The 57,671-nt window shown below is 55.3% G+C and carries 52 protein-coding genes, 1 tRNA gene and 1 other RNA gene (2 of these 54 cut by a window edge); 31 read left to right on the top strand and 23 right to left on the bottom strand.

All coding sequences use genetic code 11. The annotated features are described in order from the left end of the window. On the top strand, nt 1–1,634 hold the 3' portion of the coding sequence (locus tag DMG62_04545) for a TonB-dependent receptor (GenBank protein ID PYY24280.1). It extends 1,537 nt beyond the left edge of the window; 1,634 of the gene's 3,171 nt are visible here — the last part of the coding sequence; its start codon lies beyond the left edge, outside the window; it ends in the stop codon at nt 1,632–1,634. A gap of 84 nt (nt 1,635–1,718) precedes the next feature. After that, a complete protein-coding gene (locus DMG62_04540; protein PYY24279.1) occupies nt 1,719–2,549 on the top strand; it encodes a hypothetical protein in 831 nt (276 codons plus the stop codon). A 3-nt stretch (nt 2,550–2,552) separates the two neighbouring features. Here the strand turns inward: DMG62_04540 and DMG62_04535 are convergent, their stop codons facing one another. The 6 genes from DMG62_04535 to DMG62_04510 all read right to left on the bottom strand — a co-directional run bounded on the left by DMG62_04535 (nt 2,553) and on the right by DMG62_04510 (nt 7,388). Next, nucleotides 2,553–3,359 (bottom strand): hypothetical protein, encoded by an 807-nt coding sequence (locus DMG62_04535; GenBank protein PYY24278.1) that lies wholly within the window; start codon nt 3,357–3,359, stop codon nt 2,553–2,555. Continuing rightward, nucleotides 3,356–3,790, bottom strand: coding sequence for a hypothetical protein (locus DMG62_04530; protein ID PYY24277.1), 435 nt, complete (start codon nt 3,788–3,790; stop codon nt 3,356–3,358). Before DMG62_04530 ends, DMG62_04535 begins: the two co-directional genes overlap by 4 nt. A 20-nt stretch (nt 3,791–3,810) precedes the next feature. Beyond that, nucleotides 3,811–4,473, bottom strand: a complete 663-nt coding sequence (locus DMG62_04525) for a phage shock protein A (protein PYY24276.1) — start codon at nt 4,471–4,473, stop codon at nt 3,811–3,813. Nucleotides 4,474–4,781: 308 nt separating this feature from the next. Next, nucleotides 4,782–6,233: a flotillin gene (locus DMG62_04520; GenBank protein PYY24275.1), complete on the bottom strand. Its 1,452-nt coding sequence runs from the start codon at nt 6,231–6,233 to the stop codon at nt 4,782–4,784. 34 nt (nt 6,234–6,267) lie between these two features. Continuing rightward, nucleotides 6,268–6,861, bottom strand: coding sequence for a hypothetical protein (locus DMG62_04515; protein PYY24274.1), 594 nt, complete (start codon nt 6,859–6,861; stop codon nt 6,268–6,270). After that, nucleotides 6,858–7,388 (bottom strand): transcriptional regulator, encoded by a 531-nt coding sequence (locus DMG62_04510; protein PYY24273.1) that lies wholly within the window; start codon nt 7,386–7,388, stop codon nt 6,858–6,860. The genes DMG62_04515 and DMG62_04510 overlap by 4 nt, the downstream gene beginning before the upstream one ends. 303 nt (nt 7,389–7,691) lie before the next feature. On the opposite strand from DMG62_04510, the gene DMG62_04505 reads away from it, so the two are divergent. The 3 genes from DMG62_04505 (at nt 7,692) to DMG62_04495 (ending at nt 9,896) form a co-directional block, all read left to right on the top strand. Continuing rightward, nucleotides 7,692–8,525 carry a peptide ABC transporter permease gene (locus DMG62_04505; protein ID PYY24272.1) on the top strand — a complete coding sequence of 278 codons (834 nt, stop codon included), beginning with the start codon at nt 7,692–7,694 and terminating at the stop codon, nt 8,523–8,525. 381 nt (nt 8,526–8,906) lie between these two features. After that, entirely contained in the window at nt 8,907–9,149 is a 243-nt protein-coding gene (locus DMG62_04500; GenBank protein ID PYY24271.1) for a hypothetical protein, read from the top strand. A 327-nt stretch (nt 9,150–9,476) separates the two neighbouring features. Next, entirely contained in the window at nt 9,477–9,896 is a 420-nt protein-coding gene (locus DMG62_04495) for a hypothetical protein (protein PYY24270.1), read from the top strand. 68 nt (nt 9,897–9,964) lie between these two features. Here DMG62_04495 and DMG62_04490 read toward each other — a convergent pair whose 3' ends face one another. Continuing rightward, nucleotides 9,965–11,242, bottom strand: coding sequence for an efflux transporter periplasmic adaptor subunit (locus DMG62_04490; protein PYY24269.1), 1,278 nt, complete (start codon nt 11,240–11,242; stop codon nt 9,965–9,967). Beyond that, entirely contained in the window at nt 11,224–14,400 is a 3,177-nt protein-coding gene (locus tag DMG62_04485; protein PYY24268.1) for an RND transporter, read from the bottom strand. Before DMG62_04485 ends, DMG62_04490 begins: the two co-directional genes overlap by 19 nt. Nucleotides 14,401–14,501: 101 nt before the next feature. Here DMG62_04485 and DMG62_04480 point away from each other — a divergent pair, with 101 nt between their 5' ends. Next, nucleotides 14,502–15,134 (top strand): TetR family transcriptional regulator, encoded by a 633-nt coding sequence (locus DMG62_04480; GenBank protein ID PYY24267.1) that lies wholly within the window; start codon nt 14,502–14,504, stop codon nt 15,132–15,134. A gap of 248 nt (nt 15,135–15,382) precedes the next feature. Here the strand turns inward: DMG62_04480 and DMG62_04475 are convergent, their stop codons facing one another. Then, nucleotides 15,383–16,117 carry a flagellar motor protein MotB gene (locus tag DMG62_04475; GenBank protein ID PYY24266.1) on the bottom strand — a complete coding sequence of 245 codons (735 nt, stop codon included), beginning with the start codon at nt 16,115–16,117 and terminating at the stop codon, nt 15,383–15,385. 47 nt (nt 16,118–16,164) lie between these two features. On the opposite strand from DMG62_04475, the gene DMG62_04470 reads away from it, so the two are divergent. From DMG62_04470 to DMG62_04455, 4 genes are all read left to right on the top strand, one after another. Next, complete coding sequence (locus tag DMG62_04470; GenBank protein ID PYY24265.1) at nt 16,165–16,353, top strand: hypothetical protein; 189 nt, start codon at nt 16,165–16,167, stop codon at nt 16,351–16,353. 223 nt (nt 16,354–16,576) lie between these two features. After that, nucleotides 16,577–17,215 (top strand): hypothetical protein, encoded by a 639-nt coding sequence (locus tag DMG62_04465; protein PYY24264.1) that lies wholly within the window; start codon nt 16,577–16,579, stop codon nt 17,213–17,215. Between the two features lie 503 nt (nt 17,216–17,718). Continuing rightward, complete coding sequence (locus DMG62_04460) at nt 17,719–18,264, top strand: hypothetical protein (protein ID PYY24263.1); 546 nt, start codon at nt 17,719–17,721, stop codon at nt 18,262–18,264. Nucleotides 18,265–18,474: 210 nt separating this feature from the next. Further along, nucleotides 18,475–21,381 (top strand): hypothetical protein, encoded by a 2,907-nt coding sequence (locus DMG62_04455; protein PYY24262.1) that lies wholly within the window; start codon nt 18,475–18,477, stop codon nt 21,379–21,381. A gap of 84 nt (nt 21,382–21,465) precedes the next feature. Here the strand turns inward: DMG62_04455 and DMG62_04450 are convergent, their stop codons facing one another. After that, nucleotides 21,466–22,764 (bottom strand): hypothetical protein, encoded by a 1,299-nt coding sequence (locus DMG62_04450; protein ID PYY24261.1) that lies wholly within the window; start codon nt 22,762–22,764, stop codon nt 21,466–21,468. Nucleotides 22,765–22,980: 216 nt separating this feature from the next. On the opposite strand from DMG62_04450, the gene DMG62_04445 reads away from it, so the two are divergent. Then, entirely contained in the window at nt 22,981–24,003 is a 1,023-nt protein-coding gene (locus DMG62_04445) for an acetamidase (GenBank protein ID PYY24260.1), read from the top strand. A 164-nt stretch (nt 24,004–24,167) separates the two neighbouring features. Here the strand turns inward: DMG62_04445 and DMG62_04440 are convergent, their stop codons facing one another. Together DMG62_04440 and DMG62_04435 are read right to left on the bottom strand one after the other, a co-directional pair. Beyond that, nucleotides 24,168–25,145, bottom strand: coding sequence for a hypothetical protein (locus tag DMG62_04440; protein ID PYY24259.1), 978 nt, complete (start codon nt 25,143–25,145; stop codon nt 24,168–24,170). Between the two features lie 448 nt (nt 25,146–25,593). Continuing rightward, the gene (locus DMG62_04435) at nt 25,594–26,298 is read right to left on the bottom strand and encodes a hypothetical protein (protein ID PYY24258.1); all 705 of its coding nucleotides are present in this window, start codon (nt 26,296–26,298) and stop codon (nt 25,594–25,596) included. A gap of 575 nt (nt 26,299–26,873) precedes the next feature. On the opposite strand from DMG62_04435, the gene DMG62_04430 reads away from it, so the two are divergent. From DMG62_04430 to DMG62_04420, 3 genes are all read left to right on the top strand, one after another. After that, nucleotides 26,874–27,734, top strand: coding sequence for a hypothetical protein (locus DMG62_04430; protein PYY24257.1), 861 nt, complete (start codon nt 26,874–26,876; stop codon nt 27,732–27,734). Next, on the top strand, nt 27,697–28,434 hold the full coding sequence (locus tag DMG62_04425; GenBank protein ID PYY24256.1) for a hypothetical protein: 738 nt from the start codon (nt 27,697–27,699) through the stop codon (nt 28,432–28,434). Before DMG62_04430 ends, DMG62_04425 begins: the two co-directional genes overlap by 38 nt. A gap of 70 nt (nt 28,435–28,504) precedes the next feature. Then, nucleotides 28,505–29,209 (top strand): adenylate kinase, encoded by a 705-nt coding sequence (locus tag DMG62_04420; protein PYY24255.1) that lies wholly within the window; start codon nt 28,505–28,507, stop codon nt 29,207–29,209. Nucleotides 29,210–29,372: 163 nt separating this feature from the next. Here the strand turns inward: DMG62_04420 and DMG62_04415 are convergent, their stop codons facing one another. Further along, nucleotides 29,373–31,505, bottom strand: coding sequence for an oligopeptidase B (locus DMG62_04415; GenBank protein ID PYY24254.1), 2,133 nt, complete (start codon nt 31,503–31,505; stop codon nt 29,373–29,375). Between the two features lie 598 nt (nt 31,506–32,103). On the opposite strand from DMG62_04415, the gene DMG62_04410 reads away from it, so the two are divergent. From DMG62_04410 to DMG62_04400, 3 genes are all read left to right on the top strand, one after another. Beyond that, nucleotides 32,104–32,382 carry a hypothetical protein gene (locus DMG62_04410; GenBank protein PYY24253.1) on the top strand — a complete coding sequence of 93 codons (279 nt, stop codon included), beginning with the start codon at nt 32,104–32,106 and terminating at the stop codon, nt 32,380–32,382. 166 nt (nt 32,383–32,548) lie between these two features. Beyond that, nucleotides 32,549–32,968 carry a hypothetical protein gene (locus tag DMG62_04405; protein ID PYY24252.1) on the top strand — a complete coding sequence of 140 codons (420 nt, stop codon included), beginning with the start codon at nt 32,549–32,551 and terminating at the stop codon, nt 32,966–32,968. A 109-nt stretch (nt 32,969–33,077) separates the two neighbouring features. Continuing rightward, nucleotides 33,078–33,162, top strand: a tRNA-Leu gene (locus DMG62_04400). Between the two features lie 162 nt (nt 33,163–33,324). Here the strand turns inward: DMG62_04400 and DMG62_04395 are convergent. Continuing rightward, nucleotides 33,325–35,220, bottom strand: a complete 1,896-nt coding sequence (locus DMG62_04395; GenBank protein PYY24251.1) for a sigma-54-dependent Fis family transcriptional regulator — start codon at nt 35,218–35,220, stop codon at nt 33,325–33,327. Nucleotides 35,221–35,523: 303 nt separating this feature from the next. Between DMG62_04395 and DMG62_04390 the strand changes: the two genes are divergently transcribed. From DMG62_04390 to DMG62_04375, 4 genes are all read left to right on the top strand, one after another. Next, the gene (locus DMG62_04390) at nt 35,524–35,736 is read left to right on the top strand and encodes a hypothetical protein (GenBank protein PYY24250.1); all 213 of its coding nucleotides are present in this window, start codon (nt 35,524–35,526) and stop codon (nt 35,734–35,736) included. Nucleotides 35,737–35,817: 81 nt separating this feature from the next. Next, nucleotides 35,818–36,618, top strand: a complete 801-nt coding sequence (locus tag DMG62_04385; GenBank protein PYY24249.1) for a phytanoyl-CoA dioxygenase — start codon at nt 35,818–35,820, stop codon at nt 36,616–36,618. Between the two features lie 34 nt (nt 36,619–36,652). Further along, nucleotides 36,653–36,952: a DUF3467 domain-containing protein gene (locus tag DMG62_04380; GenBank protein PYY24248.1), complete on the top strand. Its 300-nt coding sequence runs from the start codon at nt 36,653–36,655 to the stop codon at nt 36,950–36,952. Nucleotides 36,953–36,994: 42 nt separating this feature from the next. Continuing rightward, on the top strand, nt 36,995–38,716 hold the full coding sequence (locus DMG62_04375) for a glycosyltransferase (protein ID PYY24247.1): 1,722 nt from the start codon (nt 36,995–36,997) through the stop codon (nt 38,714–38,716). 7 nt (nt 38,717–38,723) lie between these two features. On the opposite strand, the gene DMG62_04370 is transcribed toward DMG62_04375, so the two are convergent. Continuing rightward, on the bottom strand, nt 38,724–40,370 hold the full coding sequence (locus DMG62_04370; GenBank protein PYY24246.1) for a hypothetical protein: 1,647 nt from the start codon (nt 40,368–40,370) through the stop codon (nt 38,724–38,726). A gap of 113 nt (nt 40,371–40,483) precedes the next feature. On the opposite strand from DMG62_04370, the gene DMG62_04365 reads away from it, so the two are divergent. Both DMG62_04365 and DMG62_04360 read left to right on the top strand, forming a co-directional pair. Beyond that, nucleotides 40,484–41,647 carry an ATP-dependent Clp protease ATP-binding subunit gene (locus tag DMG62_04365; protein ID PYY24245.1) on the top strand — a complete coding sequence of 388 codons (1,164 nt, stop codon included), beginning with the start codon at nt 40,484–40,486 and terminating at the stop codon, nt 41,645–41,647. Between the two features lie 170 nt (nt 41,648–41,817). Continuing rightward, on the top strand, nt 41,818–43,251 hold the full coding sequence (locus DMG62_04360) for a hypothetical protein (GenBank protein PYY24244.1): 1,434 nt from the start codon (nt 41,818–41,820) through the stop codon (nt 43,249–43,251). Between the two features lie 226 nt (nt 43,252–43,477). Here DMG62_04360 and DMG62_04355 read toward each other — a convergent pair whose 3' ends face one another. Both DMG62_04355 and DMG62_04350 read right to left on the bottom strand, forming a co-directional pair. Further along, nucleotides 43,478–44,062: a gliding-motility protein MglA gene (locus tag DMG62_04355; GenBank protein ID PYY24243.1), complete on the bottom strand. Its 585-nt coding sequence runs from the start codon at nt 44,060–44,062 to the stop codon at nt 43,478–43,480. Nucleotides 44,063–44,179: 117 nt separating this feature from the next. Further along, nucleotides 44,180–45,460 (bottom strand): hypothetical protein, encoded by a 1,281-nt coding sequence (locus tag DMG62_04350; protein ID PYY24242.1) that lies wholly within the window; start codon nt 45,458–45,460, stop codon nt 44,180–44,182. 187 nt (nt 45,461–45,647) lie between these two features. Here DMG62_04350 and DMG62_04345 point away from each other — a divergent pair, with 187 nt between their 5' ends. After that, a complete protein-coding gene (locus DMG62_04345) occupies nt 45,648–46,670 on the top strand; it encodes a VWA domain-containing protein (protein ID PYY24325.1) in 1,023 nt (340 codons plus the stop codon). Nucleotides 46,671–46,772: 102 nt separating this feature from the next. Here DMG62_04345 and DMG62_04340 read toward each other — a convergent pair whose 3' ends face one another. The 6 genes from DMG62_04340 to DMG62_04315 form a co-directional block, all read right to left on the bottom strand. Then, entirely contained in the window at nt 46,773–47,972 is a 1,200-nt protein-coding gene (locus DMG62_04340; protein ID PYY24241.1) for a VWA domain-containing protein, read from the bottom strand. An 89-nt stretch (nt 47,973–48,061) separates the two neighbouring features. Further along, nucleotides 48,062–49,072 carry an RluA family pseudouridine synthase gene (locus tag DMG62_04335; protein ID PYY24240.1) on the bottom strand — a complete coding sequence of 337 codons (1,011 nt, stop codon included), beginning with the start codon at nt 49,070–49,072 and terminating at the stop codon, nt 48,062–48,064. A gap of 274 nt (nt 49,073–49,346) precedes the next feature. Further along, entirely contained in the window at nt 49,347–50,162 is an 816-nt protein-coding gene (gene lgt, locus DMG62_04330) for a prolipoprotein diacylglyceryl transferase (protein ID PYY24239.1), read from the bottom strand. Nucleotides 50,163–50,235: 73 nt separating this feature from the next. Next, nucleotides 50,236–50,430, bottom strand: a non-coding RNA gene (gene ssrS / locus DMG62_04325) — 6S RNA. A 159-nt stretch (nt 50,431–50,589) separates the two neighbouring features. Continuing rightward, nucleotides 50,590–50,910 carry a cell division protein ZapA gene (locus tag DMG62_04320; GenBank protein ID PYY24238.1) on the bottom strand — a complete coding sequence of 107 codons (321 nt, stop codon included), beginning with the start codon at nt 50,908–50,910 and terminating at the stop codon, nt 50,590–50,592. Between the two features lie 2 nt (nt 50,911–50,912). Further along, nucleotides 50,913–51,203 (bottom strand): hypothetical protein, encoded by a 291-nt coding sequence (locus tag DMG62_04315; GenBank protein PYY24237.1) that lies wholly within the window; start codon nt 51,201–51,203, stop codon nt 50,913–50,915. Nucleotides 51,204–51,692: 489 nt separating this feature from the next. Between DMG62_04315 and DMG62_04310 the strand changes: the two genes are divergently transcribed. The 7 genes from DMG62_04310 to DMG62_04280 form a co-directional block, all read left to right on the top strand. Then, nucleotides 51,693–52,187: a transcriptional regulator NrdR gene (locus tag DMG62_04310; protein ID PYY24236.1), complete on the top strand. Its 495-nt coding sequence runs from the start codon at nt 51,693–51,695 to the stop codon at nt 52,185–52,187. Nucleotides 52,188–52,193: 6 nt separating this feature from the next. Then, on the top strand, nt 52,194–53,225 hold the full coding sequence (locus tag DMG62_04305) for an isocitrate dehydrogenase (NAD(+)) (protein ID PYY24235.1): 1,032 nt from the start codon (nt 52,194–52,196) through the stop codon (nt 53,223–53,225). A gap of 468 nt (nt 53,226–53,693) precedes the next feature. Then, nucleotides 53,694–54,479: a hypothetical protein gene (locus tag DMG62_04300; protein ID PYY24234.1), complete on the top strand. Its 786-nt coding sequence runs from the start codon at nt 53,694–53,696 to the stop codon at nt 54,477–54,479. 85 nt (nt 54,480–54,564) lie between these two features. Beyond that, entirely contained in the window at nt 54,565–55,521 is a 957-nt protein-coding gene (locus tag DMG62_04295; protein PYY24233.1) for a hypothetical protein, read from the top strand. Then, nucleotides 55,518–56,480, top strand: coding sequence for a protoheme IX farnesyltransferase (cyoE, locus tag DMG62_04290; protein ID PYY24232.1), 963 nt, complete (start codon nt 55,518–55,520; stop codon nt 56,478–56,480). Before DMG62_04295 ends, cyoE begins: the two co-directional genes overlap by 4 nt. Beyond that, nucleotides 56,477–57,496: an ABC transporter ATP-binding protein gene (locus DMG62_04285; GenBank protein PYY24231.1), complete on the top strand. Its 1,020-nt coding sequence runs from the start codon at nt 56,477–56,479 to the stop codon at nt 57,494–57,496. The genes cyoE and DMG62_04285 overlap by 4 nt, the downstream gene beginning before the upstream one ends. Next, nucleotides 57,496–57,671: the start of a multidrug ABC transporter permease gene (locus DMG62_04280; GenBank protein ID PYY24230.1), read on the top strand. 652 nt of this gene lie beyond the right edge of the window; only the first 176 of its 828 coding nucleotides appear in the window; the start codon lies at nt 57,496–57,498; its stop codon lies off the right edge, out of view. The genes DMG62_04285 and DMG62_04280 overlap by 1 nt, the downstream gene beginning before the upstream one ends.

The following is a 57,671-nucleotide window of genomic DNA, read 5'->3' as shown; positions in this document are numbered from 1 at the left end:
ACAACGCGCAGGTCTTCCGCGGATTCTTCGAGGGCCGCTACATTTTCGACTCGGTTGTCGGATTCCTGCACTACGCGACACCGGGAACGGCAACCAGCCATGGCTTTGGACCAAGCACCGCAGAATGCGCGAATGGCACATTCTTGAATCAGGGCGAAACATGCCCAGACGGTTTTAAGGCCACAGCCAGTCCATTGCTTCTCTATCTCCAGGGAGCTCCGACAGGCTTATCGAACCTCACACCCGGAGCTTCGGACATCAACAACAATAACTACGCGTTTTTCCTGCAAGACAAATGGCAGTTCCGGCCAAACATCACCTTCAATTACGGCTTACGCTGGGAGGCTCAGACTTTTCCCGATCCGGTAATCCCGCCATCGAAGGCCGCATATGGCACGAATTTGAGCGATTCTCGATTCCCATCCGACGGCAAGATACCGAACGCAACCAAGATGTTTCAGCCGAGGATCGGCGTGTCGTGGGACATCAGGAACAACCAGAAGTCCGTTGTGCGCGCCAGCTGGGGCATCTACAACGCGGAGTTGAACATGCTTACTCAGGTAGGAGCGATCACCACGAACGGCGTGCAGCAACAAACGCTGTTTGCGGGAAATGTGGCAACTTGTCCTTTGGCGTCGCCTCCCGCAGACGGCTCTTGCCCCGGAGTTCCGCCAGCCTACACTCAAGTCTTCATTAGCCCGAACGGTCCAAAGCCACAGTGGCCGGATTTCATCCACTTCACTCCGCCAGCTGGCGGAGCATTCCCGTTCCAGCCCGGCGTCACGGTCTTCAATCGCAACTACAACAATCCTCGCACTTACACCGGGAACTTTGCCTTCCAGCAGGAGCTGGCCACGAATTGGACAGGCTATCTTGATCTCACGATTTCGAAAGGCGTTTACCTGACGCGATTCGTAAATCCGAATACTGGAGCTGCACTGCCAATTAAACCAACCGACAATGTCGATACGGTCAGCTACGCTGCCGGACCATTCACGAATCTCGGAGCGGTTACCGATACTCAGAGCACTGCCCACTCGCTCTACCGCGGCATGACCGTCGGAGGCAGAAAGAGCTTCAGCCAGAACTATCAGCTGGAGTTCAACTACACGCTTTCGGAAGATCTTGACGATGACTCCAACGAGCGCGATCCCTTCACCTTCCGCTACTTCAATCGTTTTGACTTCCGTAAAGACTATGCATTCTCAGACCGCGATGAGCGGCACAGATTCAATATGTTCGCCTACATGAAGCTGCCATACGGAATCGAATTCAGTCCGCGCATCCAGGCGCATACGGCCCAGCCGATTACTGACAACCCTCTCGGCACAGGCACTGGCGCACCGTGCAGCTCGAATAATTCAAGGACCCGCGTCGTGAACGGAATTGACTGCGGACGCAATCACCTGCGCAAAGACAACGGCTACTTCAGCTTTGACTGGCGCGGAACCCGTCCGTTCCATTTTGGCGACCGTTATGCATTAATCCCGCAAGTGGAGATGTTCAACAGCTTCAACAATAAGAACAACGTCAATCCGCTGGTTAGTCCGGCACTGTTCAACTTCGACGGGTTCCTGCGCGAAGGCGTTGGGGATCCGCTGCAAGTTCAATTGTCGGTGAAGTTCCTTTTCTGATCGCGAGAGAATCGCAAGGGGCTGCTGCGGCAGCCCTTTTTATTTTTTGGCTTCGTAAAGCAGGTTTGCGATACTCATTCGCAAATGTCTCTCAAGCCGATCCTCACACTCGACCTGTTCCCGATCCTTGAAGGCAAACTGATCGAACTGCTCAGGTGCCTGCGCCATGACGAGTGGTCGCATCCCACTTTGGCAAAGCAATGGACGGTTAAGGATGTGACGGCGCACCTGCTCGATGGCAATTTCAAACGGCTCTCTATTCAGCGTGACGGATTCTTAGGCCTGACGGCTCCGCCGCGAGACGGTTACGAAGCCTTTATAGGTTTCATCAATCGCAACAACGCCGAGTGGGTGCAGGCCGCGCGTCGCCTCAGCCCGCGAGTTTTGATCGATCTCATGGAGATCACGTCGAACGAAGTGCACGCTTTCTTCCGCGGACTTGATCCCAATGCTCCTGCTCTCTGGGGAGTTACTTGGGCTGGCGAGGAGAGTTCCGCGAACTGGTTCGACGTCGCTCGCGAGTACACGGAGCGTTGGCATCATCAGCAACAGATTCGCGTGGCCGTCGGGCGCCCAGGAATCAGCAATCGCGAACTCTACTTCCCGGTGCTCGATACTTTCATGCGGGGCATGCCGCATGCCTTTCGGTCCGTGCGGGCGCGGGAACGAACGATCGTTGAGATTGAAATCAGCGGCGAGGCTGGAGGTTCCTGGTTCGTGGAGAGGGCCAACGCTGGATGGCATCTTACAGAAAACGCGCCATCTGCGGACGCAACGTTAAAGATGGATCAAGAGCTCGCTTGGCGCGTTTTCACCAAGGCTGTTGATGCACAGGCCGCGGCGCTCGAGGTCGAGATAAGGGGAGACCGAGCATTGGCTATACAAGCGTTGTCCCTGGTCGCAGTGCTTGCGTGAATCTCAGCGATACAAGACTAAGAGTACGCGGTAGGTACTCATCCCATTATTATCGGCCTTGGTTGGGCAAGCTCCGATGGAGTAACCACCGGAGGGGAGCTCGAGCACTTTGCTCATGGCATTGGCGGGAAGATCGTTCGGAGTTGCCGTGGTGAAATTGAATGCGGACGCCTGCATGTCACGATGCGGCAACGCGGCAAAGGCCGCGCTCGCGGAGCTTTCACCGGAGCAGGCGACGCGACGCAGCTGTGGAGCATGAGTCGCTTTCAGTGCTCCGAGGCGGCGACGACTGCGACGGGATGCAATCTGCTGGTCAACGGCTTGTTCGAAATCGTCCGATGAGAGATTCTGCAGCCCGGTTGCAAAATCTTCGGTAGCCCAGAGACGGTTACCGGCACGCACGATTCCGACTCCCAATTCGGTATACACAGGATTAAGCACGTTAGAGCGATGGCCCGGCGAGTGCATCCACCCGCTCTGCAGCTCCTCGGGGCTGTCAGCGTAACCCACATTCTCGGCGGCGCCGCTGAACTTTGCGCCATGCTCCGATAGCCGCTGAGTAAAAGGCGGCTCCCCCTTGAGCTGATGGGTCAGCTCTTTGTGGTTGGCCATCTCGTCAGAATGTAAGCGTGCGGCGATCGCCAGCCGGTTATTCCACTTGAGGGGCGGAGCGTTGACCTTCGCGCGCTCCTCGTTGGTCCACTCGAGTATCTGCTGCTCCATTTGCGTTGTGCTGGTGATCTCCTGACTGAGCAGCCGCAACGAAACAAGACAAGAGAGCAGCATTACAAGGCGCGATACTCGCATCATTTCGTGAGTTTGCGCCGCGCTGATCCACCCGATTGGGAATTACTGGACTTGCGTTCATTCTGCGAAGGAGCTGCAGATGCGGCCTGTCCCGCAGGTTGCAGTGCGGATCCTTCACCCGGCTTCCGGCGTCGCTCGAGCAAGGCTTGGTCGCGCTCGATTCGTTTGCGCAACTTCTCTGCCTTCATGCGGAGGCGTTCTGCGGGCGTTTGTTTCTTTGATTGCTCGGCCCAGTGTTTTTCAAGGTCGCGTTGGCTTTGGCTCTTCACGTAATCAGGATGGCACAAATGAGTTGCTAACGCGAGCGCTGCTGCGACGTAGGCTGTCGGCGGTCGGCCACTGAACATCAAGGAGCCATCCAACTCACGATCGCGAAGCGCCAAAGGAAATCCAGGTATCGAATTCCCAGCTGGCAGTCGGCCGAACGCCGACACCCGAGAGCCGACAGCCGTGTCTACGCTGACGCGCTCTTATTCTTGATCTCGGCCAATAGGCGCTCGATTTCGTCCTCGCGTTCCAAGGTCGCGAAACGATCCTCGATGGAATCGCCGCTTAGCTCCTGATGCGCGTGGTTGATAGCTTCGCCGCGCCGAACCTTTTGTTTCATGCGGTCGAAAGTCTCAACATGCTTGCCATCGCCAGCAGCGGACTGCGCGGTGCGAGCCTTCCCGACCACACGAGACCGGCGAGCCTGGGCAACCAGCACATCGCATTTCGACTGCGCCTCTTCGAGCTTTTGCTCGAGCTTGCGGAGAGCGGTCTTCAAGTTCTCAACTTCGATCTTTTGATCGGCAACCTGCTGCTCGAAGTTCTGCGCAGTCTGTTTCGTGCTTAGCGAGCGCTCGATAGCGGCCCGTGCGAGATCGTCCTGCTTCTTCGAAACAGCAAGCTCCGCCTTGCGTGTCCACTCGGCTGCTTTCTCGAGGTTCTCTTTCTGTTTCTTCTCCAGGAGGTGCTGGTCGGCGATCGCAATCGCTACCTGTGTTTTCACCTGAAGAAGCTGGTTCTGCATGTCGAGGATGACCTGCTTGATCATCTTCTCGGGATCTTCTGCCTTATCGACCAGGTCATTGATGTTGGCCCGGATTAATGTCGAAACTCTTTCCAGTAATGCCATGACTCAACTCCTTTCCGTAGATCAGCTATTTCCTTGCATCTGAGTGCTCGGGGCCTTTGACGATTTGTCGTGAGCCATCTGATCGCTCAATCAAGTCATAACCCGATTTCTTTCCCGACCTGCGAGCACAGCGCCCAGTGCCGCTCCGACGGCGGTCCACACGGCGAGGTGTCCGTTAAGAATGCCGAAGACCACCCCGCTCAGCAGCACCGCCACGAATGCACCTTTCCATGGATTCATAACTACTCCTGCAAATCATTCTTCCAGGAGAAACGCTCGCTTTGGCGGGCGTCTCCCTTGTGAACTTATTACTGTGTCTGCGAACCGGCACCCGCCGACTTCTTCTTCGAAGCGTCGCCGTCTGTCTTGTCGGACTTCAACTGCTTCACCCGGCCAAGCAGCTCGTTCATGTTCATGCCGGAGAAGGCTTCGAACAGTGCTGGAACTTGTGCCGCGATCTTCGCCATGTCGCCGGTGATTTTGCTGGCGCCTGCCGCTCCATCGTTGCCGGTGGAGACGATCGTGATCTTATCGACGTTCGCGAGTGGCGCCGCCATCGCACGGACCACTTCGGGAAGACTGGTGATCAGCCTGTCGACAACGGCCGCCTGGTTCCACTCCTGATAAGCTTCGGCCTTCACGTTCATCGCCTTGGCTTCGGCCTCGCCTTTCTTGAAGATGATCTCGGCTTCTGCCTCCCCTTGCGCGCGCGTCGCAGAGGCACGGCCTTCCGCTTCGAGCGTCTGGCGTTGACGCTCGGCTTCGGCCAGCGTCTGAATGCGCTGACGCTCGATCTCAGCCTCTTTGAGCACGGTCGCGATCAGCTCCTTCTCATGACGCAGGATTTCGGCTTCCTGCACCTTGATCTGCTGTTCTTTCTCAATCTGCTGAACCTTCACAGCCTCGGCGATCACCGACTGCTGTTGAATGTTGGCCTGGATCTCATAAGCCTTATCGGCCTGCGCCTGCTGCTTCTTAATCAGCTCCGAGTAGGCAGCTTTTTTGACCTCAAGATCGCGCTGTGCTTCGGCCTGCTTGGCCTGCGAGAGCGTCTCGGCGAGCACGCGCTCCTGATCGGCCTTGGCCTTTGCGATCGCGGACTCGCGTAGCGCTTCTGCGCGCTTGATCGCCGTATCCCGCTCCGCTTCGGCGGCGGCAACGTCGGCATCGCGCTTGATGCGAGCAACATCCGGACGTCCCATATTGGCGATGTATTCGTTCTTGTCCTTCACTTCCTTGATCGTGAACGAGACCACTTCGAGGCCCATTTTGTTCAGATCGTCAGAACAAGTCGATCGCATGCGATCGGCAACCATCTCCGGCTCCTTAACGATCTGTTCCACCGTGAGTTGACCGATAATGCCGCGCAGATGACCCTCCATCACCAGACGAATCAGGCCTTCGCGCTGCCCTGGCGTCTTGGTCAGGAATTGCTCGGCTGCCGTGAAGATCGAAACTTCGTCCGACTTCACCTTGATCTGTGCCACGGCTTCTACCGATACGGCGACTCCCTGATTCGTGTACAGATCCTGTTGCGGAGCTACATCGAACGACATCAGCTCCAGCGACAACATTCTTGAACTCTCAACCAGTGGAAATATGAGAGTCCCGCGTCCCGTTCGTACTCGTCTTCCTCGAAATCCATAAACAATCAATGCTTCATTTGGTCCAGCTTTTACGAACAGCTTGGCGATTCCTGTCAAAAGGAGGAAAAGTCCAAGGAGCCCCAAACCCACCCAAATCTGTAAGTCATGTGACATAACGTTTCTCCCTGCATCCCAATAAGGGATCCAACTACTGTTTGCTCAACTCTCCGGCTTTGGCATCGGCCTCTCCGGAAATCTCGTCCCAGGTACGCACGTACGCGATACCGCACTCATAACGCGTAACGACCACTTCTGTTCCTTTCGCGATCGGCGTTCCGTCTTCACTCCGTGCGCCGCAACTACGCCGCGTGCCTACTTGTTCAAAGACCATTTCTCCCGTACCGCCACTGCGGATCGAACTAGTCACGCGGCCAAGCACCCCCGTCATCTCGTATTCCGCAGCGTCAACCCCGACGTCGTACTTCATCAGGAACTTTGCAAGGAAGAGGAAAATGATCGAGCCCCCGACGCTGCCGCCAAGCGTTGCCGCGGCAAGAATAAATCCGAACCAGAAGCTCGAATGCCGGGTCATCAGATATCCCATGGCGCCAAACCAGGTCAGGAACGCCATGAGTGAGAACGAATTAAAAATGGAGAGACCGCCGCTCGAACCCAAACCCTTGCCCAGATGTAAATGCCATTTCACAGGCAGATGAAGATGCAGAGTTCCCGTCAAGAACGAGAGCGCGCTGAACCCGAATCCCACAATGAAACAGATCAGATAGAAGAGTTCCCAATTCATAAGATCTCCTCTCCGCGCGTGCTGCCATCCAGTTTGCGCTTCCCGTTTTCGCGGCTGTGCCCATTCGGTTTCAGGACCTGAAGCAAGCGTTCCGCCAGTCCCGGCGTGTCCAAAATGGCGCCGAGCAACACGAGGCAACCGCGCGAGTCGTCGTGCTTGGCCGCCTCCAGCAGCGCGTGGCTTACCTGCGCATCGCGGCGGAAGCGCTCGGCCCCGGCGATCAGCCAAAGATCAAGACGTTCCTCAAGCGTGCGCACCTCCGAAATCAATTCAGTGTGATAGCCCTCGGGGTCATCCACCAGGTATCCCGGATGAACCTTGAAGAAGCGTGCGAGCAACAAGCGCGTGGTGTTGGTGAGGTGCGGACGCGCGCCCTTCTCGATCTGCGACAGATATGACTGACTGATGCTCGCGCCCGACTCTTTCTTTAGTGCACGAACGATCTCCTGCTGCGTCATCTCGCGACCAAGCCCGCGAATGCTGCCTTCCACCTCACGCAGGTACCGAATTTTCTCGCCTAGCTTCACGGTTTTTCTCTCTATCACAAATCGCAATAACAATATTACTTATTGCAATAGATGTCAAGCGGGTTGCTTGTGAATTTCTGATCAGAGCGTAAGTAATTGATTCTTGAGACTTACGTCTCATGGCAACTACGCTAGCCTGACCCGAGTAAAACCATGAAGCGCAGAAAGGAGCACAAAGGAAGGAATCCCGGAGCACAGAGCTCACTGGTTTTATTCTTCGTGATCCTTCGTGTACTTCACTGTTTAGTTTTTTTTTTGCTTTCTCCCGGCTCCCTCGCGTCCGTGGTTAAATGAGTTCGTCTCATGCGCTCAGTCCTCCGCAATCGCCTCGCTGCCTTTGGCGTCGTGCTTGTTTGTCTGTTCGTGATCTTTGCGCTATTTGCGCCGTTGATTGCGCCGCGTGATCCGGCGCAGCTTGATCTGTCGACTCGCCTTGAAAGGCCGAGCCATGGGCATTGGTTTGGCACGGATGAGCTTGGACGCGACATCCTTTCGCGCGTGATTTATGGCGCGCGTATCTCAATGCTCGTAGGAGTCAGCGTAGTCGCCGGCTCATTGCTGCTCGGATTATTTTTCGGATGCATCGCCGGATACTACGGCGGCGGCATTGACCGCTTTTTCAATATTGTGGTGATGAACGCGTTTTTGTCGTTCCCTGGAATTCTGCTGGCCATCGCCTTCGTGGCCTTCCTCGGACCGGGAATCTTCAACCTGATTCTTGCGCTCTGGATTGGCGGATGGGTTGGCTATGCGCGACTCGTGCGAGCACAGGTGCTGTCGGTTCGGGAACGGGAATTTGTGGAAGCTGCTCGGGCCTTGGGAGCCAGTGACTGGCGGGTAATTACACGTCATATTCTGCCGAACATTATCCAGCCGGTCATTGTGCAGGCGGCAATTGGCATGGCGGGAGCTGTGCTTGCCGAGGCAACAATGAGCTTTCTCGGGTTAGGAATACCGCCACCGACAGCAAGTTGGGGCTCCATGTTGAACGACGGCCGCTCGCATCTTTTCGATGCGCCCCACCTGGTCCTGTTCCCTGCCGCGGCTGTGATGCTCGCCGTGCTGTCGTTCAATTTTATTGGTGATGCACTGCGCGATTATCTCGATCCACGCTCGCGGATTGAAGCTGGGCTGTGAGCGCTCACAGGACTGGCACGAACATGCTGCAGAGTAGAGACGCAGCATGCTGGGGGCTTGGCCAAATTAGCTTTGCGGAAATGGTTTTGAAGGGGCATGGCTTCAGCGAAGCGGAGCCGTGCCATCAGTCCAGACTTAAAATCGGGCTTCAGCCTCGGCGTCTTTATTGCAATTTAGAAAGAGCACGTCAGCGGCTTAAAGCCGGATTTCAGGCCGGTTTTAACGGCACGACTGCGCTTCGTTGAAACCGTACCCCTTCAAAGCCTCACACGCTGAGCAGTCCATTGTGTCTGTGCCACTTTTTAATCACCGCAACTCTTGGGCCGAGTCGTGTTTCTACTGGTAGGCCTGCCGGCGGGCCGTGACGAGGAGAAAAAGATTATGAAACGCACTCTGATTGGCATAGTTCTCATGGGAATCCTAGGCGCCGGCTCGTTGATGGCGGAAGATCGCGACTGGAGAGCCGACCGCGATCTTCGACGCGACTACGCAGACCGCCGCGCTGATTATCGAGACATGAGTCATGATCGAGCCAGGATTGCTCAGGATCGCCGCGAACTTCGTGAGGAGCTTCGTGAAGGCGACTGGCGCGGAGCACAGCGAGAGCGCGGAATTGCGGAATGAATACCGCGACATCAAGCGCGACCGCTGGGATGCTCGCCGCGATACCCGTGACGTCCGCCATGACCGGTACTGGGGTTGGCGTTAAATTTTAACTGCGGAAGCCGGCACTTCCTGCTGAAGAAGCTTCCGCCAAGTAGAAGGGGCAGTCTAGCGTGAAGACTGCCTTTTCTCTTTTCCCTGACATCTTCACATGTTTTGGCCCGGCTCCCTCCATCCCAAGCTCTGGCGCAAACAGGCATACAAAAACCGCAACTCTCTCGTGAATTGGTGTTGCTAGCGATAACGGCTAACCCCTGAAGCCGAATTCTGATCAAGCGAGAAACTCAAATGAAAGGAATAGCAGTGGGGATTTTGCTGTTAGCACTGGCCGGTACTGGCACCGTGATGGCACAAAACCGTAACTGGCGATCGCATGGCAGCAGCGACTGGCGACGCGCCGATTATGGTCGCCATAACAATGACCGGAACTGGCAGCGCGGTGACTACGTCCGCCACGATCAGTATCGTGGCTGTCGTGAGCGTCGCGACATCCACAGTGACATCCGGCGCGACGAACGCGAACTGGAACACGATCGTTGGGAACTTCGCCAGTTTGAACGCGAAGGCAACTATCGTGCGGCAGAGCGTGAGCGCGAGGAGATGCGCGAACGATACCGCGACATCCAACGCGATCGGCAAGTGGCCCGCAGAGACCGCTACAATCGCGTTTGGGACTGGACGCGCTACACCGGTTTCGGTTGGCGCTAGAAACTCAGTGCGAATTAAAGAGGGCAGCCAGAAGCGGCTGCCCTTTTTTCATCCTTGGAGGTTCTCTTCTAGCTTCCCTGCTTCTGCGCTCCCGCTTTGCTGGTAGCCACCTTAACTTGCTGTTCCTCTTCCAAAGAATCCGCCGGATTCACGATCACCTGATCGTCAGCCTGAAGTCCAGCAACCACTTCGACTGAACTGCCGTAATCGCGGCCGATGGTTACCGCGCGGAGATGAACTCTATTATCGGTATCGACAACCGCCGCGCGCGGACCTTCAGGTCGGAAAAGCAAGGTGTTGATCGGAATCGTCAACCGTGGAGCATCGATCTTTGCCGCGAAGTGCACCTGAGCGTAGGCTCCGGGCAGAATTTTTCCTCCCGGATTGGGAACATCGATCTCAGAGAGCAAAGTCCGCGTCGAGGGATCAATGACTTCGGAGGTTCGCACGACCTTTCCTTCGAACTGCTGACCCGCATATTCGCGCTGCTCGAGAAATGCCTTCATGCCGATGTGAATGGCAGGGCTATAAGTCTGCGGCACGTTGACATACACCCGGAGCGGATCGACCTGCGCCACATCGAACAGCTCCTTGTCAGATCCCGTGTTCCCGGCGTTGATTAAAGCGCCAACATCGATATTGCGCTTCGTAAGCACCCCGCCGAACGGCGCGTACACGTGCTTGAACGACTCCATCTGCTTGAGCCGGCGCACGTTCGCGTCTGCGGCCGCAAGATTTGCCTGCGCTTGCTGATATCCGCTGACCTGCTGATCAACTTCCTGTTGCGAGACGGAGTCGCTCTTGCGCAGATTCTGCCAGCGTTCTGCCGAACTCTTCGCCAAGCCCAGTTGGGCTTGGATCTGCTGGCGAGTCGCGCGTGCCTGCAGCAATTCCTGGTCGACTTCCGGAGTGTCGATGTCGGCGAGCAAGTCACCTTTATTCAAGTGTGAGCCGATGTCTTTGTACCAGTGCAGGACATATCCGTTGGTGCGCGCGTAGATTGGAGATTCCTTGTATGCCTGCACAGTGGCGGGAAGGACCAGTTCCTCGTGCGATTGTTCCTGCGTAGGATGAGTGACCGTGACATTTGGAATCGCGAGGCGCTCTGTCTCCGCTGCGAGAGCTTTCTTTTCGCCCAGCTTGCTCGCGATCGTTATAGCGCCGGCGATGACCAAGACGAGGATGACTGCGCCTGCGATCCATCCCGCCTTCCGTGCCGACTTGTTCTGCGGCGGACGGCTGGCGGACGGGTGTTCCGTTTCCGACGGAAAGTTAATGACTTCGGGATAACTCACGTCTTCCTGTAATTCCTTTCCCAATCTTGTCTCTACTCCTCGTGAACCCATTCTGGTGCTGCCCGTTCTATCACGTGCCCAGACTTGCGTCCGTGAATCATTGTAAAGACCGCTGGCACAAAAAACAGAGTCGCCACGGTGGCAAAGAGCAGGCCGCCGATGACGGCGCGGCCCAAGGGCGCGTTCTGCTCGCCGCCTTCGCCCATCCCCAGCGCCATGGGCACCATGCCGATGATCATTGCCAGAGCGGTCATGATCACGGGACGGATGCGAGTGAACCCAGCTTCCATGGCCGCCTGAAACGCCGGAAGTCCGGCATCCATGCGCTCGCGCGCGAACGAAACCAGAAGAATGCTGTTTGCCGTGGCAACTCCCACGCACATGATCGCGCCCGTAAGCGAGGGCACACTCATGCGCGTGTGCGTCAGCAACAACATCCACATGATGCCGGCCAGCGCGCCCGGCAGTGCAGTAATAATGATGAATGGGTCGAGCCAGGACTGGAAATTCACCACAATTAGCAGGTAAACCAGAACGATTGCCATGATCAGTCCGAAGGCCAGTCCTACGAAGGATGAGGTCATGGTTTCAACCTGTCCTCGAAGCGTGATGTGCGTTCCTCGCGGCAGTTTGCCATTGAATTCCTTCAGTACTGCGCGAACGTCGCTAGCCAATCCACCCAAATCACGTCCTTGAACCGAGGCGTAGACGTCCACTACGGGCGTGATGTCGTAGTGATAGATCGCTGCGGGAGTCGTATTCGGCTTGATCGTCGCAAGATTCGCCAACACTTGTGGTGAGGGCGCCGACGACGAACTAACCGGCGTGTTCATGAGGGCCTGCATGGAGTCGAGGCGATAGTCGGGAGTCTGAACGGCAACGTTGTACGTGACTCCATTTTCCGGATTCAGCCAGTAACTTGGCGCGGTCTGGAAGCTGCCACTCAACGAGACCAGCAGGTTGCGCGCAACGTCCTGTTGGTCGAGTCCAACTTCCTTGGCCCGCGAGCGGTCGATGTTCAGGTCGATTGCAGGGCCGTTCATCAACTGCTGCACATGCACGTCGGCGGCGCCTGGCACGTGGCGCATCCGGTTCGCGATTTGCTCGGCAATCGCGTAATTCCCGTTGAGATTGCGGCCAATCACCTGAACGTCAATGGGTGAAGGCAGGCCAAAGTTCAGAATCTGACTCACTATATCGGCGGGCTGGAAAAAGAACTCCGTGCCGGGAAAATAGAGCGGCAGATCCTCGCGAAGCTTCTTTACGTAATCTGCAGTGGGGTGATGATGCTCCTGATTTAGAGAGACCAGTATCTCGGCATCGGAGGTGCCTATTGTTCCGCTGGTGCTGTAGGTGGTGTTAATTGAGCTGAATGGCAAACCAATATTGTCGAGGATGGTTACCAGTTCGTTTCTGGGAATTTCCTGCCGCAGTACCTTCTCGACTTCATCACAGAGGCGCGCTGTTTCTTCGATCCGAGTACCGGCACGCGCACGCACGTGTAAACGGAAAACTCCGGCGTCGACCGCAGGAAAGAAATCCTGGCCTAGAAAGAAGATCAGTCCAGAAGATAAAACGCAAAAGCTGAGAAAGGCCGCCGCGAATATCTTGCGGTGCTCCAGCGCGTTACCCAGCAGATCCCGGTAAGCCTCACGAAACTTTTCGAAGGCGCTTTCAAAACCACGCTGGAGCCTTCCGAGGATCGTCTTCGGCGTGGCCGCTTTGTGCTCGTGTCCTCGCATGATGTACAGCACCATGGTTGGGACGAGAGTTCGCGAAAGGAAATACGACGCCAGCATGGCGAATACAACCGCCTCAGCCAGAGGAACAAACAGATACTTGGCCACCCCCGTCAGGAAAAACATAGGCACGAACACGATGCAGATGCAGATCGTTGAGACAAAGGCCGGAAGCGCGATCTGCTGTGAGCCATCGAGGATGGCCTGCTTCATGTCTTTGCCCATGGCGAGGTTGCGCTCGATATTCTCGATCGCGACGGTCGCATCATCGACCAGGATTCCGACGGCTAGAGCGAGCCCTCCGAGCGTCATGATGTTGATCGTTTCGCCGAGGGCACTCAGCAGGATGATGGAGACGCAGATCGAGAGAGGAATGGAAACAGTAATGACTACAGTTGGCCGCCAATCGCCCAGAAACAGCAATATCATCAGCGCCGTAAGCACGGCAGCGATGGCGCCCTCGCGCAACACTCCCTGAATCGAACCTCTGACGAATAGCGATTGATCGAAGAGTGTTTTGATCTGGAGGTCCTGAGGCAGGCTTTCGGCGATAGTAGGCAAGCGCGCTTTGATCTGAGCGACAATGTCCAGGGTCGAGGCGCCACTATTCTTCATTATGCTCAGCAGCGTGCCGCGTACTCCGTCCTGGCGAACGATGTTGGTCTGTGGGGTGAAGCCGTCGCGTACATGTCCGATGTCACGCACATAGATCGTCGCGCCGTTCTTGGTTTTGATAGGGAGATCGTTCAGCTCGGCAACTGTCTGCGTGCTGCCATTCATGCGCACATTCATTTCCAGGCCGCCGATCTTTGCGGTGCCGGAGGGAAGAATCAGGTTCTGCGCGTCGACCGCATTCACTACGTCTACCGGAGTCAGCCCGTGCGCCTGAAGAGCCTGCGTGTCCAGGTCGACGGCGATCACTCTCGCTTTTCCACCGTAGGGGTACGGAATTGCGGCGCCTTTGACCGTTGTTAAAGGAGAGCGAACAAAGTTCAGCGTGAGATCGTTGAGTTCCTGCTCGGGAATGCTTTTGCTGCTGATGCCGACCTGCACGATGGGAACGCTTGATGCCGAATAAACAATTATTAAGGGCGGCTGCGTTCCCGGGGGTAATTGGCGCACCATCTGCTGCGAGACAGCGGTTACCTGAGCGATGGCCATCTGCAGGTTCGCCGTGGGCTGAAAATAAATCTTCTCGATGGCCCGTCCCTGCAAGGCAACGGACTCGATGTGCTGAATGTCGTTTACCAGTGTCGTCAGGCCACGCTCGGTGTTGCTGAGAAAACGGTCGGCCATCTCCTGCGGCTGCATGCCGGAGTACTGCCAGACGATGCTGATGACTGGAATATTGATTTCGGGAAAGATGTCGATCGAAGTGCGCAGAAGCACGATGGGAGTAAGGATCAGAATCAACAGCGCCATCACCACGAAGGTATAAGGCCGCCGTAAGGCTAACGACACTATCCACATCGAACGAGAGACCCCCGGTCAATTCTGCAACTAAAGTGGTAAGTTCTTATTTTAATTCCGAAACAGAACGTATCGGATTTATTTTATGTTAACGTGATCTTATGCCGCAAACCTACGCTCCCGTGGAGAGCGCAGAAGCAAGGGCCAGTAGTGGGAAGCGAGCTCCGGGAAGGCCGCGCAGCGAGGACGCCCGCAAGGCCATCTTGCGCAGCACGCTGAAGCTTTTGCAGGAGATGGGATTCCCGGACCTGTCGATCGAAGCGATCGCTGCCGACGCCGATGTGGGCAAAGCTACCGTCTACCGCTGGTGGCCCAACAAGGCATCGCTTGTGGCCGAGGCGTTCTCACGCAGTGCGGACGAGGAATTGCGCTTTCCCAATACAGGATCTGTGCGCAACGACGTCAGCATCCAAATGAAACATCTGGTGCGCATCCTGCGCGGACGTCGTGGACGAATCGTGGCGGCACTCATCGGCGGAGGCCAGTCGGATCCTGAGCTTATCCAGGCATTCCGCGACCGCTTCATGATGCCTCGCCGGCAAGAGGCCTACCAGACACTCCGCCGCGGCATGGCGCGTCGTGAGTTGCCGGAACATGTCGACCTCGATCTGGCACTCGACATCCTTTACGGCTCGCTGTATATGCGCTTTCTGATTCGGCAGACGGGGCTCACTGAAGACTACGTGGAACAGGTTGTCGCTCTCGTCTTCGACGGCGCTGCGAAACGCGAGTAGTCTATGGTTCCGTGGTTCCGGCCGCCTGGGCCCGTAAGTCGTTCGCAAAACCAAGGCGGCCTAAAAAAACCAATAACTAAACCAACTTGACGTCGTCGAAATAGAGTCCGCTGCACTTGTATGCCGCAGACCGGCCGAGGGCGGCCGGAACACGTAGGCAGATTTAGGATTGAGACAAATAAAAAGGGGCCATTCCGATTTCATTCGGAACGGCCCTTCCGGGGCTTCCTCGGGGTGTCGAGGAAGACTTACCGGCTGTTGGGGGCAGCCGGAGTAACGTTTTGCGCAGCAGTGTTTTCCTGCACGTTGGTCATGAGCTGCACGTCGACCCGCCGATTCTGGGCACGGCCGTTGGCGGTGCGGTTAGACGCAGCTTCCTTATCCTTGCCCAATCCCGCCACGTAGACTTTGTACGCGGGCACGTTGTACTGGCTGGCAAGGTATTGAACAACCGCCGCCGCACGCATCTCACTGAGCTTGTAGTTGTACTGAGAGCCACCCACCGAGTCGGTCCCACCAATCAACTGGATTACATATCCCTTTGTGTTCGGAATGTCGTTGGCGAGCTGATCGAGAGCTTGTTTGGCTTTCTTGCTGAGTACGGCACTGTTGAAAGCAAAGTGCACCGAGGTCTCCGCCACTGGCCGATAGTTATCGAGATTGGCTACGGTGTTGGTTAGTGCATCGACTTTGCCTGAAGTCTGAGTGGCGGCCTGGTTCGCCTGATCGGCTGCCTGACCAGCAGCGAGCGCCTTCTGATCGACGGAAGCGATCCGGTCATTTACACCTTGAATTCCCTGCTGAGAGCGAGTATCGACGTCCCGGATGTCGCGCGTGTTCTTCGCAGTCAGGTCGTCGAGTTCGTTGGTCTTGTTGATTACTGGCGCAGCTTCGTTGCGCACATACTTCTTGGTGGCGCATCCGGCGTTGAAGACCATCGCCGCGCCCGCCACGACAATTAACAATGAGCGATTGACAATCATTTCTTGGCTCCTTAACCCCTAACCCCTACACCCCGGAACTTCCAAGCGTGGGACAAGACGGTGGCCAGCAGCCCGCTGGCAAACTTCTTATCTTCACCACTAGCAATGCCGCTGCCAAGTTGAACAAGGGAATCGGATTGGTGGACAGTCGTATTTTCATGGGCTTACAGCCCATGAAGTTGGATGCGTCCTTGCGCACCTCTGGCCGGAGATGCGCGGAAATGCCTCCGCCATAAAATTTTTACAGAGCTCTGCTTTGCTCACGTTGACGTGGAGGAGCCGATGACAATTGCAAAAGTTGGGCAATTCATGAAGAAAAAACAAGAGCATTCGAGACCTAGCCGTCAGAACAGAGTTCTTGAATCCCGCATATCAAGAAGGCTTTCCTCCGGGCCTTAGCCCTCCCCCCGACTAGAGACGGCATCTTTGAGAAAGCACCGCCGGGAGACTCTCCCGTGGGTGACGCAGCTCTGGAATCGGTTTATCGCTTCCATGGGTGCGCAACTCAAAACACAACTAAGTTTCGGGAGGAGACACTCCATGCGAATTGCCCGCGTTTTAGCTTTACTCACTCTATTGGCAGCGGTGTTTACCATCGCCTGCTCGCAACAAAAGGCGAACACCCCGGACGTCACCGATCAGATCAAGGATTCCCTCAAGGCCAACAATCTGGGCGACGTAAAAGTCACCGAAGACAAGGACAAAGGGGTTATAACCCTCTCCGGCGATGTGAAGTCGGACGAAGAGAAGACTCAAGCCGAGGACATCGCCCGCAAGAGCGCCGGTGGGCTGATCGTCGCGAATGAAATTGGTGTTCGGCCGGAAGGCAGCGCAGGCGAGGCCAAGAAAGTCGACAAGAACCTTGATAAGGGCATCGAAGACAACTTCAAGGCAGCCCTGACCGAGAACGGAATGGACAACCAGCACATCCGCTTTGATTCCAACAATGGCGTTATTACCCTCACAGGCGATGTAGATACACCAGCCCAGAGGGCGTCAGCCGAAAAGATGGCGGCGAAGATTCCTAACGTGACCCAGGTTGTGAATGAACTGCAAGTCAAAGGCGCGAAGAAGGCACGTCGCGCAGCTGGCAAGTAGCTGTCAGACTCTTACAGGAAGAATGCCGTCCCAACTCGGGACGGCATCTCTTTCTGATTTGACTTAAGAGTGCGATTTCGCTAGACGGCCGGTGCCGGCCAGCCAAAGAACATCTGGAGCGCCCGCGCCAGACATGTTTTCCGGTGCATTGGGAGCCGCCATCACCTCCGCCGCGACTAGTCCGGCAAGCAGAGAACAAAAAATCAACATACCCTTGACCGTAATCCTCACGAAACCATTCCTGCCATTGAAGTTGCAATCAAATGCCCACGTGCACCGTACTGGTAGGCCGGGCAAAAACACCCAGAAATTACATGAAAATCGTGCAGTAGCCGAAGACGTATTGTGTCTGAACCGCTGCAAAACATTGCAGCCATAGAGACACAATCCTTCCACTGCCAGAAATGTCAGTCGGGAGCGGATTGCCCCAAGTGGCGGCCCTCCTTCCGTAATTTGCTCCGGCTTGCAAAGCGGGCTCATTATCCGCACAAAGCTCCGCGTAGATGAGATGCGCTCATTCAGCAGAAGAAGGCAAGTCTGAGCTCAATTCTTCGAATTCGCCTGTTCGAGGAACGAAAACTATGAAGATCTTGCAGCGTTTTGCTCTTGGGCTCTTTGCAGCATCGCTCTTCTTTAACGGTGCGGCCCGGATGTTCGCCGCTGGCCCGCAGAACGAACGTGCCGGATATCAAGGAATTCCGGTGCGCAATGGCCTGAATCGTGGGCTGATCCAATACGACGACAATTCCCTTTTGCAACGGTATCCGCGTCTACCGCGCCGAACGACTGAAGCCGATCTCAGCCCCGCCTTTGTAGATGGTCTCCAGAGCCCTAGTCAAGGCAATCAGGATCGTGGCGGTTACGGAGGGATTCCTCACCACAGCTCAAGTGCTGGGCAATCGCACCACGACGAGAATCTCGGCGCAGAAGTAGTTCAACACCCTGGCTACCGAGGGATTCCGCAACCTGCGGCAGCGGATCATCAGGCGCGAAAGGGCAACAGCACACTCGCGACAAGGCGGGTATCCGGCTTTGTGGTGGCGAAATAGACATCACGGAGTGCCCGGGGCGCTGCGGGTCAATACCAATTCCCATATGTGCCGGTAGGTGACCGCCTTCCGTAATTTGCCACTCTGGTAGAGCCGGGTCACTATCCCCTGGAAGGCTCTCGTTTAATTCATTCCCATCGGCACTAATAGCAGTTTCCTCCCCCGGAAAATCGGCCCATTTGGCAGCCTGGCTAAAGTCGCGCATGACCGATGCATAGCCATGACTTAGGTAATCGTGTTCATCCCAAGGACCCGCCGCAACAGGGCGGGTTGTTCGAGGGTTGTCACGAGTGCAGGGCAAAAAAGAACCGGCCAGCAAGCAGTGATCAGGCTGGACTAAAGAAGAGGAGATTGGGGGCAATGCAAACTTTGCGGCAATTCGCTTTTGGAACTATCGCAGCATCGTTGTTCATGGCGTCATCGGTGATGGCATTCGGCGACGATCCGCCGTCTCGCGTCGCCCGCTTGAAGTACATAAGCGGCGAAGTGTCGATGCAGCCCGGGGGAGTCAATGACTGGGCAACCGCCACCATCAACCGCCCCATGACAACCGCCGATCGTCTGTGGACTGACAAAGACTCGCGTGCCGAACTGCACCTTGGCAGCGCGGCGCTGCGCATGAACGGCGAAACCAGCCTCACGCTCACTAATCTCTCCGACAACACGGTGCAGCTTGAGCTCGACGAGGGCATTCTGAGTCTGCACGTGGGGCGACTTCGTGACCATGAGATCTATGAAGTGGATACGCCGAACATGGCGTTCACGCTGCTGAACTCGGGCGACTACCGCTTCGATGTCGATTCGCAAGGCGATGTAACGCTAATCACGGTGTGGAAAGGTAAGGGCATCGCTACCGGCGATGGCGACGCGGTGCAGATTGAATCGAACCACCAGGTTCGCTTCTTCAGCGGAATGTCACTGGCGCACCAGACCTATCATGCTCCGCGCTTTGATGGATTCGACGAATGGTGCCGCGTCCGCTCAGATCGGGAAGGCCGTGTCGTTTCGGTCCGCTACGTTTCACCCGATGTAATTGGATATGAAGACCTGGATGAGTACGGTGCGTGGCGGGAAGTCGGCAGCTACGGCGGCGTTTGGTTCCCAACTCGAGTCGAAGCAGGATGGGCGCCTTATCGCTACGGACACTGGGGCTGGATCGAGCCCTGGGGCTGGACCTGGATCGACGATGCGGCATGGGGCTTCGCTCCGTTCCATTATGGGCGTTGGGTATTCATCACCGGACGCTGGGGCTGGGTGCCTGGTCCTGTTAGCGTGCGTCCTTGCTACGCGCCTGCGCTCGTCGCCTGGATTGGTGGAAGTGGCGTGGGTGTGGGTGTGGGCTGGTTCCCATTGGGCTACGGTGAGCCTTATATCCCGTACTACCGCGTGAGCCGAAACTACTTTCAGACGGTAAACGTCAGCAACACGCGCATCACCAACATCACGTACGTCACCAATAACTATTACAACGTCAACAACGTTCGTATTGACAACATCCGCTACATCAATCAGACGACGGCGACGACGATCGTCAACAACGACGTAATTATCAACTCGCGGCGAATCGATCGGAATGTCTACATCGATCACAATCGCGACATGCACGACGCGCACGACCGCTGGGTAACGAACGGCCCTCAAGTTCCGCCGTCACATGACTCCGTACTCGCAGGCCGCCGGGACCTCCATGAGCCGCCTGAGCGGCTCATGAATCGACGCGTGGTTATGAAACTGCCACCGCCCGAGCGCCCGGTTCCCTTTGAGACCAAACGTGTCGATCTCGAAGATCACCACGGACGCCCACTCGACAAAGATGAAGAAGATCGTCTGCGCAGACGGATGCCGCCTCTACGTGATGACCGCGACGACCACGCTCGCTCAGCTTCAGCGGGCGACGATCGTCATCCAGCTCCGAAGCAGCGTGACGAAAATCCTGGCTATCGCAATGGCGATCGCGCAGACGACCATGGAAATGCGAATCGCCGATCAGATCGTGACAATGCAAAACACGACGATAACGCTTCGGCCGACCTAGGCTCACGTCGCTGGGAGCGGCCAAGTCAGAACGACGATAAGCGCGGACAGTCAGCTTCCAATGGAGGCAACTATCCGGCTCCGAAACAGCGTGATGAGAATCCGCGCGTAAACGGGGGCGATCAGGCAAACGGCGGCTCACAGTCTGACAACAGCGTTGGCGAACGCCGATTCCCGCGTCCACCGCGTGGCAACAACGACGATCGTGGCCAGTCCAATTCAGGTACGGCATATAACTCGGCACCCAGGCAGCACGATCAAAATCCTGATGCCGTCGGAGACCGCGCCGACAACAACAAGGGACAACACAATAGCCCCGACTCGCAAGTCAGCCAGGGTGACGATCGGGGTGCCAGGGGGAGAGTTCCCCGTCCGCCCAGCCGGGACGACAATGGCAACAATAAAGGCAATAACGGAAACAGCAGCGCAGGCAACGAGAACGGACAGCCTGTTTCCGCCGGCAGCAATAGTCCGGCTCCCAAGCAGCGTGATGAGAATCCTGGCGCAAACGACAACGAACGAAACGGCTATGGCCGAGGGGCACAGCGCAATTCGAATCCAATTTCGGATCGGAATCAACGCAATGACGCCTCGGATACACGGCAAGTTCCACGTCCGCCGAGCCACAACGGCAACGGCAACTCCAACAACAATCAGGCACCGTCATCGGGGGGAGCCTATTATCCAGCTCCAAAGCAGCGCGAGGAGAATCCACGCGTAAGCGATGGCCAGCAGCCTTCTCAGCAGACGGATGCGATGCGTGCCCGTCGACCCGTTATGGAACGGCCAGCACCTGCTCCTGCACCGTCTCCTTCGCCGTCATCGAGCGATCGCAATGCCGCACCACCAGCACCGCAGCAAGACCACACGATGATGCGACAAACCCAGGTTGATCGCGGCGATTCACATCCATCACAGCCTGCACCGCGGACGGCGCAGCCGCAGAGAGCCCCTGAATCTGGGCATTCGCCGCAACCCGACTCTCGCTCGGCGCCGAATAAAGATTCGGGTTCAAACGGTAATGCTCGTGGCAGTTCCCAGTTTCAGGACCGCGGCCACGGGAAGGATTCCGATCCCAAGTAAGAATTGGGAGAGGTGAACGAAGAAGGGCGCGGCAAACCATCCGCGCCCTTTTCTCTCGACCAATCCAATCGTGCTTTTGAACTTTTAAGCCGAAAGCCGTCCCGCACTCGCAGCGAAAGTGGCGGGAACTTCGCTCCGCGCCTTCATCGGCACTCTCGTTGGCTTCGCACCCGACGGAGATTTCGTAATTTCGTACACAATGAGATCGTCACGGCGCAGATGATTTGTCTCCACGGCCTCGGCCAGCATCTTTATTAATGTTTCGCTGTGCGTGGTAATGATGAGCTGCAATCCCTGGCTTGCCGCATCGCACAGCATCTTCGCCAAATCGCGTTGAGCTTGAGGATGCAATCCCGCCTCGGGCTCCTCAATCAGGATCACACTGTTGGCCGGAGCTGCGAAGATTTGCGCGATGATGGGAAGAATTTGCTGTGCTCCGCAGCCGGCTGACTCGAAGCCCAGGGGAGTCTCGAATTCGGAATCGAGGTATCCAGCATGCAGCAGCTCTTCCATAACCCAGCCGCTGGTCAGCGATCCGAGCCCGAATACTTCCGCCCACTGCTGGATCTTTCTTGATTGCGCAAGATGACGCGGGCTGGCAAACATCGCCGATAAAACGGTGATCGTACGCTCGCCCCGGCGTCCCACATTCAGGGGAGCGGAATCTGCACGAGGCGCTTCGCGCGTTGGGAGCCGATTTGGTCCAACCATGAATACGCGCCGACGGAGATAACCAGCGACATAAGAAGTGAACAGGCCAAAAGTAAGGAAGCGATGGTGCATCGGCTCATTCACCGCCTGCCCGCCAATTGCCTGCGTGCCCATGAAGAGTTTGGGAGAGAGCACCGCAGGTCCACTCACGACGGGCTCAAACATGCGCTCGGATAAATGCGAGGGCGTACACTCCAAAAGCGCCGCATGACCTTTCTTTATCAGGCCACGTCCCAGCGGCATGGTGGAATTGGTGGCGATCGTCTCGCCATCAACAACCAACTGATGCTTCCATTCCCCGCTTCCTCGCCGATGTCCAACGCCATAGCCTAGAGTCGCGGCTGCAGCGTCCGTGTCGTGATTGTGTTTTCGCAGCCATTTAAGGAAATAGTCGCCGGCCTCGATTTCAACCGAAAGCCAAAGATGCAGGTCGTGGTCCGGTTTGTGAAACGCAGAGCTTCCCGTGGTTCCTAGATCAACATGCTGGTCCTTCCACTTGAACTCTGGGCTACCCTCGGGCGGAGCAGCATTCTGGGAAAGCAGGCCAATCGCTTCGAGTACAGAACTCTTACCGCTGCCATTGGCGCCGATCAAGACCGTTAGTGGACGCAGGTCGAAGCTCACCCGCTCCCCAAAGGCTTTGAAGTTTTCTGTTTCAAGTTTCGTCAGCATGCGTTCTCCCCGAGTCGACCTACGTGCTTTATGAGATTAATCTTCACACCGGTTTGGCCCGACATCATAGCCCGAAAATGGCCGCAGAAAACGCTTTTGTCCGCCTTGACAATTGCTCCCCAGGAATCAGCGGATCCTCTCTATACAGCGCTGAAGGCACCTCTTGAACCCGTCTATGATGGTCGCCACGCCGTCCACGACTCTTTGAGGAGGAACATGCACCGGTTCCTTGCGCTATGTCTGCTTGTGTTGTCCACGAACCTCTACTCGCAGTCCAACCATACTTACACTCTGGCGGCAACGCCGAAGACCGTCGCCTGGGGCTACTACGATGCTGCGGCCATCCCTGTGCTGCACATCCAATCCGGCGACACGGTCACCTTCGAGACGTTACTCACAAATAGCCCTACCGGCCTGGAGAAAGCGGGCCTCGCTCCCGACCAGGTGCAGCAGAATTTGCGCGACATCTATAAGGAGATCACCAGCCACGGTCCCGGGGGACACATCCTCAACGGTCCTGTCTACATCGATGGAGCCGAACCGGGCGACACGCTCGAGATCCACATCCAGAAGATCGAGCTTGCGATCCCATATGCATACAACGGCTTCCGCTCCGGCGCAGGATTTCTCACGCAGGACTTCCCTTACGCCCGCACGAAGATCATTCCACTCAACCGCGAGCGCATGGTCGCGAGCTTCGCTCCGGGAATCGAGCTTCCCTTGCATCCGTTCTTCGGCAGCATGGGAGTTGCTCCGCCTAAGGCATATGGACGAATCAGCAGCGCACCCCCGGGAATCCACGGCGGCAACATGGACAATAAGAAGCTTTTAGCCGGCACCACCGTTTACCTGCCGGTTCACGTGAAAGGAGCATTGTTCGAGATCGGCGATGGCCACGCAGGACAAGGCAACGGTGAAGTCGACATTACTGCGCTCGAGACTTCCCTAACCGGAACCCTGCAATTCATCGTGCGCACGGATCTGAAGGTAAGGTACCCGCGTGCCGAGACACCGACGTGCTACATCAGCATGGGATTCGACGACGACCTAAGCGAAGCCACGCGCATCGCCGTGCGCCAGATGATTGACTTCCTGGTTGCCGAAAAACACCTGAGTCGCGACGATGCCTACATGTTGACCAGCGTCGCTGGAGATGTAGACATCACGGAGCTGGTCGACGGCAACAAAGGCATGCACGTCATGATGCCGAAGAGCATTTTCGGGACCACCTCGCGGTAGCGGGTGGTGATTTCGGTAGCGGCTGTCAATCTTAGTCCTTCCATTGCAGTTCGTACTGCGTCGACGACAACTCCAACATCAACACCCGCTACGGCAGGTGGTTCCGTTCATTTTGATTGCCTGCCCTAATCCAACTTTCGGAGAATGGGTAGCCAGATGCTGCTTCATTCCCCACAACCGACCGAATCCAGAGACGGCATGTGCCTCAGGCTTAGGCCGTCGCGATACTCCATCAGATCGAGTGATCTGGAGTCGATGCCTTTTGAGGAAACGATAATCGCAGTCCTGCCACGACCGAGATCAACGACATTGAGCAGTTTAGGCAGGTCAGACTCGAAGCCGTAATTGGCAGTGGTTGTCTCAACGGCGAGTATGTGCAGTGCTGGTTGCGACGTCATCCATGCCGCCAGAAGGTAGGATGAATCATCTTTTTTCCCGAGTGATTTCCACTGTGCCCTTACGTAGTATCGGAGACTACCGTCTGCAACACGGAACGGCTGCACGGCAAGAGCCGGCGGGACTCGCTCCGCTTCGCGGCGCTGGTCTGCATCTGCCATCGTCTTCATGCGACCAGTGAGCAGCGAAGCCATTCGATTTTGAATGTCGCTCCGAACCGGCTCATCCACAAGGCTCGCGAATACCTGATCGGAACCGGGCTTTGCGATATCGTCCGGCACGTTCTGATGACGCCGTAAAAGGTAATAACCGCGGCTCGACAATAGGTCATTCCGATTGTTTACTGTAGCAATCGCTCCGATAGAAGAATCATTGCCAACATCCTCGTCTGATTCGCTTCCCAGAAGCGCACTCACCGTAACCGGAACAGCCCTTCCGTCCCCCATTAACAGGTCGTATTGGTCTCCCATCGCAAAGTGCTCTGCGTCCGGTCCCTTCTGGAAGTGCGCGATGTAGTCTGCAGGAAGTTCAACCTGATCAAAGAAGCCGTCAACTACGGCGTCCGGAAGGCGGCGGGCATTTGGCGGGATAGTGTGTTTGAACTTTACGCCTTGGAAGTAGACGAGTACTCGGTTCCCATCGTACCGGCCAGCGAGCCAGAATCGCTCACGCGCAGTCTGTCCGACGGCAGAAATATAAAGAAACGCAATAACCGTCATGAAAGTAAACGCGCGCACGGGAGACACCTTACACAGCAGGAGCACCGAGACGCAACTTACAGCTCCATTAATCAAATATTAAGTATCTCTTCCTTTTTATCTAAAGAACCTAACAGTCTCATAAGCGTCTATTGAGATAGCAGGACAGAATCTCAAAAAGCGGAACTTCTGACTCGAGATTCGCTCGACTGCAGCACGGCGGTGCAACTCTTGATCAATCCCGTTATCGGTCCGCAAATACTGAGCGTTTCACTCGCTAGTTCCCAATGGGGAGAAAAGCGGCCGGAATCGGAAACGGAGGGACCTCGCGGTCCCTTCGGAATTTAGTGAATGTGTTCTCAAATAAGAAGGAGCTACTTGTCATGAAACGTACTCGAAATCAATGGACAGCCTTGCCATTAGCACGCATGAACTCGATGTGGTTCTTTCCGATTCCCCAGTCGATGCGAACCTGAAGATCCGTGCCTACGCGCACCTACTCGGGGAGTGCGGCATCTCGTTCGCTGCATCTCCACGGATTGCGAAACGCCTGAAAGAAAAATTTCCGCAGTGTCTGAATGGAGTGCCGATGCTCCTTCCCACCGACAACACCGCTTTGCGGAGAAATCTGGATTTCTGGTTCGAAAGCCATGAAATTCATCCAGTAGTAATTGGAGAATTCGAGGACTACGCCCTCCTGTCCATCCACAATCGGCTTTCCGAATGCCGTCTCTCCCTTTTGGAAGAGCAGCGGATACCGGCGTTGCGAAATGGTTGCCGGCTCAAAGCTGAGCATCGTACGGAAGGTGAGTGTTCCCTGCCCTAGTCTGCGTTGCGCCATGGGCATGATCCAGTTGGTCGAGAAAAACTTGTCGCGTCCGCGCGGGCCGGTTTGCTGTGTGTCGGCCAGGAAGGCAACGCCGTGGAACATCAGCATCCAGTCGCGTTTGATGGTCATGATCATGTTGCCCGGAGTTGAATTGGGCTCGGCATCGGTGCCGGCGGTAGCATGGTGCTCGATAAGCTGAAGGAGCGAGTCGGACTGCATGTTGATCATGTCGTGATCGTCGCCGCGCATGTGGTGCATGGCATGGTTGGAGTCGATCTGCTGTGACATTTCCGAGCCGGCACTCGAACCCTGAGCCTCTAATCGCATCGCCGCAGCTGCGGTGAGCGCGAGAACTAACGCGATTTTTCGCACTTTCCCTCCGTAGGATTCTGTTCTGGCGACAAATAGGCAGGCATCTAGCTTTCGCTGAGACGCTCAGAGCAAAGAGTGGTATTGGCTAGATTCGGAGTGGCGCTGATCCCGGCGGACCGGAATCGTTGAAATCCGGCGACGAGCAACGTTGGGAATCAATCAAATGGATATCTGGACTGATTTGCGTGAATGACGTAGACACCAATCCCGAAACACTTGCTGCGTGAGACGGTAAAGCGCGATTGTGGCCTAGTGTGCAGCAGTCATGATTGGAGTGAGGGTGACTGACAGGTGCTGGTGTTGAACTGTCCTGGTGGCAAGGAGCAGGCTCGCTTGGGATCGCCGCAGATGCTGGCAACAAGACCACAGCGTTTCAAAAACACCAGACTCACGAAGATGAGTCCGAAGACCGCCATGGATCGAAATTGGAGCACGTTAGGAAGATCATGCATCCGGGGAAGTGCAATGCAAATTCGCAGGGTGTCTGCACCATATAACACGCAGAATGTCCCTGTTTTCGCGTGCGCGCCAGGAATTTGCGCGGTTCCTGAGGGCGCGAGTACACTCGCCCATTCTTGGTCAAAGGTTTTGAGAAATTGCTGGAAACCGTCAATCTCAAGAAAAGTCTTTCGAAAGGCGCATACCGGAAGGCGATGCCCGAGCTTCAGGAGGGGCTCCGCAAATTGCAATATGCCGCTAAGGCTGCCAACGTTACTACGATCGTCTGCCTCGAAGGATGGGACGCAGCCGGAAAAGGTCGCGTCATTCGCAAGCTGACTCAGAAGCTCGATCCGCGCCTCTTTCGGGTTGTCGCTGGCACTCCGCCGACACCGCTTGAGCAGCGTTATCACTTCTTGCATCGTCATCAGCTTGCGCTCCCGAACTACGGCGAAATAGCAGTATTCGACCATGGCTGGTGCCGCCAGGTGCTGGAGGATCGCTGCAATAAAAAGATCAAGAAGTCCGAATGGCTGATCGCATACCAGCAGATCAACGAATTCGAGCGCTGGCTTACCGATGATCGCCAGTTAGTCATCAAGTTCTGGATGCATATTTCCAAAAAGAAACAGAAGCGGCGCTTTAAGAAATACTTTTCAGATCCCAATTTGGCGTGGCGAGTTACCAAGGAATACCGGCGGCAGCATCGCGACTACGAGGAATGGGTCTCCGCCGTCGAAGAAATGCTGGCAAGAACGGAAACCAGCTATGCCCCATGGCATGTGATCGAAGCCAACGACCAACGTTGGGCGGCAGTAAGAATTTTTGAAGTGCTCGCACAGACAATTGAGCAAGAGGTGGACAAACGAGGCCGGGAGGAAAGGCCGGGTCAGGCGACCGAGATCATTGAGGAAGTCCATAAGATCGCCGCAAAAAAGCGCGGCAAACGCTCTCGAGTGAATGGTGGTCATCTCGAGGCGGAGGTTGCCAATGCTTGAGAAGCTCGACATAAGCAAGAAGCTTTCCAAATCCGAGTACGGCGAGCAAATCAAGAGCGCTCAGTCGCGTCTCCGCAAGCTGGAACTCAAGATTTACAGGCAAAAAGTGTCAGTATTGTGCGTCTTCGAAGGCTGGGATGCCGCAGGCAAAGGCGGCGCCATCAAGCGTCTCACGGAGATGCTCGACCCGCGTGGTTTCTCGGTCTCAAGCTATGCAGCTCCGCAAGGGGAGGAGAAGACGCATCACTACCTCTGGCGTTTCTGGCGTGACTTGCCGCGAACTGGGCACGTATCGATCTTCGATCGCAGCTATTACGGACGAGTGCTCGTGGAGCGCGTGGAGCACTTCGCAACCGATGCTGAATGGCAGCGAGCTTATCAGGAGATCAACGAATTCGAATCGCATCAGGCGGGGTTCGGCATGGTGCTGTGCAAATTCTGGCTCCACATCACTCCGGAGGAGCAACTGCGCCGCTTTCAGAATCGGGAGCTCGACCCTTTCAGACAGTACAAACTCACCGAGGAAGATTGGCGCAATCGGGCGAAAATCCCTGAATACACGGCTGCCGTCGAAGACATGCTGGTTCGGACCAGCACTCCCCATGCACCATGGTCCGTCATCGAAGCGAACGACAAGAGTTACGCCCGAGTGAAAGTCGTGGAGACGGTCGTGGAGTCGATCGAGAACCGATTAAACTAGGGAAAGAGCGCCATCCCCGTCTGACGCAGGTTCATACCGGGCCGTAGCGCCCACGAGGAACTCTATTTTCATGAATACTCCTGCAACTTCTGTGGCTGACTACGCCGCACGCGCGGTCGGACCAATCATTCTTCTAGGCGCTCCCGGCGCCGGCAAAGGCACGCAAGCGAAACAGATTGTGGAACGCTACGGCGTTCCCCAGATCTCTACGGGCGATTTGTTGCGCGAAAACGTAAAGCTTGGAACTGAACTCGGGAAAAGAGCAAAAGCGGTAATGGATTCCGGCAAACTAGTATCGGACCAGTTGGTATGTGACATGGTCGCTGAACGTCTCGCCCGTCCGGACTGCGCTCGCGGATTCATCCTCGACGGCTTTCCCCGTACCGTCGGCCAGGCGGAATGGCTCGATGGATTTCTGGCTGCACGTGGGTCAAAGCTGCCGCTACGGGTGATCAAGATCACTGTCGAGTATGACAAGCTGCTAAAGCGTCTTACGGGACGGCGTACATGTCCCGTTTGTGGAACCATCTACAACATGTACACCAATCCGCCGAAGGTAGATGAGGTTTGCGATCGGGACGGTTCGAAGCTGACATTTCGTAAAGACGACAGCGAAGAAGCGATCGGCACGCGCTTAAAGGCTTATGAGAACGACACACTCCCGCTCAGTGACTACTACCGCCAGCGTGGGATTCTGATAGAAATCAGTGGAGACTCCGCACCGGAGCAAGTAACGGACCAGTTGTTTAGAGCATTAGATAAGGGCGCTCTCTGAGTCCAGAGAACGCGGACCCGGGCGCCCCTCGCCGGGTGTTCTGCCTTGTGTGACGTCATAACTCTGTGGGTTCGCGACTTTTCAATCGCCTGATCATAAAATCGCGAAATTACAATATTGCAACACCCCAAGCGAGGGTGCCCGGACCCACGTCCTCTCTCTGCTAGTCGTGTATCCCAACCTGGTTCAGAATGAACGCGTAATCAAACGCAAATTCATGCAGCCGGTCGTAGCGGCCGGATGCTCCTCCGTGTCCTGCTCCCATGTTGGTCTTGAGAATCAGAATCTTCTTGTCATCGCGCGTAGCGCGCATCTTCGCTACGTATTTCGCCGGTTCCCAGTACATTACCTGACTGTCGTTGAATGAGGTCTTCACGAGGATGTTGGGATATATCTTTTTTTGAATGTTGTCGTAGGGCGAGTAACTAATCATGTAATCGAATGCCGGCTTCTCCTTGGGATTTCCCCATTCCTCAAACTCTGTAACGGTCAGCGGCAACGATTCGTCAAGCATGGTGTTCATCACGTCGACGAATGGCACCTTGGCGATCACAGCATGAAAGAGATCCGGGCGCATATTCGTAACGGCACCCATCAGCAATCCGCCGGCGCTGCCACCTTCGATCACCAGCTTTTCCTTGGAGCCGTACCCTTTGCCGACCAGGTACTCGGCGCAGGCTATGAAGTCGGTAAAGGTATTTTTCTTGCGCATCATGCGGCCGTCATCGTGCCATGTCTTCCCCATCTCTCCGCCGCCACGCGGATGGGCTATGGCGTAAACGATTCCACGATCGACCAAACTGAAAATGTTCGAGTTGAAGTTGACGTCGATTGAGATCCCATAAGAGCCGTATCCGTACACATACAGAGGAGCTGTACCGTCTAGTTTTTTCCCTTTGAGGTACACCACTGAAATGGGAATCTTGGTTCCATCGGCCGCAGCAGCGTAAAGTTGCTCGACGCGATACCGCGTCCGATCATATCCACCAGGAACTTCTTTCTGCTTGAGCAACGTGGAGGCGCCACTCGCCATGTCGTATTCGTAGACCGACTGCGGTGTTACAAACGATTGATAGCTGTAACGGAACTCCGTCGTGTCATATTCTCGGTTTATGTACGGCGTGGACACATAGGCAGCTTCCGGAAACGGGATTCGGTGTGACTTTCCGCTCTGAAGGTCTGCCACAGAAATCTGTGGCAAACCATTCTCGCGCTCGCAGGTGACGTAGTAGTTCTTGAAAAAGTCAGTGTCGTCCAGCATGACCGTCGGCCGATGGGGAATCACTTCCTGCCAATTTGACCTGTCCGGGGCGTTCACTGGAGCCTTGACGAGGCGGAAATTTCGCCCGGTGTCGTTCGCGCGGATATAGAAGAAATCGCCGTTGTGGTCGGGATAGTACTCGACGTCCTGCTTGCGTGGTTCGATTACCTTCCACTCCGCTGCCGGCTGATTCGCAGGAATGAAGCGGGCCTCGCTGGTCGTGTGACTTCCCGAAATGAGAAAGAGATATGCCTTGCTACGCGTCCTGAAGACTTCGACGCTGAAGCGTGCATCCGTCTCTTCGTAGGTCAGATCGTCCGGGCCCGTCGTTCCCACGGTGTGGCGATACAAGCGGTATTGCCGTTTTGCCGAATCTTCAACCGTGTAAAACAAGGTCTTGTTATCGCTGCCCCAGGCAACCGAGCCAGTCTTCTCGATGTGATCTGAGAGCAGATTGCCTGTGCGCAGGTCCTTTACTGCAAGCGTGTATTGCCGAAATCCGGTGTTGTCAGTGGAATAAGCGAGCAGGTTTCCATCGTCGCTAACCTGATAGGCAGCGACTGCCATGAAGCTCTGACCTTTTGCCAGTTCGTTTACGTCGAGTACGATTTCTTCCGGCGACTCCATGCTGCCTTTACGACGGCAGCGGATCGGATACTGCTTTCCCGCTTCGGTCCGCGCATAATAGAAATAGCCGCCGTATTTGTAAGGAACATCGACATCGGTTTCCTTGATGCGGCTGAGCAGTTCGCCGTAAAGCTTTTTCTGAAGAGGCTCGGTGAATTTCATCACCCCTTCGGTATAAGCATTTTCAGCGTCAAGGTAGGCCTTGACGTCAGGGTTCTTCTTGTCGCGCAGCCAGAAATAATTGTCGACAAGCTCATGCCCGTTGATCTCGGTGACCTTAGGAGTCTGCTTGGCGACTGGAGGAGCGGATGGCGCCGATGGCGCATCGGCGGCTTCGAGCGTAAGAGTAGGGAAGGACACACTAAAGAGTACAAGAAGCGGGACTACGCGGCGAGTCAGCTTTAACATTCAGTTCAGCTCCGATTTAAGTCATTGAAATACAGCAGCATAGCTGCATAGCATTCGGTATTTCCAGCAGGAAGTTTAAGACTCTCTATATTTCCCAGCTTTCTGCAAACCTTCATGGTTGACGGACTCAGCAGTGCTGACAAAGCCCAGAGTACCGCGTCTACAGCTGACCGCCGAAACGCTGTGGAGATGTCAGGTGTGCGCTGCCTGCGGTCGTTTTTTCCACGCGTACGTTAGGACCTGTGAGAAAGACGCGCTCGTACGTCTACAGCTCAATTTCAAGCTGCATCTGCGTTCGGCTCACATCCACATTCTTGTCAGGGCAAAGCCTCAGGCGAGTTGCGAAATCTCCTCTGTCACGCACGGGCTCGGACTAGCAGGGCGAACGCTTGTGTGACTCGTCATATGTTGCGTCTCGTCTGATGTCCAGAGCTGCCTGGAAAATAAGTTCTAAGGCCGATCGTCCCACATCGCCAAAACAGGACTATAATGCCCGCAAATATGGGCCATGAGGCCCACGGATAGCGGCCCCTTCGGACCCGCGTCGCCTCCGGACAACGAGTTCGAGGGACCAGATTAGAGACCCATCGAGGTGGATATGTCTGGAATGTCGCCGATAATCATGTTGCTCATCCTGTGGGGCGCGATCACGCTGGTTCTAGTAGTTCTTCTCATTTATCGCAGTACCCTGAGCATGCACGAAGACGATCAGCTCTTTCTCAGCGAGGGCGAGAGCGCGATGGCTCAAGAGCAGGCGGAGCTCCAGAAGAAAATGAGCAAGCTTCAGCCCTTTGTTCGAGCCTGCGGGGCACTGTCAGTCTTGCTCCTTGTCGTAATGGCTGGCCTCGGAGCCTACGACATGTACAAGAATTTCTAGAAACCGCCCACGATTTTGCCTGACTTCCTCGCATCGACCTCCCTTCCAGGTCACTTTCGGCGAGCCTGAGGCCGTATTTTGTAGTTTCGCGCGGCAACCTACTCTGCCGTATCAGCTTCTCTGTTAATGAAGTAGTTATTCCCCTGGAACAGCCTGAGGATGATCCATGCCAATTGAAACGAATCAAAGACCGGCGACTGAGAAAACGCGCAAAGCGCTGCTTCTGGACGGAGATAACGACCGATACCGCCGCAAGGAGAGGACAGGCCTTCTGCAAAAAGAGGGATTCAGGGTATTTCCAGTCCTGAAGATCGAGCATGCCCGCGCTCGCTGCAAGCCAGGCGCATTCGATCTAATAGCTGTCATCGCAGGCGAAAACGGCGAGCTCGCGATGGAGTTTTGCGATGGAATCCGGCGGAATAATCCGCAGCAGCAGATTTTGATGGTGGCCAGCGAGAACCAAAATCTTCCCGGTCGTGAATATGTCGTTTCAACTTGGGAGGAACTAATGAACCGGGTTGGCACTACTTCGAATGGTAGTGCCGGCTCCGCGACGCAGGCTCAGAAGACCTTGAGCGCCGCGTAAATCAGCTTTCACGGATCGACTTTTGGTCTAGACCCACCCGTCAGCTCCTGAGGGGCGCAAGTAGTGGCAGAAGCCCCAGAACTAAGCTAAGGTTATAGAAGTCACCAATGCGAAAGTGGCGGAATTGGCAGACGCACCAGACTTAGGATCTGGCGGGTAAAACCGTGAGGGTTCGAGTCCCTCCTTTCGCACCAAAAGCAGTAGCAATCAGCGCTCCAGCTTGATTGTGATTCTACGCTCTGCAAGATCAATTCTTCATTTTTTTGCGTGTGATCGTTGCCATGTCTCAGGGGTTGGACTGATTAAGACCGAATGCGGATTGGCCGAATGCTGAGAGCCGCATGGCGAAAGCCGCTTTAGCCCATCATCTTTTTCGCCTCCAGCTTCAGATCCAGACGACGGATCAGCCGCAGGAGCGAGTTGGGATGTAGTCCCAGTGCTTTGGCTGCTTCGATGTAACTTCCGTTGGCATCTTGGAGGGCCTGCAAGATCACTTGCCTCTTTGTATCCTTCATCGCGCCCGCGTACTTTGTAGCCGGGACTCCGGCAGGAGTTGCGGCTTCCGCGATTGCTTCCGGAAGATCCTCCGCCAGAATCGCGTCGGCAGAACCAAGGACCAAGGCGCGTTCAATGGCGTTTTCAAGTTCGCGAACATTTCCCGGCCAGTCGTACGCACTGAGACAAAGCCTTGCGCCCTCGCTCAGTCCCTTCGACCGCACATTACATTTCTTCGCTGCCTTGGAAATGAAATATTCTGCGAGATCAGCGATATCTTCGCGTCGCTCTCGCAAGGGTGGAACCTCGATGGATACGACGTTGAGCCGGTAAAAGAGATCTTTGCGAAACTTCCCTGACTTCACGCATTCCTCAAGGTCCTGATTCGTAGCAGCAATTAGCCTCAAATCAATCTTCATAGGACGCGTTCCGCCTACGCGTTCGAACTCACGCTGCTGAAGAACCCGCAGCAGCTTGGCTTGCAACGACACGGCAAGCTCGCCGACCTCATCCAGAAATAGCGTTCCTCCATTGGCAATTTCGATCTTTCCCTTTTTCTGAGCGGTTGCTCCTGTGAACGCGCCTTTCTCATATCCGAACAATTCGCTTTCGAGCAAAGTTTCAGCGATGGCGGCGCAGTTGATGGCGACAAAGGCCCCGCTCGCGCGTGTACTGTTCGTATGCAAGGCGTGGGCAACCAACTCTTTGCCGGTACCACTCTCGCCCTCGATAAGGACAGTCGAATCAGTGGGAGCCACGCGCCGGATGAATTCGAAGACTTCCTGAATACTCAAACTGCTTCCGACCATATTGTGCTCAACGGCAATCTGGCTGCGCAGCTCACGATTTTCGAGCTTCAGGTTCTCCACGTAGTTGATGTTTTCAAGTGCCAGCCCCGTAAGGCTTGCGATGGCGGCCAGGATTTGCAAATGGTTCTCGTCGAAGCTGACTCTGGCATCCTGAGTGTCCAGATAGATCACCGCTCCAACCTTGCCCGCCAAGGTAAGAGGCACGCACATGAGAGCGTGCATGGGAAGATCGGTAAAACTGGAACTCTTGCGCAGTTCGGCATTTTCTGGAACTTCACTGATCATCAGCCCACTACGTTCGCGGACTACCTTGGATACGATCGTGCGACTAACCTTGACAGGAAATCCTGGTCCCCGCCGTCGGTCCCATCCTACCGACCAGGCGATCTGACCGGGATCATCGCCGAAACCGAGAATAGCGCCGCGATCGGCAGGAACCACGTCGAAGATCATCCCGAGAAGTTGCCAGGCCAGCGATTCGCGATCACGAAGCTTGCTGATATTTTTCGCGATGACCAGCAGAGTGTTCAGGTCGCGCGCGATGCGTCCGCCTTGAACGAAATCTCTCGTAATCGTTTCTGGCTGGAGATACAGCGCATCCTCCTGCCGAAGCATAGTCTGCGCGCCTGCCACTTCGGAGGTATCTTCCAACTCCGCGTGGCTCGATTGCGGTTGAGCCACCTCCTCATCCTCGCGCAACATGAACGCAAAGACTGAACTGCCCAGAGAAATCTTATCGTCGTGGTGCAGTACTTGCTGGCTAATGGGGACACCATTCACAAGCGTTCCATGACGGCTTCCCAAATCGCGAATTACAAACTGGCCGTTCTCGCTTGTAATCACGCAGTGTTGCCGGGATAGGATCGGATCCGAAATGCAGACGTGATTCGATAACCCACGGCCGATAGTGAGCTCCACATCCCGCAACGGGATTTCGGACTCGGCCATTTCTCCGGCAATAGCAACTAGTTTGGGGGCTGAGCGACTGTCCACAGACTTTTAGGCCTTGGATGTGTGTAGCACAGTTCCCATCCTGCAATCCATCTCTGCGCTAACCGGACGGTGAGCCGCTGCTAACCGTCCGGTTAGCAGACCCAATCGAAGACATAACGATTCGCCCCTGTGCAAAACGGGCGAGTGCATCGATGTCCTTAAGAATCAGTGGCTTACATCTACAACTAGGTAGACATCCCGATTTTAGGACGCTGGCATTCGGGTTGCAAAAGCCAAGGCATGAACACGGAGATGGTTATGCCCCCCAAAGGAAACCCCAAGCCCTGGAATACCCCGGACTTTGAAGTCAGATTCAGAGAAGCGATGGGTCGGAGCATGACCCCTCAGGAGCGCGAGTTTTTCGGCCTGAAGGAAGAAGATGACGGAGATCAGGTTTCGTCGAATGAAGCCTCCGATCGCGCGCAGTTCGCGTGGCAGGCTTTGCGGCGAATCAGCGCGCTGCTTGGGTGAGGAAGTATGTTACGGACCTGCAGCGGCCAAGGCTAGATCGGCCGAACCAGCAGGTTGAGTGCATTGGCTGGAGTGGATCAAATGTATAGCGCAATTGGTCTACATCACGAGGGAAGTTGGATCGCCGCATGCAACCCATCGGCGTATGGCCACATCGATTCTGGCCTTTTACAGGACCTCCGCGTGGCTTACTTCTTCGATCCTGAATCAGTGCGCAAGAGCATGACTGACGTCGGCATCTGCTTAGTAAACGGAGTTCTCGATCAGGAACGCATTCAAGAGCTGCGAAACGTTTTCCCCAAGGATGCCCATGGCATTCGCAATCTGCTCGATCTGCAGATGATTCGCGAACTGGCCTGCTCAGAATCGGTGAAAGGACTGGCGCAGTCCGTTTTGGGTAACGATTGTTTCGCTGTGCGAGGAATCTTCTTTGATAAACCCTCGAATGCTAATTGGAAATTATGCTTTCATCAGGACGTGACTATTGAAGTGCAGTTCAGAAAGGATGCGCCTGGCTTCTGCAATTGGAGGGTAAAGGATCAAATCCAGTGTGTTCAACCACCGACTGAAATCCTGAAGCGCATCGTTTCTGTCCGTCTTCATCTGGATGATTCGCGCAGCGACAACGGTCCACTGCGCATCTTCCGCGGTAGTCATAAAAATGGGCGGCTAACCCAGTCGCAAATCGACCAGATCATTGAGTCGGAGACTCCGGTCGAGTGTCGTGTTCCAGTTGGGGGGGCGCTGATGATGAAGCCTTTCGTTGTACACGGCTCATCGTCAGCGCTTAATCCTACGCACCGCAGAGTGATTCATCTCGACTACGCTGCGGATGATCTGCCGCATGGACTTGAATGGCGTCACCGCGTTTACTCGGCATGAAGTATCCTAGCGATTACTTCATCGCCGAGGACTCATGCCCGTGCCGCCGCAACCGCCCAGCGTAAAACTCACTTCCACAAACGATTACCGCGAGAGCTACTCCAACAGCGTGCAGGTACGCGTAAGCGTATGGGACTTCTTTCTGGCCTTTGGTACACTCCGCGCCCAAACACCCACTGAGGTCGAGGTGGCCAATTTCCAGGGAATCTATTTGAGCCCGCAGCAAGCCAAAGCGCTGCTGATGATTCTTCAGCAGAATGTCTCGCAATACGAAAGCGCGTTCGGCGAGATCAAGCTCGATCCACAGTTTGCACAGCAGGGACCGGTGAACTGATCTTGTCCCAAGCTTCTCAGTGACAAAATCGCTCAGGACAACATGCGCTTGAGGCCCGCCAGAGAGAATGCAATCACGTCTTTAAATTTTCTTGGAATTCGTGGCGTTCACATTTTCGCACTAATCTTTACGACGATTTTCCTTCTGCATTCGCCATTGCTCCGCCTTCCTTACTTTTGGGATGAGGCCGGCTATTACATTCCCGCCGCGTACGATTTCTTCACGCGCGGGTCTTTGATTCCGAGCTCTGTCCCCAGTAACGCGCACCCTCCGCTTCCGCAGATTTATTTAGCCTTTTGGTGGAGGCTCTCGGCGTTCAAGCCCGCCGTAACGCGGACGGCGATGCTTCTGGTGGCTGCTTTTGCGCTAGTCGTCATTTTCAAACTCTCGCAAATGTTGGCTAATACGCAGATTGCGATAGCAGTGACTATTTGCACCGCGCTTTATCCCGTCTGGTTTGCGCAGACCTCGCTGGCGCACGCCGATTTGCCGGCTGCAGCATTCTCTTTATGGGGACTTTACTTTTACTTTCGCAGCTCCCTTGGCGCACCACCGACTTTTGCTACGAGACAGGAGATGACGCCCGAAGCACCGCACCGGCAACGCGATGCATGGCTGGCAGCAGCCTTCTTCTGGGTGAGCGCACTCTCAAAAGAGACATCCGTCATCATTCCGATTTCTCTCGCGATTTATGACCTAATGGCCAAACTGCGATGCAAGCCCGCAGGTTCGGTGCAGATTGTTGTGCGCTCAGCGCTGCTGCTCTCGAGCGTGATACCTCTTGGGATTTGGTACCTTTACCACCGGCTACGTACTGGGTTCTTTTTCGGGAATCCGGAATTCTATGCTTACAACGTTGCAGGAACTCTCGCACCTTTGCGGGTCATCCTGTCGATTGGCCTCCGTTCATGGCAAATGCTTGGCTACATGAACTTGTGGCTGCTTACGCTGGCTACGCTGTGGGCTATGCGTTATCCAGCGCTTAAAGAGCGCGATGGCAGTGAGCATCCCCGCATCGCGCTGCAAGTTCAATACCGTATTGCCGCGATTCTCGTAGCGAATGCACTTCTGTTCTCGTTGGTTGGAGGAGCAGCGCTCGCGCGCTATCTACTTCCGGTCTACCCGCTAGTGATCCTGATCGGCATTTCAACTGTGCGCCGACGCCTTGCAGAGTGGACCGCCGTCGTAGGCCTGATTCTCGCAGGATTCGTGCTATCCCTCTTCGCGAATCCATTTGGCTATAGCGCTCCCGAAGACAACCTGTCGTATCGGGATTATGTGATGTTGCACAAGCAGGCTGTAGACCGACTGCAACAACGCGACCCCCACGCTCGTGTGCTAACTGCCTGGACAGCGACGGACGAACTCACAAAGCCATTTCTGGGCTACGTAAAGCAACCGATGAGCGTGGTTCGCATTGCGGATTTCTCGTATGAGCAACTGCAACTTGGTCGCATGGCCTCGGGAGAATACGACGTTGCCCTCTTGTTCTCTACGAAACAGACACCCCAGACTTCATTGCTCGACAGGTGGCCCTGGTGGGAGCGCGTCAGCCACAACTACTTCGGATTTCACCGAGATCTCTCCCCGCAAGCTGCAGCCGAAACCCTTGGAGGCCGCATCACTTGGGAGGAGAGACGTGGCCGGCAGTGGGTTGCGATCGTGAATTTTGATCGGATGGAGAATGCGCGCCGTGATACTGAAGTCTTCGGCGGTGATGCAGGAGCTATTCACAGCCGAAGCGCCAAAAGCCGAACGGGTTAGTTCTACACTATTTCGCTAGTGGAACCGTAGCTGCCTGTTTCGCCTTCGCCAACTTCACCGTGGCTTTCGGATGTTTCTTCTCCGTCACCGCAGCAGTAACAGCTATCTGCGGCGGGCGCTTTCCGAAATATTTATCGGCGTGCGCCTGCATAGTTGGCATCGCTAAATAAGGTTTGGAGTAGTCGTTGCGCGCGTTCCAGAACAGGAAGCCAATGCCGCCTTGATCTCGTGCAGTGCTTACTTGACGCAGAATGTACTGCGGCGAATAGCTCTTCGTGCGCCAGGAGAATGCCTGCAGCCAGGGACGGATCACAACGCCACTGCCTGCCGTGATGGTTTCAAATCGGACCATCGACGTTCCGATGAAGTGCTCGGGCTCGTCGCCGGGATGAGCGTAGCCGTCCATTCCAAAGAAGTGCGAAGGATAGATCATCGGCGAGAGGACATCGCAGTACTTGGCCATACGCACAATGTCTTGCCCGGTATGCGCCAGATCGACGTTGCGCTGCCACGCCATAATTCCGAATACATCGAGCGAGACCAGGACGCCTTCAGGATGCAGCTGCTGATACGCACGATCAAGGAAGTCGGCGATTACATCAGCGCGCTTCCAATCAGGATGTGCCGTCTGGAAATGGAACTTCGCGTCCGCCTGGTTCCCTTCAGCCGGAAAACGCACATAGTCGAACTGGATCTCGTCGGCTCCAGACTTTGCCACCCACTTCGCTAAGGCGATGTCGTATTCCTGAACTTGGGGATTGGAAGTATCAGTCCACACTAGCTTCCCGTTTTCACGCCATGGCTGCCTTGTAGAACGCGATTGCACAGCGAGTTCCGAATGATCACGAGCAATGTGTTCGTCGCGGAAAAGCGCAATGCGAGCAATCGCATGTAGGTTCATCGAGTGGAGATAACGAACGAACTTCGGCAAATTGGGAATCGCCCGATGATTGTGCGGGGCCAGCGCATCCTCGAACGGCACGCTCAGTGAACCGTCGCTGTCTTTGATATCGAAGACCACAGAGTTTCCGCCCACCTCATGCCAGTGCTGAATGATCTTGATCCCCTTCGCGCTACCGGCCATCGCGCCCGTGAGATAAATCGCGCGCACCTCTTCATCCTTAGCCATCGGTACCGAGTGCTCAACTATGGGCTGGGGCTCGATACACGGAATCAATAATGTCTGCCCCTTCTTCACGTACAGTTGCTTTTCAGGCAGGTGATTGACATTACGAATCTGCGTTTCCAAGTCGCTGGCCAGCATGACCGATGACTGCGGCAAATAGTGATGAGCAATCGCACTTACCGGTTCGGTCTTCTCCACGGCATATGAAATTGTGTTCGGAGGAAGTGCAGGACTGGTGGGCACTGCCGCCGTAGCGCTCTGGGGAGCCGATGCTGGGTTTTGAGTGGCGGCCTTGGAGACGCCGCATCCAGAAATCGCAAAAATAAACGCGAGAGTTATCACAGACCCGATGGTACGAACGGGAGAGGATTGCATGGATTTTTTGTCCTGAGTCTCTGAAGTAATCCGGACTATAGCATTGATTCCAGAGTACCTCTTTTGCATTCGGAGCTGACTGGTTACCAAAGGGTTGGCTAGCCATTGCCTGCCAGTTTTGATACGCGGCAGATGCGGTACAGGATGCAGCAATGGCCTGTGCAAAACTTTCAAACAACTCAACTTGCCGGTTTATGTATCTGACCAGATATACGGTCGCTCTACACTGAGCGGCGGTCCCATGGAACATTGATGAGGGACTTCTAATGAGAACCGGCCTAAATGCCGCGCTTGACCCCACTCGGCGGGGTTCGGACGCCGAAGATTTCGAGCGCAACTTGCGTCGCAGGATCGTCGGTCAGGACGACGCAATTCAAAAAATGACCGAGATTTATCAGATGTTTCTGGCAGGATTGAATCCTCCCAATCGTCCTGTCGGCAATCTTCTTTTTCTTGGCCCTACTGGTACTGGCAAGACTCGTGTGGTAGAAGCGGTCGCGGAGACGCTCTTTGGCGAAACTCGCGCCTGCATCAAGATCGATTGCGCGGAATTCCAGCATAGTCACGAAATTGCCAAACTCATCGGTTCGCCACCTGGCTACCTGGGACATCGCGAGACTCATCCTCTGCTCACGCAGGAAGCGTTGAACCAGTGGCACACAGAAAAGCTGCGTCTCTCGCTGCTACTCTTTGACGAGATTGAAAAGGCCAGCGACTCGCTGTGGCAATTGCTGCTCGGCATTCTCGATAAGGCCACGCTCACGCTTGGAGACAACCGTCGAGTCGATCTTTCTCAATGCGTCATTGTCATGACGTCGAACCTCGGCGCCGGAGAGATGAGCGAACTCATCACCGGAGGTCTTGGCTTTGGGCAGAAGTCCAATCAGATCGATGCCAAGCTCGATGACAAGATCACTCGCACCGCCACCGAAGCGGCTCGCAGGAAGTTTTCGCCTGAGTTCATGAACCGCATCGACAAGGCAGTAGTGTTCAAGACGCTCAAACCGGAGCATCTGGAGCAGATTCTCGAGATCGAGTTAGGAATGGTTCAGCAGCGGATTCTGCAAGCAACCGGCAATGCTCAATTTGTCTTCAGCTGCACGCCGAAGGTCAAAAAGTTCCTGCTGCAGGAAGGCACGGACAGCAAGTATGGAGCTCGGCATCTCAAGCGCGCGATCGAGAAGAATGTCGTATTCCCACTGGCGAATCTTGTCGCAACCGGTCAGTTAAAGCTTGGCGACTTCGTGCGCATCGACATGCAGGAAAGCAAGCTCTCCTTCGTCAAAGAAGCGGAGGGAGCCTTGGTTCCGGTGTTGCTCGAAAAGTATGGTCAGGAAGTCGGAGCCGCTGCCGCTGGGGCGGCTGCTCGCCCCGCAAGATCGCCACTCACGAAACGCGATTTCGGCCCATCCAGCCTAGTCGATAAGTGATTCATCTTCATTTAGATGGCTAGAAGAGAGCGGCCTGCGTCGCTCTCTTTTGTCTTTATCGGCATCTACTAGCCACCGCATGGCCCTCCTGCGCAACTCCAGCGGGAAACTGAGGTTCTCTACAATAGGAGGTTTGAATTGCGCACCCGTCGAGTAAGAGGAGAGTGTCAATGACGCTTTATCCGCGCACAACTCGAGTAACTGCAGTAGTGCTCTGTCTATTGCTCTTAGCTCCTGAAGGACTTCTCGCGCGTGTTCAGCCCACTAGCGGCTCGAACATGTTCACAGTCGATCAGGAGATTCAGGCTGGCCAGGAAGCGGTCGCGCAGACCAACCGCCAATATCCGGTTTTGCCCGATTCAAGCCAAGTCACCCAATACGTCCAACAACTGGGACGTAGACTTGTTCAGTACGCTCCAGGAGAAAAGTGGCCCTACCAGTTTCACGTGGTCAATCAGAAGGAGATTAATGCCTTCGCCCTGCCGGGTGGACCGCTATATGTAAACGTGGGAACCATTCAGGCTGCGGACAACGAGGCTCAGCTCGCCGGCGTGATGTCGCATGAACTCTCGCACATCATTCAACGCCATGCCACTCGCGCAGCTACCAAGCAATACAAGGCACAGGTGGGCTTGGGAATTCTCGGCGCAGTCCTAGGCGGCAGCATCGGAGGACAACTCGCTGCTGCCGGCATTTCCTTCGCAGCAGGCTCCTACTTTCTGAAGAACTCGCGGCAATCCGAGAAGGAAGCTGATCTGCTCGGAACCGACATCATGTACGACGCGGGCTACGATCCCATCCAGCTGCCAAAGTTTTTTGAAAAGATCGAAGCCGAGGGCAGTCAGGGTCCCCAGTTTCTCAGCGATCACCCAAACCCAGGCAACCGCGTCGCCTACTGCGAAGCCGAGGTTCAGACGCTTCCCTCAAAGCGATTCCGCGAAGACAGTCCGCAATTCGCTGAGATTCACCGTCTGGTGATGAACATGCGTCCGCTGACTGCGCAACAAATAGCGGAACAGGACCAACGCGGCGGCTTTAACCCTAGCGGTGTGAGTGATGGTTCCACGGGCGGGCAAGTGAGTTCGGTATCGCGCGACACCGGATATTCCGCCAGCGGCAATTTCCAGCAACTGAATCATGGCGCCTTCACAATTAGTTACCCGTCGAACTGGCAGGTCTACGGCGATACTCAGTCCGCGGTCACCATCGCGCCACAAAATGGGGTTGGGAAGGACTCCAACGGGCAGAGCTCAGTAGCGGTCGGCGTAATCATAGATCGCTTCGAGCCGGAGCAGGGCCGTCCCCTCGATCAGGCGACCCACGACCTGGTTGCAAGCCTTCGACAATCAAATCCCGATTTGAGACAAGTCGGAAACGACGAAACGATTCGTGTGAACGGAGTGCCTGGCCGCTCCGCCGATCTGATCGGAACTTCGCCGATTCAGAGCAACAACGGACGCGCACAAAGAGAGCGCGATTGGTTAGTGACCGTCGGCCAGCAGGATGGGACGTTGCTCTACCTGGTGTTCATCGCACCGCAGAATCAGTTTGATCAGTTACGTCCCACATTCGAGCAGATGTTGAGGACGCTCAGATTAAAGTGATTTTTCGCCGAGGAGACAGGAAGAAAGCCAAAAGGCGGATTGAACACCGGAGGACCCGAAAGACACAGAGGGATGCGGTTTTTCTCGATCTCACTTCTTTTTTCGATGTTACTTCAATGATCTGAACGGTTTGTGCAATACCTCTTCACCCAATGGAAACCTCCGTGCCCTCTGTGTCCTCCATGTTCCATTGCAGTTTTGCTTCTCTCCGTGTCGCCACGGTGAATTAGCCCTTTTTCAATTCCACGAGCACCTGCCGAGCCACCTCGCGCAGAGTCTCAAAAACCCCGCTTCCCTGAAATGCAATCGCCTCAAACACTGGCTCATTCCTCTTCAGTAAGTCCTTCTTCAGCTCTTCCACAGGCATCACGTTCGGCAGATCCCGTTTGTTAAGCTGAAGGACGTAGGGAATTTTTGCAAAGTCGTAGCCGTGTTCTTTGAGGTTGTCCTGCAAGTTGTCGAGTGCCTCGATGTTGGCGTCCATACGCTCCGGCTGTGAATCCGCGACGAAGACTACTCCATCAACTCCTCGTAGGATGAGCTTACGGCTGGCGTCGTAGAAGACCTGTCCAGGCACGGTGTAGAGGTGAAAACGCGTCTTGAAACCACGGACCGTTCCCAAATCGAGTGGAAGGAAGTCGAAGAAGAGCGTTCGGTCGGTTTCGGTGGCCAGCGAGATCATCTTGCCCTTTTGCTTCTCGTTGGTCCTCTCGAAGATGTGCTGAAGATTGGTAGTCTTCCCGCCTAAACCCGCTCCGTAATATACGATTTTGCAATTAATCTCGCGGGCAGCGAAATTGATGAAGCTCAATTAGTCGTCCTCACAATGAGCCGCATTTCGGCGGGGTTCGTCTTGCGGTAAACAATGCTGAAACCGGTTCTTATACCATACCAGTTTCATGCAATTGCATTGTGCACTGAGGTACTCTTACTGTCGCCCCGGAGGTAACGGATAGTATCCCGCCTTGGCCGTCACGCGCAGCCCCGGACGAGCCACGCGCACTTCGATGTCGCGATAATTCTCAGCCAGAGTGCCTTGCGTGTAATAGCCAAGCGTGTACTGATTGCGTGCGACCAGGGTCACTGCAGAGTAAGCGTTCTCGATCGCTTGCTTGGTGAACTCGCTGAAAACTTCTCCGCCGGTTGCGCTCGCATACTTCGGAAGAATGTTGCCGGTGCCCGTGCCGGGAACATTCACCTGCTCCAGCTTCCGCCAGACTGGAATGCCCGCCGGCCCCACGCCGATCGCATAGACAGAGATCTTGTTGGTCAACAAAATCTTCAACACATCGGCATAAGAGGCGCGGCTGCCGTCTTCTCTTCCATCTCCCACAATCATGATCACGCGACGCCGAGCGGGCTGCACTTTGGAAAGATCGAGCGCAGCCTGCAGTATGGCGTCGTTTAACACTCGACGATCTTTAGGAATAATCGGTATCTGCGGAACGCTTGGATCAAGCGGTCGCCCATTCACTGTAGGACCACCTTCGAACGGACCACCGCTTACAGGAACTCCGCCGCTCTGTTGTCCGCGCTTGGTCTCCACAATGCGATTGAGGGCCGCGGTCAATCGATCTCCAGCGGTGGTGAAACTCGATTCTCTTATGACCGAATTTCCATACGTATAAACAGCCACTTCATCGTATTGACTAAATGCTCCCTGCAAAGCCTGAACACCGGATTGCACTTTGCGCAATGATGTATCCGCCATGCCGACATCAATCAATACCGCCGCCGAAATCGCTAGAGGATCGCTGGTGAAGTAAGTCACCTTTTGGCGCGCGCCATTCTCGTAAACCGTAAAGTCCTTCGGCAGCAGGCCTTCCACCATCTTGCCGTAGCTGTCCTTGACCGTGACCGGAATCTCCACAAAATTTGTAGTGCTGACGAGCTTGTACAAGCGATCAGTATCTGGGGTTACTGGATTGCGAACCGGCTGACTTGCAGCAGGAGGATTGTCACTATTGGCGCTGGCCGAGTTTCCAGCCTCAGGCTGTGCGGGCTGATCTACTCTGGGCTGCGCCGCCGGAGGCGCAGAGTCGTGCGAGCTGGATTCCGGAGAAGCGGGGGGCGCAGGAGGCGGAAAGGTCTTCTGCGGCTGCGGCGCGTCGGGAAGATTCTTCGGCTGGGATTGGGCGCTAACACCCATTGCAACTGCAAGAACGAAGTGGAAAGTCAGCAACAGCCCTCGCCATGGTCCTGCCTGCATTCACTTCCTACCTTTCAAAAGTAAGACCGCCACGATGATCGCCGAGCCAACCGCACGACAAACACACTACAATTGTGTCTAAGCTTAGCAAAAAGCCACCTGTATCCTTATGAAGTTCCAAGACCCGTTCTTTTGCAACGTAATTCGCCGGATTCTCTCATTATTTCTCCTTCCCCTGTGTTGGATGATGCTGGCCTTGCCGTCGGCCTCACAAACTCAGAACCTGCCGCCCCCAACGAGTCCCGACACCGGCCCACAGACCAATAGCGACGAAGGCGCCGGTCCTACCATTCGCGATCGCACTAAAAAGCAGGAGGACAATGCAGTCGAGACCCTGAAGGTCAACGTCGACGTCGTGAGCCTGCTGTTCAACGTGAAGGACAAAGGCGGACACCTGCTTCCCAACCTGAACAAGGACGAGTTTCAGATCGTGGAAGACGGAAAGCCGCAAAACATCAAGTACTTCAAAGCGGAATCGAACCTGCCACTCACGATTGGCATCCTTCTCGACACCAGTTTCAGCCAGGATCGCGTGCTTCCTATCGAGAAAGAAGTTGGCGCTCAATTTCTGCAACGACTGTTGCGCAAAGAGGACGAAGCTTTTCTCATCAGCTTCGACGTGAATGTCGATCTCCTTCAGGACTTCACCAACTCGGAACACGACATTCGCAAAGGAATGAACACCGCCAAGATCAACGGCGGTGGCGCGGTCGGGGGGCTGCCCGGTATCGGGCAGGGGCCAGTGCCTATCGGCAATCCGAAGGGCACACTGCTCTACGACGCGGTCTATCTGGCAGCACACGACAAACTGCGGAGTGAAGTCGGTCGAAAAGCTCTCGTCCTATTAACCGATGGCGAAGACCAGGGGAGCCAGCTCAAGCTGCAAGACGCCCTCGAAGCCGCCCAAAAATCCGATGCCATTGTCTACGTCCTGCTGATCAGCGATAGCGGAGTCGCCGCAGGAACTGGCGCTGGACTCATGAAAAAGCTCTGCGAAGAAACCGGCGGACGCGTGATCCACGTTGGCAACAATCGTGACAAGCTCGAGAAAGCCTTCGACCAGGTTTCAACGGAACTCCGCAGCCAATACAGCATTGGCTACACGCCAACCAACAACAAACATGACGGCACGTTCCGTAAGGTGGAAATCAAGACCAAGGAAGGTTATAAGGTCCAGGCGAGGAAGGGATACTACGCAGCCGCGAGCTGAGTCAAAGCGAGAGACGCAAGCATCCTCCCTCTCCAGTTTGCGCACCGGCAAATCGCGACGAAGGCTAACCAAACAGCATGGAGAAACGCAGCATCCTGCGCCCTACTGAGCACCCACTGCTGCCGAAGCTCTCTCCGCTGACCGCGGTGCGAAGTAGCCCTTACGGCTACGAACCTTGTACTTCTTATTGAGCGCTTCGATATCGATGCTGCGGTATTTTCCATCAGTCAAAAAGTCGGCTGGCTTGTAGGAAACCGCATATTGGCTGCGCAGCTCTTCCTGAATCTGCGAGAAGGCGTCGGAAACTTCTTCGATCTTGAACGGGAAGAAAGCACGTCCGCCCGTGGCGTTTGCGATGACTTCGAGAATCTTGTCTCCACGGCTCTTGGTGCCGCTGACATTCGTGCTGATCGTGTACACAATCACTTCAGCGCGCTGTGCCTCTTCGATCGCGTCGTCGCGCGTTACCCGACTCTGGTTGTCTTCGCCGTCGGATAGCAAGATAATGGCGCGGCGCTGCCCTCCACGGTTGCTCGTTGTCTTGATGAGCTTGTCGTGACAGGCTCCATACACCGCGTCGTACAGCGCGGTGCCTCCGCCCGGACGCAGCATGCGAACGCCCGCGGCGAGCTTCTCCGGATTATTCGTGAAGTCCTGCGTGATCTCAGGAGTCGTATCGAAGCCAATCACGAACGCCTGGTCGCGATCCGGGTGAACGATCTGGTTCAAGAACTCGATCGCAGCCTGCTGCTCAAAACGAAAGCGATCGCGAATCGAGTTGCTGGCGTCTACTAACAGCCCTACCCGAAGTGGGAGATTTGTCTCCGAAGCAAAATTGCGTACGTTCGCCGGCGGCCTGTTGTTGTCGAGAATGCGGAAATCCGCTTCCTTGAGATCCTTGACATAGTGGTTGTGCTTATCAGTAACGGTGAAGACGACATTTACTTCGTTCACTGGAACAACGATGTTGAACGGTTTATCCTGACTCCCTTCAGCTTCGTTCTTATTAGGAGCAGGAGGCGTCTGCGCCTGAGCTGCCGGTTCCGTTTGGGGAACGCCATTCGCCGGTTGATGTGGTCTGAGCTTCGGATCGAGAGTCTCGAGCACCGGCTGCTGTGGCTTAGCATCTTCGGACGCAGGGGGAGCGGCCGGTTGAGCAGGTTGCGGCGGCGGAGCCGGCGGACGTTGCTGTTCCAGAGTTGCTGAAGGCGCCGAAGGCAAGCTGCTGCCATCTTGGGCAGAGGCACTAAACGCCAGAGCCGCAGCCAATGGCGCGATTAGAATTAAACGTGAGACTCTCATCGGAAACACTATTATAGCTGTCCTGAAAACAGGGATGCATGTTACCGATAGCAAGTCGTCTGCCAACACTGCTCCGATTCCACAGCACCTTATGAATATGAATCCTTCAACTCCAGTTTTTTGAGGAAGTTCTGAAGCTCCTCAGGGAGGGGACGCTCAAAATGAAGACGCTCGTGAGTAATCGGATGTACGAACTCCAGCCGGGCGGAGTGAAGAAAATTCCGAGTCAGAGAGAGTTGCTCGTCGCTACCACGATTTTCTCGCTTACTTCGCGTCACTGGCCTTTGCGCCTGCAGCACTCTTGGTGCTCCATAGAGGGTGTCTCCCACAACGGGATGATGAAGTGATGATAAGTGCACCCGTATCTGATGAGTCCGTCCGGTTTCGATGTCCACATCCAGCAGGGCGAATTTGCCGTAACGCGTGTCCAGTTTGCGCCGGATGACGAAATGCGACACCGCCGCTCTCCCGCCTTCACGCCGGGTGGTCATGCGCATTGGACGCAGGCGGTCGCGGCTGATCTCAGCTGAAATCATTCCCTTCTCCGCCGGCCAACCACTCACTAGTGCGATATATTTCTTCTTGACTTGCCGCGACGAAAATTGCGCCGCCAACTTGCGATGCGCTTCCTCGGTCTTCGCCACAACCATCAGGCCACTGGTTTCTTTGTCTAAGCGATGTACGATTCCGGGCCTGGCTTCGCCTCCAAGTTCACTCAACTTTTGAAAGCGAAATAACAAAGCATTCACCAGCGTTCCACGATTGCGCTCCTCATCGCCTGCTCCAGCATGAACAATCATTCCTGCAGGTTTGTTGATAACCGCCAGATATTCGTCCTCGTAAACCACCTCCAGCGGGATGTCCTCGGGAGTAGCTTTCAGTGGCGGACGCTCCGCCTCGCCAAGCACCTCGATCAGTTCGTCGCCATGCAACTTCAGCGAAGGCTTAGCAATCGCGCCATTTACCTGAACCTTTTGCTGCTCGATCAGTTCCTGCACGCGCGCGCGGCTGACGTTCATAAGCGCTGAAGTGAGAAATTGATCGAGACGGCGTCCTGAGTCTTCTGAAGTTGCTCGGAATGCTTGCTGTGCTGCTTTCATGTATTTAGCGGTGACCTAGCGAGCGGCAGGTGTAGGAAGGGGCATCGGCTTCAGCCGTGCCGGTAAGAAGCTATCTCTACCTTCGCTTCAGCCGCTGGGGGTTTTCGGCTGCGACTCGAGTAACAGCTTTGATTCCAAAATGGAAACCTCAGCAGCTAAGGCCTTACTGAAAACAAGGGCCCATCGCCGGCCTGCCTTGAAGTCGTGCTCCCCCTACCGTGAGGCATCTTCCGAGAGTTTATCGAGCAAAATGTATTGCATTCGGTAGGCTCCATCACGCGATCGTCACAAGCTGAGATCTGCGGCTACCCTGCGGACGCGAGCAGAGCACCCACATCACCCCGCCACTAATAACAAGGAGCAAAGCGATGAACTGCGTAGCGCTCATGATCCCGCCAAACATCGATCCTCGGTCAGGATCTGCCCGTAGGAATTCGAGAAAATATCGGGCTACGCCGTAAAGGAATAGGTACAAAGCAGAGATCTGGCCTTCGAAGCTGCGATGACGAAACACCCAGAGCAGTAAAAGAAAGATGAGCAGTTCAACCAGGAATTCGTAAATCTGTGTGGGATGCAGCCGTATGCCGAGCGGTGTACCAGCCCACTTCGCCATAGGATTCGTGAAGGTCACTCCCCATGGCAAATTCGTTGGCTTCCCAAAACAGCACCCGGCTGCAAAGCAGCCAAGGCGCCCGATCGCATGTCCAATGGCGATCCCCGGAGCAAACGAGTCGGCGGTTTTGAGTTTGGGGAGATGGTGCCGCACCGCGTACCAGTAGCAAACGCCAATGGAGAGCAGCAGTCCGCCAGAGAAGACGCCCCCCGACTGCAAAGTATCGAAGCTAAACAGATTCAACGGCAGATCCGGATGCTCCTGCCAGGTCGTGAACAGATACAACAACTTCGATCCCACGATACCGGCAAGGATCGCCACGAGACCCATGTTCCACATCGTGTCCACATCAATTCCCTGCTTACGTGCAAGGTGGACAGTCACGAGAAGCCCGATGATCAGGCCTGAGGCAACAAGAACGCCGTACGTGGGTACGAAGAAATGCCCAATTTGGAAGAGGCGGGGATACACGAAAATTAGCTAAGCTGCTCAGCTCCTATGCCGCTAGCTTAGCAGCTCAGAAGGTTAGGAGCTCAGCAGCTAAATGAAAAGCCAACCCGCGGGGCCGTACCAGGCGGGCCGTTCATGAACCCGTCCTAAGACGGTGGGAACTCTCCGCGGTTCTTTAGGCATTTCCGTACTGGCGGAACTTCGCACACCGAACCGATTTTTCGAGTCGAGCCCCCTGTTCATTGAATGTTGGTTCAATAAACGGTTACCGCCAGTACCTGCTTTGCAGGCTGGCTTCCAGTTCGAATGCTAGTCAAAGCTGAAGGGGATGGCAAGCAACTGGCTTTCGGCGCTCGGCAGCCGGCTTTTAGCCAGTAAAGATTTTAGCGGGAACTCACACCAGCCTTGTTGGCCCAACGCCGAGAGTCGAACGCCGAAAGCCTCAACCGTCAATTCACCCGATCTTCCGATCATCGATAATTTCGTCCAGCATTCCAGAAAGCGAATTGGCGCGCCGCAGGTAGGTGTCAGCGATGCTGTCGTACTTCTTCTTGAGCAGGTGATACTCGTCGGCAATGTTGAGAGCGGCGAGCACAGCGACTCGAAGTGAATCGACTGTTGAAGTTTTCTCTGCCACTGCACGCATTTTCAGATCTACATATTCCGCGAGTTTGACGATGTGGTCCGGATCGGTTCCACGAAGGGTGTAGCCCTGGTCGTAAATCTCTACGCGTATGCTGTCATTCGCTTTTTGTGCCGTTTGAGCTTGACCCATATTCAGGACGCCTCCGCTCCCATCGTATCGAGCTGCTTGAGCATCTTCTCGACCCGACCACGAACGTCTTCACGATCGCGCCGGAGGCCGACCATCTGTTCACGCAGAGTCTCGACTTCTTCCTCGCGGTCTTCGAGTTGTTCACGTAGACGCGTCACATCGCGCTCGGCAATGGCCCGAGCCTCACGTGCCGACTTCAGCAACTCGATTGTCTTGTAAACCTTCTCTTCCAGCGCCTGAAACTCGTCGACGGAGACAGCGGACTCAAGCTCGGGGAGCGCCCTAGCAGACATGAGCACAAAACCTCAAGGAATAATTTTAGTGGCGCGCATTTGGAGTATAGACCACGTGATAGGTGAAGGATGCCTGTGAATTCTGTTGATAAACAGGGAGAAATAAGAAATCGGATCATCGGGTCATCGGGTAAAGTGAAACCTGAGGCTCTCGGCTCTCGGCTTTCGACGTTCTGCCTGCAGTCCATTTCGTTATTATTCCAAAACCGTTCATTGGCCGAAAGCTGACAGCCGATCGCCGACCGCCTGTTCAGAAGACAAATCGGGTGATCGGGTCATCGGGTGAAGTGAAACCTGAGGCTCTCGGCTTTCGACGTTCTGTCTGCAGTCCATTTCGTTATTACTCCAAAACCGTTCATTGGCCAAATGGTGACAGCCGATCGCCGAGCACCTGTCTTTCACTTCACCCGATCACCCGATTCTCCACTCCACTCATGCTGTTAGGACCACGAGAATCGCCTGCTACAATAAAGCGACAGCCCAGTCCTCATGAAGTGTCCCTTCTGCGGTTTCATCAATGACAAAGTAGTGGATTCTCGCGAGACCAAAGAAGGCGAATCCATCCGCCGCCGTCGCGAGTGCATGAAGTGCGAGAAGCGCTTCACCACTTACGAACGCATCGACGAAATCCCGTACATGGTCGTAAAAAAGGATGGGCGAAGGGAGAAGTTTGACCGTCAGAAGCTGTTGACGGGCCTCCTCAAAGCCTGTGAGAAACGACCGATTTCCATGGGAAAGTTAGAGCAAATCGTGAACGAAGCGGAGACCTACGTGATCGATTCTCCAGACCGGGAGCGCACAACGGCTGAGGTAGGAGAGCTGATCATGGAACGATTGAAACAGCAGGATACAGTCGCGTACATACGATTTGCTTCGGTTTACCGCGATTTCAAAGACGTTCGGGAGTTTGGAGCTGAACTCGAGCAATTGATGAGTAAAGAAGCCAAGGCGGCAAAGTCCAAAGCCAGTCCGAAACACCAATAACCCAGAATGATCCATAGAGTGACATTGATCGCCGGCGACGGCATCGGGCCGGAGGTGGTAAACGCAACAGTTCGCGTGCTCGAGGCAACAGGTCCGAAATTCGAGTGGGAGTCGCAGCTCGCCGGCGCGGAGGCTTACGCCAAGACCAGGCAGTATATTCCCAAGGAACTGTACGAATCGGTCGAGAGAACTCGGGTTGCGCTCAAAGGACCAGTGACCACCCCAATCGCAGGCGGCTTTGCCAGTATCAATGTCACACTCCGCAAGAAATTCGAACTGTTTGCAAATTTTCGACCAATCAAGAACCTGCCGGGTATTAAGACCAACTATCCCGGAATCGATCTCGCGATTGTGCGCGAGAACACCGAAGGAGAGTACTCGGGAATCGAGCATGAAGTTGTGCCTGGCGTGGTTGAGAGCCTGAAGATCATTACGGAGAAGGCTTCCACGCGCATCGCGCGCTTTGCCTTTGACTACGCGCGCCGCGAGAAGCGAAAAAAAGTTCACGCCATCCATAAAGCCAACATCATGAAGTTAACTGATGGCCTATTCCTGCGCTGCTGTCGCGATACAGCAGACATCTATCCCGAGATTCCCTATTTTGAACACATCGTCGATAACACCTGCATGCAGCTCGTCATGAATCCATACCAGTACGACGTCATGGTGATGGAAAACCTGTACGGCGACATCATCTCTGACCTGTGTGCCGGATTCGTCGGCGGTTTAGGGCTAGTACCCGGTGCAAATTTGGGACACGAGTGCGCAATCTTCGAAGCCGTGCATGGGTCTGCTCCCGATATTGCCGGAAAAGATCTCGCAAATCCGACGGCGGTCATGCAATCGGCGGTGCTCATGCTGCGTCATCTGGGCGAGAGCGACGCTGCGGACCGCATGCATACGGCGATCGAACACGTTTACCGCGAAGGACAGAAAACAACGCGCGACGTCGGCGGCAAGGTGGGCACAAGCGAATTTGCCGACGCGGTGATCGCTGGATTGGAAACGAGCAAGGAACCGGCCGCTGCCAGCCGCTGAGTCGGCTCCTCCCTTCCTTAATTCATTTTGGGAACCTAATGTAATACTTGAGCACTAAAGGCCTCGCTGACGTCCTTCGGGTAGTGGGCTGATTTGAAAGCCGCCCACTACCTTCGCCATCCCTTGACTTTTGCTTTAATTTCGCCTATAATTTTGCGATGCTTTTGCACACGATTGTTGCCCGGAACTTCTTCCCCGGTCCGATTTCGGCAGATGGCTCATCTGCTGTGTCGCTTTGGAACTACGCCCTAGGTAGCGAGCGTAACGCTGTGCATATTCCGGCGTTACCCTGTGGAAATTTCGGCGTTACCCCGGGGAAGAGGTGGGGTTGCTGCAGGCAATCAACGCCAGTAAGCGCTTTAGAATGTTCCAGAAAGGAATGTTCTCAGCGAATCGTGCAGCAACACTGCAAGGCTTTCGCTAAGCTGAAGCAAATCGACTCCGAGAAAGTGCAATCGTCGGCCCAAAATGAACTGGTCCCTTCTGCTCGCAGTTTCACTGGCATTCTTTCTCAGTGCCTGCAGTCAAAACACTCGTACTATGCCGGCAACGGAACAGCCGAAAGCAAACGAGTCGCCGAGAAAGCTGACGACGGTCGATCCTGCGACCGCAGCCAGCCTTCATGGAACGATTCATCTCCAAGGCTCCGTCCCTGCCCCGGTTGAGATCGATATGGGTATGGATCCGGGCTGCACGATCTCGAACAAGCAGCCAAACTTCAGCCAGCAATACGTCGTTGGCAAAGGTGGAGGACTTGGGAACGTTTACGTGTACGTCAAGTCCGGTTTGGAGGAAAGCAACTTTGCTGTACCTGCTAACCCTGTCCTACTCGATCAGAAAGGCTGCCGCTACGAGCCGCATGTGCTCGCGCTCATGGCTGGACAAATACTGCGGGTTCTCAACAGTGATCTGACGATGCACAACGTGCACGCGCAGCCAAACGCGCCGAGCAACTCGCAATGGAACATCTCGCAAATGCCGAAGGGCGCTCCGATAGAGACGACTTTCCACGATCCCGAAGTGATGATGCCGTTCAAGTGCAATCAGCATCCCTGGATGAAAGCCTTCGTGAATGTGGCTGCTAACCCGTTCTATGCAATCAGCAACGCAAACGGCAGCTTCGAGATTAAAGGACTGCCGCCGGGCGAATACACGATAGGCGCAGTTCACGAAGCCGCTGGCGAGCAGACGCAGAAAATCAGCATAGGAGCCAAAGACACTAAGACTGCCGACTTTACATTTACCGCGCAGTAGCTGAGTGCCGAATGCTGAGTGCTGATTGCTTTGTTAAAATAACTGTTTCCTGCCCGCATCAATACTGAAAGAAGGCGCAGAGCGCGTGAGGTCTGAAGTCGTACGAGCTATCTCCAACCGGTTTCATAGCGGTCTTCACCGCTTTGCAATCGCCCTATCCTGCTGCATTTTTGTTCTGATCGTCGCTGGCGCACTTGTTACCAGCGAGGATGCTGGCCTCTCGGTCCCCGATTGGCCGACGTCGTTCGGCTCTATTTACAAAATCCCGCCAATGGTTGGCGGCGTGAAGTTTGAGCACACGCATCGGATGATCGCCGAGGGCGTCGGTCTACTTACAATTCTCTTTTGTGTGGCAGCGTTTTTGATGGATACGCGGAAATGGCTTCACAATTTGAGTCTCGCGGCGATCGGAACAGTGGTCGCCCAGGGCGCGCTTGGCGGACTCACTGTGCTGATGTTCCTGCCCTGGTACGTATCGAGCGCTCACGCAGCGTTGGGACAAACTTTCTTCTCGATTGCCGTGCTGTTGGCTGTCTTCACTGGACGGGGTTGGATCGAATCGTCCCCGGCGAAATTTGCTGATGACGGCACTCCGGCTACACGTACCTTGGCGGTTCTCGCGATCTGTGCTGTATATCTGCAGCTCTTCCTGGGGGCGGCTTTTCGACATTCGGGAATGAGCATTCTTCCCCATTTGATAAACGCAGTTCTCACATCAGGAATCGTGGCCTGGACTGCCGTTCGCGTACTGAGCCGTCACGGTCAAATCGCCGCCCTTAGACGGCCGGCTATGATCATGATTGCGCTGCTTCTGATCCAGCTCGGATTCGGATTCGCAGCGTACTTAACGCGCGTCGTGTGGGGCAAGAATGCGGTGCAGCCTCTGCCAAGCATGGTGAGTACCACAGTCACCCATGTAGCCATCGGAGCCCTGCTGCTGGCCACCAGTTTTGTGCTGGAAGAGCAGGTTCGTCGACATTTGGTGAAAGATGCTGCAACCCTCGCCGAGTCCTCAATAGCACGAAAGGCGATAAGCGCATGAGCGCCGTTATCCAAGCAGTTCCACCACCCACAGAACTGAGACCGGCGCCTCTTCGTCCGCGCAAGTATTCACGCCTTGGCGATTACGCGATCCTCTTGAAAATGCGAGTGACGTCGCTAGTGGTAATGACTGCATGGACCGGTTATTTTCTCGGCGCTCAACGGGCTCAAACCCCTGCGTTTTCCTGGAAGTTCCTATGCGCCATGCTCGGAATCGGACTAGTCTCTGGTGGCGCCGCGGCCATGAATCAGGTAATCGAGCGCGAAATTGACGGGCGCATGCAGCGAACGCGACGCCGCCCCATTCCGGGACAACGCATAGGCGTCGTTGAGGCGACCGCAGTAGGCATGGTCTGCATTCTTGCTGGCGCAGCTTATCTCGCCATTACTACCAATGTTCTAACTGGAATTCTCAGTGTGCTCACCGCCGCCGCGTACGTTGGCGTATATACCCCGTTAAAGATGCGCTCGCCGATCTGCACGACGATCGGAGCCCTGCCGGGAGCGATGCCTCCACTTCTCGGTTGGACGGCAGCCCGTGGACGCGTCGAGTGGGAAGCGCTCGTGCTGTTCGCAATCTTGTTCCTCTGGCAATTTCCGCACTTCCACGCAATCGCCTGGCTCTATCGTGAAGACTACCGTCGAGCCGGAATCCGCATGCTGCCGGTCGTTGAAGAAGATGGACGCTCCACCGTGCGCGAGGTTCTCGCTTATTCGATGATGCTGGTACCGGTAAGCCTCTTCCCCGGTTATCTGCACATGGTCACAAGAACTTATATTGTCGGTGCACTCATTTTTGGTATCGCATTCCTGGTATTTTCTATCCGCTTTGCGCGTGTTCTCTCAGGTTTGCCGTCCGGTGAATCGGGCAAGCTCGCTCGCGGGCTCCTCCGTGCTAGCGTGCTCTACCTCCCCGCCCTGTTCGCGCTCATGATGATCAACTCCCGGGTTGCGCGATGAAGAGCAGTCCCAATTCGGCCTTGCTTTCTGCGTACGAGGAGACTCAGATCATTGCCAGTCCCGCGATTCAAGTTGAATCGCTTGGCCATCATTATGGAAGCCGTGTCGCCCTGGACGATATCTCGCTCGAGGTTCGGCAAGCAGAGATCTTCGGCCTGCTCGGCCCGAATGGCAGCGGCAAGACAACGCTCTTCCGCATCCTGACAACGCTTATGGTTCCGAGCAGTGGGCGCACACGAATTGCCGGCTTCGATCCCGTGATTCAGCCCAATGAAGTGCGTCGCAGAATCGGTGTGGTAGCGCAAGCGCAGAGCGTAGATGTGAAGCTCACTGCCGCCGAGAATCTGATGCACCAGGGCCATCTGTACGGACTGAGCGGAGCGCAGCTCAAGCGTCGAATCAGCGAGATGCTGGAGCGTGTCGGACTGCCTGAGCGAGCGAAGGATCTAGTAGAAACTCTCTCCGGAGGTATGCAGCGGCGCGCCGAACTAGCCAAAGGGCTGATGCATCGGCCATCGGTTCTGCTCCTCGACGAACCCACAACGGGACTCGATCCAGGTGCGCGTCGCGATTTGTGGTTGTACTTGGACAGCCTGCGGGAACGAGAAGGTGTAACCATTCTTGTGACCACTCACCTGATGGAGGAGGCGGAGCGCTGCAACCGCCTCGCCATTCTCAATCAGGGCAGACTCGTTGGACTGGGAACTCCCGCAGAATTGAAGTCTGAGATCGGCGGCGATGTGATTCAGTTCGAAGCAGAAGATCCGGAAAGGCTGGCTGAGCGGATCCTGCATCGATTTGGCATCGCATGCTCAATTCAGGAAAACACAGTTCGCCTGGAACGAGTCCAGGGACATCGCTTCGCCGCTGATGTAATGGAAGCCTTTCCGGGAGAGATTCGTTCGATCAACGTGAGTCGACCCACGTTAGAAGACGTGTTCGTAAAACGGACTGGGCACCGCTTCTGGACAGAACCGTCCGCGGTAGCGGACGGGTTGAGCATCCGGAACAGATAATGTCGCAAACCGCCACAACATTTCCGCTCCTGACGAGAAGCCAGAAGTCGAACCTCTTGCTGCCTATCGTTTCTCTTTGGCGACGTGAGATCGTCCGCTTCTATCGCCAAAAGAGCCGAGTCGTTGGAGTAATTCTCTCTCCACTGGTCTTCTGGCTAGTGATTGGATCAGGGTT

The organism is Acidobacteriota bacterium (assembly GCA_003225175.1).
Taxonomy (GTDB): Bacteria; Acidobacteriota; Terriglobia; order Terriglobales; family Acidobacteriaceae; genus Gp1-AA112.
This window is presented reverse-complemented; position numbering and strand designations above follow the sequence as displayed.

What these genes read in the sequence shown, in the direction of transcription:
- DMG62_04490 (PYY24269.1), bottom strand. Translation starts at nt 11,242, where the DNA reads ATGGGTTCACGAGGAGTAGAGACAAGATTGGGAAAGGAATTACAGGAA.
- DMG62_04305 (PYY24235.1), top strand. Translation starts at nt 52,194, where the DNA reads ATGATCCATAGAGTGACATTGATCGCCGGCGACGGCATCGGGCCGGAG.
- DMG62_04375 (PYY24247.1), top strand. Translation starts at nt 36,995, where the DNA reads ATGCGCTTGAGGCCCGCCAGAGAGAATGCAATCACGTCTTTAAATTTT.
- DMG62_04520 (PYY24275.1), bottom strand. Translation starts at nt 6,233, where the DNA reads ATGTCACATGACTTACAGATTTGGGTGGGTTTGGGGCTCCTTGGACTT.
- DMG62_04315 (PYY24237.1), bottom strand. Translation starts at nt 51,203, where the DNA reads ATGTCTGCTAGGGCGCTCCCCGAGCTTGAGTCCGCTGTCTCCGTCGAC.
- DMG62_04320 (PYY24238.1), bottom strand. Translation starts at nt 50,910, where the DNA reads ATGGGTCAAGCTCAAACGGCACAAAAAGCGAATGACAGCATACGCGTA.
- DMG62_04385 (PYY24249.1), top strand. Translation starts at nt 35,818, where the DNA reads ATGTATAGCGCAATTGGTCTACATCACGAGGGAAGTTGGATCGCCGCA.
- DMG62_04495 (PYY24270.1), top strand. Translation starts at nt 9,477, where the DNA reads ATGAAAGGAATAGCAGTGGGGATTTTGCTGTTAGCACTGGCCGGTACT.
- DMG62_04335 (PYY24240.1), bottom strand. Translation starts at nt 49,072, where the DNA reads ATGAAAGCAGCACAGCAAGCATTCCGAGCAACTTCAGAAGACTCAGGA.
- DMG62_04395 (PYY24251.1), bottom strand. Translation starts at nt 35,220, where the DNA reads ATGGCCGAGTCCGAAATCCCGTTGCGGGATGTGGAGCTCACTATCGGC.
- DMG62_04475 (PYY24266.1), bottom strand. Translation starts at nt 16,117, where the DNA reads ATGATTGTCAATCGCTCATTGTTAATTGTCGTGGCGGGCGCGGCGATG.
- DMG62_04390 (PYY24250.1), top strand. Translation starts at nt 35,524, where the DNA reads ATGCCCCCCAAAGGAAACCCCAAGCCCTGGAATACCCCGGACTTTGAA.
- DMG62_04485 (PYY24268.1), bottom strand. Translation starts at nt 14,400, where the DNA reads ATGTGGATAGTGTCGTTAGCCTTACGGCGGCCTTATACCTTCGTGGTG.
- DMG62_04535 (PYY24278.1), bottom strand. Translation starts at nt 3,359, where the DNA reads ATGATGCGAGTATCGCGCCTTGTAATGCTGCTCTCTTGTCTTGTTTCG.
- DMG62_04415 (PYY24254.1), bottom strand. Translation starts at nt 31,505, where the DNA reads ATGTTAAAGCTGACTCGCCGCGTAGTCCCGCTTCTTGTACTCTTTAGT.
- DMG62_04285 (PYY24231.1), top strand. Translation starts at nt 56,477, where the DNA reads ATGAAGAGCAGTCCCAATTCGGCCTTGCTTTCTGCGTACGAGGAGACT.
- DMG62_04350 (PYY24242.1), bottom strand. Translation starts at nt 45,460, where the DNA reads ATGCAGGCAGGACCATGGCGAGGGCTGTTGCTGACTTTCCACTTCGTT.
- DMG62_04380 (PYY24248.1), top strand. Translation starts at nt 36,653, where the DNA reads ATGCCCGTGCCGCCGCAACCGCCCAGCGTAAAACTCACTTCCACAAAC.
- DMG62_04365 (PYY24245.1), top strand. Translation starts at nt 40,484, where the DNA reads ATGAGAACCGGCCTAAATGCCGCGCTTGACCCCACTCGGCGGGGTTCG.
- DMG62_04360 (PYY24244.1), top strand. Translation starts at nt 41,818, where the DNA reads ATGACGCTTTATCCGCGCACAACTCGAGTAACTGCAGTAGTGCTCTGT.
- cyoE (PYY24232.1), top strand. Translation starts at nt 55,518, where the DNA reads ATGAGCGCCGTTATCCAAGCAGTTCCACCACCCACAGAACTGAGACCG.
- DMG62_04300 (PYY24234.1), top strand. Translation starts at nt 53,694, where the DNA reads ATGAACTGGTCCCTTCTGCTCGCAGTTTCACTGGCATTCTTTCTCAGT.
- DMG62_04345 (PYY24325.1), top strand. Translation starts at nt 45,648, where the DNA reads ATGCTGGCCTTGCCGTCGGCCTCACAAACTCAGAACCTGCCGCCCCCA.
- DMG62_04410 (PYY24253.1), top strand. Translation starts at nt 32,104, where the DNA reads ATGTCTGGAATGTCGCCGATAATCATGTTGCTCATCCTGTGGGGCGCG.
- DMG62_04480 (PYY24267.1), top strand. Translation starts at nt 14,502, where the DNA reads ATGCCGCAAACCTACGCTCCCGTGGAGAGCGCAGAAGCAAGGGCCAGT.
- DMG62_04540 (PYY24279.1), top strand. Translation starts at nt 1,719, where the DNA reads ATGTCTCTCAAGCCGATCCTCACACTCGACCTGTTCCCGATCCTTGAA.
- DMG62_04500 (PYY24271.1), top strand. Translation starts at nt 8,907, where the DNA reads ATGAAACGCACTCTGATTGGCATAGTTCTCATGGGAATCCTAGGCGCC.
- DMG62_04445 (PYY24260.1), top strand. Translation starts at nt 22,981, where the DNA reads ATGCACCGGTTCCTTGCGCTATGTCTGCTTGTGTTGTCCACGAACCTC.
- DMG62_04515 (PYY24274.1), bottom strand. Translation starts at nt 6,861, where the DNA reads ATGAATTGGGAACTCTTCTATCTGATCTGTTTCATTGTGGGATTCGGG.
- DMG62_04450 (PYY24261.1), bottom strand. Translation starts at nt 22,764, where the DNA reads ATGCTGACGAAACTTGAAACAGAAAACTTCAAAGCCTTTGGGGAGCGG.
- DMG62_04420 (PYY24255.1), top strand. Translation starts at nt 28,505, where the DNA reads ATGAATACTCCTGCAACTTCTGTGGCTGACTACGCCGCACGCGCGGTC.
- DMG62_04525 (PYY24276.1), bottom strand. Translation starts at nt 4,473, where the DNA reads ATGGCATTACTGGAAAGAGTTTCGACATTAATCCGGGCCAACATCAAT.
- DMG62_04405 (PYY24252.1), top strand. Translation starts at nt 32,549, where the DNA reads ATGCCAATTGAAACGAATCAAAGACCGGCGACTGAGAAAACGCGCAAA.
- DMG62_04340 (PYY24241.1), bottom strand. Translation starts at nt 47,972, where the DNA reads ATGAGAGTCTCACGTTTAATTCTAATCGCGCCATTGGCTGCGGCTCTG.
- DMG62_04425 (PYY24256.1), top strand. Translation starts at nt 27,697, where the DNA reads ATGGTGGTCATCTCGAGGCGGAGGTTGCCAATGCTTGAGAAGCTCGAC.
- DMG62_04460 (PYY24263.1), top strand. Translation starts at nt 17,719, where the DNA reads ATGAGATGCGCTCATTCAGCAGAAGAAGGCAAGTCTGAGCTCAATTCT.
- DMG62_04505 (PYY24272.1), top strand. Translation starts at nt 7,692, where the DNA reads ATGCGCTCAGTCCTCCGCAATCGCCTCGCTGCCTTTGGCGTCGTGCTT.
- DMG62_04310 (PYY24236.1), top strand. Translation starts at nt 51,693, where the DNA reads ATGAAGTGTCCCTTCTGCGGTTTCATCAATGACAAAGTAGTGGATTCT.
- DMG62_04455 (PYY24262.1), top strand. Translation starts at nt 18,475, where the DNA reads ATGCATAGCCATGACTTAGGTAATCGTGTTCATCCCAAGGACCCGCCG.